This is a genomic window from Citrobacter sp. Cf087 (assembly GCF_030334285.1).
Lineage (GTDB): Bacteria > Pseudomonadota > Gammaproteobacteria > Enterobacterales > Enterobacteriaceae > Citrobacter > Citrobacter freundii.
Genome location: NZ_JAOWED010000032.1, coordinates 373,588 through 431,258, shown reverse-complemented (window position 1 = coordinate 431,258; position 57,671 = coordinate 373,588). Strand labels below are relative to the sequence as shown.

Annotated in this window: 55 protein-coding genes and 1 other annotated feature (2 of these 56 only partly in view); of the genes, 37 read left to right on the top strand and 18 right to left on the bottom strand. The window is 51.4% G+C overall.

Annotated features, from left to right (window positions below):
• Together ravA and viaA are read left to right on the top strand one after the other, a co-directional pair.
• Positions 1 to 1,128: the 3' portion of an ATPase RavA gene (gene ravA / locus OGV57_RS23625; protein WP_003844414.1), read on the top strand. It extends 369 nt beyond the left edge of the window; only the last 1,128 of its 1,497 coding nucleotides appear in the window; its start codon lies off the left edge, out of view; the stop codon is at positions 1,126 to 1,128.
• Complete coding sequence (gene viaA / locus OGV57_RS23620; RefSeq protein ID WP_003023773.1) at positions 1,122 to 2,573, top strand: ATPase RavA stimulator ViaA; 1,452 nt, start codon at positions 1,122 to 1,124, stop codon at positions 2,571 to 2,573. Before ravA ends, viaA begins: the two co-directional genes overlap by 7 nt.
• 3 nt (positions 2,574 to 2,576) lie before the next feature.
• On the opposite strand, the gene asnA is transcribed toward viaA, so the two are convergent.
• Entirely contained in the window at positions 2,577 to 3,569 is a 993-nt protein-coding gene (gene asnA, locus OGV57_RS23615; protein WP_016151221.1) for an aspartate--ammonia ligase, read from the bottom strand.
• A 151-nt stretch (positions 3,570 to 3,720) separates the two neighbouring features.
• On the opposite strand from asnA, the gene asnC reads away from it, so the two are divergent.
• The 20 genes from asnC (at position 3,721) to phoU (ending at position 24,205) form a co-directional block, all read left to right on the top strand.
• Entirely contained in the window at positions 3,721 to 4,179 is a 459-nt protein-coding gene (gene asnC / locus OGV57_RS23610) for a transcriptional regulator AsnC (RefSeq protein WP_003023780.1), read from the top strand.
• Positions 4,180 to 4,267: 88 nt separating this feature from the next.
• On the top strand, positions 4,268 to 4,717 hold the full coding sequence (gene mioC / locus OGV57_RS23605) for an FMN-binding protein MioC (RefSeq protein WP_003023782.1): 450 nt from the start codon (positions 4,268 to 4,270) through the stop codon (positions 4,715 to 4,717).
• 372 nt (positions 4,718 to 5,089) lie between these two features.
• Positions 5,090 to 6,979 carry a tRNA uridine-5-carboxymethylaminomethyl(34) synthesis enzyme MnmG gene (mnmG, locus tag OGV57_RS23600; protein WP_003023784.1) on the top strand — a complete coding sequence of 630 codons (1,890 nt, stop codon included), beginning with the start codon at positions 5,090 to 5,092 and terminating at the stop codon, positions 6,977 to 6,979.
• Positions 6,980 to 7,080: 101 nt separating this feature from the next.
• Positions 7,081 to 7,704, top strand: a complete 624-nt coding sequence (rsmG, locus tag OGV57_RS23595; RefSeq protein ID WP_003023788.1) for a 16S rRNA (guanine(527)-N(7))-methyltransferase RsmG — start codon at positions 7,081 to 7,083, stop codon at positions 7,702 to 7,704.
• 614 nt (positions 7,705 to 8,318) lie between these two features.
• A complete protein-coding gene (atpI, locus tag OGV57_RS23590) occupies positions 8,319 to 8,699 on the top strand; it encodes a F0F1 ATP synthase subunit I (protein ID WP_003023790.1) in 381 nt (126 codons plus the stop codon).
• A 7-nt stretch (positions 8,700 to 8,706) separates the two neighbouring features.
• Positions 8,707 to 9,522, top strand: a complete 816-nt coding sequence (gene atpB / locus OGV57_RS23585) for a F0F1 ATP synthase subunit A (RefSeq protein ID WP_003023792.1) — start codon at positions 8,707 to 8,709, stop codon at positions 9,520 to 9,522.
• A 46-nt stretch (positions 9,523 to 9,568) separates the two neighbouring features.
• Positions 9,569 to 9,808 carry a F0F1 ATP synthase subunit C gene (gene atpE, locus OGV57_RS23580; protein WP_003023794.1) on the top strand — a complete coding sequence of 80 codons (240 nt, stop codon included), beginning with the start codon at positions 9,569 to 9,571 and terminating at the stop codon, positions 9,806 to 9,808.
• A gap of 59 nt (positions 9,809 to 9,867) precedes the next feature.
• The gene (gene atpF, locus OGV57_RS23575; RefSeq protein ID WP_003023796.1) at positions 9,868 to 10,338 is read left to right on the top strand and encodes a F0F1 ATP synthase subunit B; all 471 of its coding nucleotides are present in this window, start codon (positions 9,868 to 9,870) and stop codon (positions 10,336 to 10,338) included.
• Between the two features lie 14 nt (positions 10,339 to 10,352).
• Positions 10,353 to 10,886: a F0F1 ATP synthase subunit delta gene (gene atpH, locus OGV57_RS23570; RefSeq protein ID WP_003023799.1), complete on the top strand. Its 534-nt coding sequence runs from the start codon at positions 10,353 to 10,355 to the stop codon at positions 10,884 to 10,886.
• Between the two features lie 12 nt (positions 10,887 to 10,898).
• Positions 10,899 to 12,440: a F0F1 ATP synthase subunit alpha gene (atpA, locus tag OGV57_RS23565; RefSeq protein ID WP_003023802.1), complete on the top strand. Its 1,542-nt coding sequence runs from the start codon at positions 10,899 to 10,901 to the stop codon at positions 12,438 to 12,440.
• Between the two features lie 50 nt (positions 12,441 to 12,490).
• Positions 12,491 to 13,354, top strand: a complete 864-nt coding sequence (atpG, locus tag OGV57_RS23560) for a F0F1 ATP synthase subunit gamma (protein ID WP_003023804.1) — start codon at positions 12,491 to 12,493, stop codon at positions 13,352 to 13,354.
• A gap of 26 nt (positions 13,355 to 13,380) precedes the next feature.
• Positions 13,381 to 14,763, top strand: coding sequence for a F0F1 ATP synthase subunit beta (atpD, locus tag OGV57_RS23555; protein WP_003023806.1), 1,383 nt, complete (start codon positions 13,381 to 13,383; stop codon positions 14,761 to 14,763).
• A 20-nt stretch (positions 14,764 to 14,783) separates the two neighbouring features.
• Positions 14,784 to 15,203, top strand: a complete 420-nt coding sequence (locus tag OGV57_RS23550) for a F0F1 ATP synthase subunit epsilon (RefSeq protein WP_003023809.1) — start codon at positions 14,784 to 14,786, stop codon at positions 15,201 to 15,203.
• Between the two features lie 649 nt (positions 15,204 to 15,852).
• Complete coding sequence (gene glmU / locus OGV57_RS23545) at positions 15,853 to 17,223, top strand: bifunctional UDP-N-acetylglucosamine diphosphorylase/glucosamine-1-phosphate N-acetyltransferase GlmU (RefSeq protein ID WP_054528913.1); 1,371 nt, start codon at positions 15,853 to 15,855, stop codon at positions 17,221 to 17,223.
• 224 nt (positions 17,224 to 17,447) lie between these two features.
• Positions 17,448 to 19,277: a glutamine--fructose-6-phosphate transaminase (isomerizing) gene (gene glmS / locus OGV57_RS23540; RefSeq protein ID WP_003023813.1), complete on the top strand. Its 1,830-nt coding sequence runs from the start codon at positions 17,448 to 17,450 to the stop codon at positions 19,275 to 19,277.
• 333 nt (positions 19,278 to 19,610) lie between these two features.
• Positions 19,611 to 20,651 carry a phosphate ABC transporter substrate-binding protein PstS gene (gene pstS, locus OGV57_RS23535; RefSeq protein ID WP_003023814.1) on the top strand — a complete coding sequence of 347 codons (1,041 nt, stop codon included), beginning with the start codon at positions 19,611 to 19,613 and terminating at the stop codon, positions 20,649 to 20,651.
• 144 nt (positions 20,652 to 20,795) lie between these two features.
• Entirely contained in the window at positions 20,796 to 21,755 is a 960-nt protein-coding gene (pstC, locus tag OGV57_RS23530; RefSeq protein ID WP_003023817.1) for a phosphate ABC transporter permease PstC, read from the top strand.
• A complete protein-coding gene (pstA, locus tag OGV57_RS23525; protein WP_003023819.1) occupies positions 21,755 to 22,645 on the top strand; it encodes a phosphate ABC transporter permease PstA in 891 nt (296 codons plus the stop codon). The genes pstC and pstA overlap by 1 nt, the downstream gene beginning before the upstream one ends.
• Positions 22,646 to 22,691: 46 nt before the next feature.
• Complete coding sequence (gene pstB, locus OGV57_RS23520) at positions 22,692 to 23,465, top strand: phosphate ABC transporter ATP-binding protein PstB (protein WP_003023821.1); 774 nt, start codon at positions 22,692 to 22,694, stop codon at positions 23,463 to 23,465.
• A gap of 14 nt (positions 23,466 to 23,479) precedes the next feature.
• Complete coding sequence (phoU, locus tag OGV57_RS23515) at positions 23,480 to 24,205, top strand: phosphate signaling complex protein PhoU (RefSeq protein ID WP_003023824.1); 726 nt, start codon at positions 23,480 to 23,482, stop codon at positions 24,203 to 24,205.
• Between the two features lie 84 nt (positions 24,206 to 24,289).
• Here the strand turns inward: phoU and yieH are convergent, their stop codons facing one another.
• Entirely contained in the window at positions 24,290 to 24,955 is a 666-nt protein-coding gene (yieH, locus tag OGV57_RS23510) for a 6-phosphogluconate phosphatase (RefSeq protein WP_016151219.1), read from the bottom strand.
• A gap of 167 nt (positions 24,956 to 25,122) precedes the next feature.
• On the opposite strand from yieH, the gene adeP reads away from it, so the two are divergent.
• Positions 25,123 to 26,460 carry an adenine permease AdeP gene (adeP, locus tag OGV57_RS23505; protein WP_003023830.1) on the top strand — a complete coding sequence of 446 codons (1,338 nt, stop codon included), beginning with the start codon at positions 25,123 to 25,125 and terminating at the stop codon, positions 26,458 to 26,460.
• A gap of 54 nt (positions 26,461 to 26,514) precedes the next feature.
• Here adeP and OGV57_RS23500 read toward each other — a convergent pair whose 3' ends face one another.
• From OGV57_RS23500 to OGV57_RS23870, 10 genes are all read right to left on the bottom strand, one after another.
• Positions 26,515 to 27,081, bottom strand: a complete 567-nt coding sequence (locus tag OGV57_RS23500; RefSeq protein WP_003023832.1) for an NADPH-dependent FMN reductase — start codon at positions 27,079 to 27,081, stop codon at positions 26,515 to 26,517.
• A 30-nt stretch (positions 27,082 to 27,111) separates the two neighbouring features.
• Complete coding sequence (locus tag OGV57_RS23495; RefSeq protein ID WP_054528912.1) at positions 27,112 to 27,858, bottom strand: 4'-phosphopantetheinyl transferase family protein; 747 nt, start codon at positions 27,856 to 27,858, stop codon at positions 27,112 to 27,114.
• A 166-nt stretch (positions 27,859 to 28,024) separates the two neighbouring features.
• Complete coding sequence (gene yidZ / locus OGV57_RS23490; protein ID WP_003023837.1) at positions 28,025 to 28,984, bottom strand: HTH-type transcriptional regulator YidZ; 960 nt, start codon at positions 28,982 to 28,984, stop codon at positions 28,025 to 28,027.
• Complete coding sequence (locus OGV57_RS23485) at positions 28,953 to 30,134, bottom strand: MFS transporter (RefSeq protein WP_286531758.1); 1,182 nt, start codon at positions 30,132 to 30,134, stop codon at positions 28,953 to 28,955. Before OGV57_RS23485 ends, yidZ begins: the two co-directional genes overlap by 32 nt.
• Before the next feature lie 182 nt (positions 30,135 to 30,316).
• On the bottom strand, positions 30,317 to 31,681 hold the full coding sequence (mnmE, locus tag OGV57_RS23480; protein ID WP_003844431.1) for a tRNA uridine-5-carboxymethylaminomethyl(34) synthesis GTPase MnmE: 1,365 nt from the start codon (positions 31,679 to 31,681) through the stop codon (positions 30,317 to 30,319).
• 105 nt (positions 31,682 to 31,786) lie between these two features.
• Positions 31,787 to 33,433 (bottom strand): membrane protein insertase YidC, encoded by a 1,647-nt coding sequence (gene yidC / locus OGV57_RS23475; RefSeq protein WP_003023844.1) that lies wholly within the window; start codon positions 33,431 to 33,433, stop codon positions 31,787 to 31,789.
• Between the two features lie 2 nt (positions 33,434 to 33,435).
• Positions 33,436 to 33,693 carry a membrane protein insertion efficiency factor YidD gene (gene yidD, locus OGV57_RS23470; protein WP_003023846.1) on the bottom strand — a complete coding sequence of 86 codons (258 nt, stop codon included), beginning with the start codon at positions 33,691 to 33,693 and terminating at the stop codon, positions 33,436 to 33,438.
• On the bottom strand, positions 33,657 to 34,016 hold the full coding sequence (gene rnpA / locus OGV57_RS23465; RefSeq protein WP_003844432.1) for a ribonuclease P protein component: 360 nt from the start codon (positions 34,014 to 34,016) through the stop codon (positions 33,657 to 33,659). The genes yidD and rnpA overlap by 37 nt, the downstream gene beginning before the upstream one ends.
• A gap of 17 nt (positions 34,017 to 34,033) precedes the next feature.
• A complete protein-coding gene (gene rpmH, locus OGV57_RS23460; RefSeq protein WP_003023858.1) occupies positions 34,034 to 34,174 on the bottom strand; it encodes a 50S ribosomal protein L34 in 141 nt (46 codons plus the stop codon).
• Positions 34,175 to 34,402: 228 nt separating this feature from the next.
• Entirely contained in the window at positions 34,403 to 34,483 is an 81-nt protein-coding gene (locus tag OGV57_RS23870; protein ID WP_418222139.1) for a hypothetical protein, read from the bottom strand.
• A gap of 297 nt (positions 34,484 to 34,780) precedes the next feature.
• On the opposite strand from OGV57_RS23870, the gene dnaA reads away from it, so the two are divergent.
• From dnaA to yidA, 5 genes are all read left to right on the top strand, one after another.
• Positions 34,781 to 36,184, top strand: coding sequence for a chromosomal replication initiator protein DnaA (dnaA, locus tag OGV57_RS23455; protein ID WP_003023861.1), 1,404 nt, complete (start codon positions 34,781 to 34,783; stop codon positions 36,182 to 36,184).
• Positions 36,185 to 36,188: 4 nt separating this feature from the next.
• Positions 36,189 to 37,289, top strand: a complete 1,101-nt coding sequence (dnaN, locus tag OGV57_RS23450) for a DNA polymerase III subunit beta (protein ID WP_003023863.1) — start codon at positions 36,189 to 36,191, stop codon at positions 37,287 to 37,289.
• 138 nt (positions 37,290 to 37,427) lie between these two features.
• Positions 37,428 to 38,501 (top strand): DNA replication/repair protein RecF, encoded by a 1,074-nt coding sequence (recF, locus tag OGV57_RS23445; protein ID WP_054528911.1) that lies wholly within the window; start codon positions 37,428 to 37,430, stop codon positions 38,499 to 38,501.
• A 28-nt stretch (positions 38,502 to 38,529) separates the two neighbouring features.
• Positions 38,530 to 40,944, top strand: a complete 2,415-nt coding sequence (gene gyrB / locus OGV57_RS23440) for a DNA topoisomerase (ATP-hydrolyzing) subunit B (RefSeq protein ID WP_003844435.1) — start codon at positions 38,530 to 38,532, stop codon at positions 40,942 to 40,944.
• Between the two features lie 206 nt (positions 40,945 to 41,150).
• Positions 41,151 to 41,963, top strand: a complete 813-nt coding sequence (gene yidA / locus OGV57_RS23435; RefSeq protein ID WP_003840602.1) for a sugar-phosphatase — start codon at positions 41,151 to 41,153, stop codon at positions 41,961 to 41,963.
• A 4-nt stretch (positions 41,964 to 41,967) separates the two neighbouring features.
• Here the strand turns inward: yidA and cbrA are convergent, their stop codons facing one another.
• Positions 41,968 to 43,086 (bottom strand): colicin M resistance lipid reductase CbrA, encoded by a 1,119-nt coding sequence (gene cbrA, locus OGV57_RS23430; protein WP_032937118.1) that lies wholly within the window; start codon positions 43,084 to 43,086, stop codon positions 41,968 to 41,970.
• Between the two features lie 99 nt (positions 43,087 to 43,185).
• Here cbrA and OGV57_RS23425 point away from each other — a divergent pair, with 99 nt between their 5' ends.
• The gene (locus OGV57_RS23425; protein ID WP_032937120.1) at positions 43,186 to 44,412 is read left to right on the top strand and encodes a YidR family protein; all 1,227 of its coding nucleotides are present in this window, start codon (positions 43,186 to 43,188) and stop codon (positions 44,410 to 44,412) included.
• 1 nt (position 44,413) lies between these two features.
• Here the strand turns inward: OGV57_RS23425 and OGV57_RS23420 are convergent, their stop codons facing one another.
• Positions 44,414 to 44,746: a YceK/YidQ family lipoprotein gene (locus OGV57_RS23420; RefSeq protein WP_003023879.1), complete on the bottom strand. Its 333-nt coding sequence runs from the start codon at positions 44,744 to 44,746 to the stop codon at positions 44,414 to 44,416.
• 238 nt (positions 44,747 to 44,984) lie between these two features.
• Positions 44,985 to 45,057, top strand: a sequence feature (ROSE (Repression Of Heat Shock gene Expression) occurs in the 5'-region of heat shock genes and acts as an RNA thermometer to modulate expression.).
• On the opposite strand from OGV57_RS23420, the gene ibpA reads away from it, so the two are divergent.
• The 3 genes from ibpA to OGV57_RS23405 all read left to right on the top strand — a co-directional run bounded on the left by ibpA (position 45,051) and on the right by OGV57_RS23405 (position 47,771).
• On the top strand, positions 45,051 to 45,464 hold the full coding sequence (gene ibpA / locus OGV57_RS23415; protein ID WP_003023882.1) for a small heat shock chaperone IbpA: 414 nt from the start codon (positions 45,051 to 45,053) through the stop codon (positions 45,462 to 45,464). It overlaps the preceding feature by 7 nt.
• 92 nt (positions 45,465 to 45,556) lie before the next feature.
• Positions 45,557 to 45,985, top strand: coding sequence for a small heat shock chaperone IbpB (gene ibpB, locus OGV57_RS23410; protein ID WP_003840609.1), 429 nt, complete (start codon positions 45,557 to 45,559; stop codon positions 45,983 to 45,985).
• 124 nt (positions 45,986 to 46,109) lie between these two features.
• Positions 46,110 to 47,771 carry a putative transporter gene (locus OGV57_RS23405; protein ID WP_044714262.1) on the top strand — a complete coding sequence of 554 codons (1,662 nt, stop codon included), beginning with the start codon at positions 46,110 to 46,112 and terminating at the stop codon, positions 47,769 to 47,771.
• On the opposite strand, the gene OGV57_RS23400 is transcribed toward OGV57_RS23405, so the two are convergent.
• The 3 genes from OGV57_RS23400 to OGV57_RS23390 are packed head-to-tail and all read right to left on the bottom strand — an operon-like array spanning position 47,768 to position 50,944.
• Positions 47,768 to 49,252: a sulfatase gene (locus tag OGV57_RS23400; RefSeq protein ID WP_003844439.1), complete on the bottom strand. Its 1,485-nt coding sequence runs from the start codon at positions 49,250 to 49,252 to the stop codon at positions 47,768 to 47,770. The two genes, OGV57_RS23405 and OGV57_RS23400, sit on opposite strands and share 4 nt — an antisense overlap.
• A 9-nt stretch (positions 49,253 to 49,261) precedes the next feature.
• Positions 49,262 to 49,591 (bottom strand): PTS sugar transporter subunit IIB, encoded by a 330-nt coding sequence (locus OGV57_RS23395; RefSeq protein ID WP_003844441.1) that lies wholly within the window; start codon positions 49,589 to 49,591, stop codon positions 49,262 to 49,264.
• Between the two features lie 27 nt (positions 49,592 to 49,618).
• Positions 49,619 to 50,944, bottom strand: coding sequence for a PTS sugar transporter subunit IIC (locus OGV57_RS23390; RefSeq protein WP_054528910.1), 1,326 nt, complete (start codon positions 50,942 to 50,944; stop codon positions 49,619 to 49,621).
• A gap of 461 nt (positions 50,945 to 51,405) precedes the next feature.
• Here OGV57_RS23390 and OGV57_RS23385 point away from each other — a divergent pair, with 461 nt between their 5' ends.
• Complete coding sequence (locus OGV57_RS23385) at positions 51,406 to 52,821, top strand: aryl-sulfate sulfotransferase (protein WP_054528909.1); 1,416 nt, start codon at positions 51,406 to 51,408, stop codon at positions 52,819 to 52,821.
• 88 nt (positions 52,822 to 52,909) lie between these two features.
• On the opposite strand, the gene OGV57_RS23380 is transcribed toward OGV57_RS23385, so the two are convergent.
• Entirely contained in the window at positions 52,910 to 53,773 is an 864-nt protein-coding gene (locus OGV57_RS23380; protein WP_032937126.1) for an AraC family transcriptional regulator, read from the bottom strand.
• Between the two features lie 168 nt (positions 53,774 to 53,941).
• Between OGV57_RS23380 and OGV57_RS23375 the strand changes: the two genes are divergently transcribed.
• From OGV57_RS23375 to OGV57_RS23360, 4 genes are all read left to right on the top strand, one after another.
• A complete protein-coding gene (locus tag OGV57_RS23375) occupies positions 53,942 to 55,657 on the top strand; it encodes a solute:sodium symporter family transporter (RefSeq protein ID WP_032937290.1) in 1,716 nt (571 codons plus the stop codon).
• On the top strand, positions 55,654 to 57,147 hold the full coding sequence (locus OGV57_RS23370; protein ID WP_003844451.1) for a sulfatase-like hydrolase/transferase: 1,494 nt from the start codon (positions 55,654 to 55,656) through the stop codon (positions 57,145 to 57,147). Before OGV57_RS23375 ends, OGV57_RS23370 begins: the two co-directional genes overlap by 4 nt.
• Positions 57,148 to 57,245: 98 nt before the next feature.
• Positions 57,246 to 57,593 (top strand): YidH family protein, encoded by a 348-nt coding sequence (locus OGV57_RS23365; RefSeq protein ID WP_003840625.1) that lies wholly within the window; start codon positions 57,246 to 57,248, stop codon positions 57,591 to 57,593.
• On the top strand, positions 57,583 to 57,671 hold the 5' end (the start) of the coding sequence (locus tag OGV57_RS23360) for a DUF202 domain-containing protein (RefSeq protein ID WP_003840628.1). It continues 274 nt past the right edge of the window; 89 of the gene's 363 nt are visible here — the first part of the coding sequence; it begins with the start codon at positions 57,583 to 57,585; its stop codon lies beyond the right edge, outside the window. Before OGV57_RS23365 ends, OGV57_RS23360 begins: the two co-directional genes overlap by 11 nt.

The following is a 57,671-nucleotide window of genomic DNA, read 5'->3' as shown; positions in this document are numbered from 1 at the left end:
CTTAACACCCTGCTGACCGCCATTAACGAACGTCACTTCCGCAACGGCGCGTATGAAGAAAAAATTCCGATGCGTCTGCTGGTTGCCGCTTCCAACGAACTGCCTGAAGCCGACAGCAGCCTGGAAGCGCTGTACGACCGTATGCTGATTCGTCTGTGGCTGGATAAAGTTCAGGACAAGGCCAATTTCCGCTCCATGCTGCTAAGTCAGCAGGATGAAAGCGACAACCCGGTCCCGGCATCATTGCAGGTGACGGATGAAGAGTATCACCAGTGGCAAAAAGACATTGGCGCCATCAAGCTTCCCGATCGCGTGTTTGAGCTTATTTTCACTCTACGCCAGCAGTTGGACACGCTACCGAATGCCCCCTACGTGTCCGATCGTCGCTGGAAAAAAGCGATCCGCTTACTCCAGGCCAGCGCTTTCTTTAGCGGACGTGATGCGGTAGTACCTATCGACCTGATCCTGCTGAAAGATTGTCTGTGGTACGACGCGCAAAGCCTGAATCTGATGCAACAGCAGCTTGAAATATTGATGACCGGACACGCCTGGCAGCAGCAAGCCATGCTGACGCGCCTCGGCAGTATTGTGCAGCGCCGCATTCAACTCCAGCAGCAACAAAGCGACAAAACGGCGTTCACGGTAATCCGTCAGGGTGGCATGTTCAGTCGTCGTCCTCATTATGATTTACCACCAGAAGCTACGTCCTCAGTCGTGACATTACTGCTACAAAAGCCATTAAAGCTGCATGATATGGAAGTTATCCATATTGCTTTTGAACGCAGTGCGCTGGAACTGTGGCTAACAAAAGGCGGTGAAATCCGCGGAAAATTAAACGGGATCGGCTTTGCCCAAACACTGAATATGGAAGTCGATAGTGCACAGCATCTGGTTGTGCGCGATGTCAGTTTACAGGGTTCTCGCCTGGCGCTGCCGGGGGCTTCGCAAGAGAGTATGCCCGCAGAGATAAAGCAGGAGCTTGAAGCGCTCGATAACGAGTGGCATCAGCAGCACAGCGCATTCAGCGAACAGCAAAAATGCCTGTTTATTCATAGCGACTGGTTAGGCCGCATTGAGGCCAGCCTGCAGGATGTCGGGGCGCAAATCCGCCAGGCGCAACAATGCTGACCCTTGATACACTCAACATAATGCTGGCAGTCAGCGAAGAGGCGATGATCGAAGAGATGATCGTCGCCCTGTTGGCTTCCCCAAAGATGGTGGTATTTTTTAAAAAATTTCCTCGCCTTAAAAAAGCGATCACTGACGATATTCCCCGCTGGCGCGAATCTTTGCGTAGCCGCCTCAAAGATACCCATGTGCCGCCGGAGTTGGCAGAAGAAGTCATTTGTTATCAACAAAGCCAGCTCCTCTCTCATGCACAGTTTATCGTTCAACTACCGCAAATATTATCGCTATTGCACCGACTCCATTCGCCCTGGGCTGGGCAAGCGCAGCAACTGGTCAATGACAACAGCACCTTTACGCCCGCCCTACATACGCTTTTTCTCCAGCGCTGGCGCCTGAGCCTGGTGGTGCAAACCACAACGCTGAATCAGCAACTGCTGGAAGAAGAGCGCGAGCATTTGCTCAGTGAAGTACAGGAACGGATGACCCTTAGCGGACAACTGGAACCCGTTCTGGCGGAAAATGATAACGCTGCAGGCCGGTTGTGGGATATGAGCGCGGGCCAAATCAAGCGCGGTGATTATCAGTTGATGGTGAAATACGGCGAATTTCTGACGCAACAACCCGAACTCCAGCGCCTGGCCGAGCAGTTAGGTCGTTCCAGAGAGGCGAAATCCGTGCCGCGTAAAGATGCGCCAATGGAAACCTTCCGTACCCTGGTGCGCGAACCGGCAACCGTCCCGGAGCAGGTGGATGGCATCCAGCAAAGTGACGATATCCTGCGCCTGCTACCGCCAGAACTGGCCACGTTGGGCATTACCGAACTGGAATACGAGTTCTACCGACGGCTGGTGGAAAAGCAACTGCTGACCTACCGCCTGCACGGCGAAGCATGGCGTGAGAAAGTAACAGAACGTCCGGTGGTGCATCAGGATTTTGACGAGCAGCCGCGCGGACCTTTTATCGTCTGCGTTGATACATCAGGATCGATGGGCGGGTTTAATGAGCAGTGTGCGAAAGCCTTTTGCCTGGCGCTAATGCGCGTCGCCCTTGCCGATAACCGGCGTTGTTTCATTATGCTGTTTTCAACAGAAGTGGTGCGCTATGAGCTTTCCGGTCCGGAGGGCATCGAACAGGCGATCCGCTTTTTAAGTCAACGCTTTCGTGGTGGCACTGATATTGCCAGCTGTTTTCGCGCCATTATTGAACGCATGCAGGGTCGGGAATGGTTTGATGCCGATGCGGTGGTTATCTCAGATTTTATCGCTCAGCGATTACCCGATGAAGTCGTCAGCAAAGTGGGGGAATTACAGCGGGTGCACCAGCACCGTTTTCATGCGGTAGCGATGTCAGCACATGGCAAACCCGGCATCATGCGCATTTTCGATCATATCTGGCGCTTTGATACCGGGATGCGAAGCCGCCTGCTCAGACGCTGGCGGCGTTGATTGTTACAGCAGAGAAGCGACGCTTTCACGTACCTGGGCCGGCCATACGCCACACTGAACCTGGCCAATGTGCGGTAATTGCAGCAACAGCATGGTCAGACGCGACTGCCCAATCCCCCCACCAATCGTCTGCGGCATTTCACCACGCAGCAGCGCCTGGTGCCATTCCAGACTCAGGCGATCTTCATCACCGGTCAAAGACAGCTGGTGTTTCAGAGCGTCAGCATCCACACGGATCCCCATAGAAGACAGCTCAAACGCATCTTCCAGAACCGGGTTCCAAACCAGAATATCACCGTTCAGACCGGCATGACCCAGCTCAGACGCTGAACTCCAGTCATCATAATCCGGCGCACGTACATCATGACGGTGACCGTCACTGAGTTTACCGCCGATCCCCACCAGGAATACCGCGCCCAGCTCTTTAGCGATCGCACGTTCACGACCTTTTGCGTCAAGATCCGGATAACGAGATAACAGCTCCTGGCTATGAACAAAGTGGATCTGCTCTGGCAGGAACGGTGCCAAACCAAACTCTCTGCTAACCGCAGCTTCGGTGGCCTTAATTCCCGCCCAGATAGCCTCTACTGTGCTTTTCAGAGTGGAGAATTGACGCTCACCGTCGCCCATCACGCGCTCCCAATCCCACTGGTCAACGTACACTGAGTGCAGCGGGGAGAGGCGATCTTCATCGGGACGCAGGGCTTTCATATGCGTGTACAGCCCCTCGCCTGCGCTAAAGTCGTGTTGTCCTAACGTTTGACGCTTCCACTTCGCCAGTGAATGAACCACTTCGAATTGAGCGTCTGGCAATGCTTTAACCTTCACCTGCACCGCTTTTTCACAGCCCGACAAGTTATCCTGCGTGCCATCTCCAACGCGGCTGAGGATCGGAGCCTGAACTTCGATCAGACCTAAACGCTCTTCCAGCTGGCGAGAAAAATGAGATTTTACGAAGCTAATTTGACGTTGTTTGGCAATGTAAGCGGTTTTCATTATGTGTACTCCTGTGTCCTGTTGCCTATGATTAAGCAACAGAATGGAGGTAATATTCAATAATCAACAAACAAAAAGCCGACTTCGATTTTGATTCGTTAAAATTAACGACTAAAATAGAGGGAATCATTAATCTACATAAGAAAAACCTATGGAAAATTATCAGATCGACAATCTGGACCGCGGCATTCTTGATGCCCTGATGGAAAATGCCCGTACAGCCTACGCAGAATTAGCCAAACAGTTCGGCGTCAGCCCAGGAACAATTCACGTTCGCGTAGAAAAGATGAAGCAGGCCGGGATCATTACCGGCGCGCGGATTGATGTTAGTCCCAAACAATTGGGTTACGACGTCGGCTGCTTTATCGGCATCATTCTGAAAAGTGCGAAAGACTATCCGTCAGCACTTGCAAGACTGGAAAGCCTCGATGAAGTGACCGAAGCGTATTACACCACCGGGCACTACAGCATCTTTATTAAGGTAATGTGCAAATCGATCGACGCGTTGCAGCAGGTACTTATCAACAAGATCCAAACAATTGACGAAATTCAGTCCACTGAAACCCTGATCGTCTTGCAGAACCCGATTATGCGTACCATCAAGCCATGATCGGTTTTTTTAATCCCCTATTTTTCCACAGGTAGATCCCAGCTCGCACACAGCGTACAATACGCCCTCTTTATAAAGGTGGGCGATCATGGCAGACATCACTCTTATCAGCGGTAGTACGCTTGGCAGTGCGGAATATGTAGCAGAGCATCTGGCTGAAAAGCTGGACGACGCCGGTTTTTCCAGCGAAATACTGCATGGGCCAATGCTTGAAGAGGTTCCGACTGACGGGATCTGGCTGATTATCAGCTCCACACACGGAGCAGGAGACATTCCTGACAACCTGCAGCCTTTATATGATGCCCTACGCGAGCAGAAACCGAACCTGTCACAAGTGCACTTTGGTGCAATCGGGATCGGCAGTCGTGAATATGACACCTTTTGCGGCGCAATCGACAAGCTGGAAGCCGAATTGAAGGCCTGTGGGGCAAAACAGATCGGCGAAACACTCAGGATCAACGTACTGGAACATGAAATTCCGGAAGATCCGGCTGAAATTTGGCTGGGATCGTGGCATCCGTTGCTCAGAGATTTGTAAAGATCGTACTTTTTTATGTGGATAACTCTGGTTAAAAGCTTGGATCAACCGGTAGTTATCCCAAGAACAACCGTTGTTCAGTTTTTGAGTTGTGTATAACCCTTCATTCTGATCCCAGCTTATACGGACCAGGATCACCGATCATTCACAGCTAATGATCCTCAGCAACCTGTTGATCTTACTTAAAGGATCGACCTTATCCACAGAAAGGTGCGATCCTAATAAGAGATCACAATAAAACAGATCTCTAAATAAAAAGATCTTCTTTTTAATACCCAGGATCCCAGGTCTTTCTCCATCGACTAAAGTTGAGTAGAATCCACGGCCCGGGCTTCAATCCATTTTCACACCGCGTTATGCGAGGCAATCAGCATGTTTTATCAGGATCCTTTTGACGTCATCATCATTGGCGGGGGTCATGCAGGCACCGAGGCCGCAATGGCCGCGGCGCGAATGGGTCAACAGACTCTGCTTTTGACACACAATATCGACACTCTGGGACAGATGAGCTGCAACCCGGCGATCGGCGGTATTGGGAAGGGACACCTGGTAAAAGAAGTGGATGCGCTTGGTGGGTTGATGGCAAAAGCGATCGACCATGCGGGTATCCAGTTTAGGATACTAAACGCCAGCAAAGGGCCTGCCGTTCGTGCCACTCGCGCTCAGGCCGATCGTGTGCTCTATCGCCAGGCAGTACGTACCGCGCTGGAGAATCAACCTAACCTGATGATCTTCCAACAGGCGGTTGAAGATCTGATTGTTGAAAACGATCGTGTCGTGGGCGCAGTGACCCAAATGGGACTGAAGTTCCGTGCCAAAGCGGTCGTGTTAACCGTGGGGACTTTCCTCGACGGCAAAATTCATATTGGTCTGGACAACTACAGCGGTGGCCGCGCTGGCGATCCGCCGTCTATTCCGCTGTCACGTCGTCTGCGTGAACTGCCGCTGCGCGTCAGTCGCCTGAAAACCGGTACACCGCCGCGAATCGATGCGCGCACGATTGATTTCAGCGTGCTCGGCCAGCAAAACAGCGATAACCCGATGCCGGTCTTCTCATTCCTGGGCGATGCATCTCAACATCCGCGCCAGATGCCGTGTTATATCACGCATACCAATGAAAAAACCCATGATGTGATCCGTAATAACCTCGATCGTAGCCCGATGTACGCAGGCGTGATCGAAGGTATCGGCCCACGCTATTGCCCGTCGATCGAAGACAAAGTGATGCGCTTTGCCGATCGTAACCAACATCAGATCTTCCTCGAACCGGAAGGACTGACGTCTAACGAAATTTACCCGAATGGCATCTCCACCAGCCTGCCGTTCGATGTGCAGATGCAAATTGTCCGTTCCATGCAGGGGATGGAAAATGCCAGAATCGTCCGTCCTGGCTACGCGATTGAGTATGATTTCTTCGATCCGCGCGACCTGAAACCTACTCTGGAAAGCAAATTCATCCAGGGTCTGTTCTTTGCTGGTCAGATCAACGGTACGACCGGTTATGAAGAAGCTGCCGCGCAAGGGATGCTGGCTGGTCTGAACGCCGCACGCTTGTCTGCTGACAAAGACGGCTGGGCGCCGCGCCGCGATCAGGCTTATCTTGGTGTGCTGGTGGACGATCTGTGTACGCTGGGCACCAAAGAACCGTACCGCATGTTCACCTCACGCGCGGAATACCGTTTGATGCTGCGCGAAGATAACGCCGACCTGCGTCTGACCGAAATTGGCCGTGAGCTGGGACTGGTGGACGATGAGCGTTGGGCTCGCTTCAACGAGAAGCTGGAGCGTATTGAACAAGAACGCCAGCGTCTCAAATCAACCTGGGTGAATCCGTTAGCGGAGTCCGCTGCAGAAGTGAATGCTCACCTGGCGACACCTCTGTCACGTGAAGCGAGCGGTGAAGATCTGCTGCGTCGCCCGGATATGACCTATGCTCAGTTGACCTCTTTATCTGCGTTTGCACCTGCGCTTGATGATGCTCAGGCCGCGGAACAGGTTGAAATTCAGGTGAAATACGAAGGATATATCGCCCGTCAGCAGGAAGAGATCGAGAGACAACAGCGTAATGAGAACACCCTGTTGCCTGCAACGCTGGATTATCGTCAGGTCTCCGGCTTGTCGAATGAGGTCATTGCCAAACTGAACGATCACAAACCGGTATCGATCGGCCAGGCATCGCGTATTTCCGGCGTAACACCTGCCGCCATCTCCATTCTGCTGGTATGGCTGAAAAAACAAGGTATGCTGCGTCGCAGCGCTTGATATCACTTTTTGGCGGGAGTGCTTCGTTTGCCCGCCCTACAAATTTGTCGGCCCGATAAGCGACAGCGCGTCGGGCAATAGATTATTTACAGGTAACGACCGTGCTCAACAAACTCTCTCGTCTGCTGGCTGATGCCGGTATTTCTCTTACCGATCACCAGAAAAATCAGCTGATTGCGTATGTCGATATGCTGCATAAATGGAACAAAGCGTACAACCTGACGTCGGTGCGTGATCCCAACGAAATGCTGGTGCGCCATATTCTGGACAGCATTGTCGTCGCGCCGTACCTGAAGGGCGAGCGTTTTATCGATGTCGGCACTGGTCCGGGCCTACCGGGAATCCCTCTCTCCATCGTACGTCCTGAAGCGCATTTCACACTGCTGGATAGCCTGGGAAAACGCGTTCGTTTCTTGCGCCAGGTGCAGCATGAGCTTGCGCTTACTAACATCACTCCAGTGCAAAGTCGCGTTGAAGAATTCCCTTCAGAGCCGCCGTTTGATGGGGTGATTAGCCGTGCTTTCGCGTCACTCAATGATATGGTGAGCTGGTGCCATCATTTGCCTGGTCAGGAAGGGCGTTTTTATGCGCTAAAAGGGCAGTTGCCTGAAGATGAAATTGCCTCGTTGCCTGCAGAATTCAGCGTCGAGTCGGTCGAAAAATTACGCGTTCCGCAACTGGATGGTGAACGTCATCTGGTGGTTATTAAGCCAAACAAAATTTAATTTTTATCAAAAAAAATAGAAAAAAAACGGTTCTTCGGGTGTTAAAAGTCATAAGGAATAGTGTGGTTAAATGTCGTTACATTTCACTAATGCCTTACGGTTTTGCATCATAACTATAACGTACCGTTTTTTGTTAAAAGTGAAACAAGTCAGCTGTGAAAATATCAGCCTGCTAAAAATAGAATCAAAGAATCACCGCTCGTGTTAATTTTTTATTATAAATGTCAATGGGTGGTTTTTTTGTTGTTATTCGCTATTTTTAAAACAGTAACGAATTTTAGGCTTAAATATCAAAAAGTTGAAATGGCATCATTTGCCAAGTAAATAAATAGTGCCGGGGCGAATATGCTTAATATGTGATCTGGTGCACGCTTTGCAGCCAGTGTTTACGCGGCTTTTGCAGTTTTGCATGATCGTTCACAGTTTGCATAAAAGTGATAAATGTGGCGTAGCGAAAAATATTTAAACATTTATTCACTTTTTAGCTACTTATTGTTTGAAATCGAGAAGGCGCACCGTATAATTTGACCGCTTTTTGATGCTTGACTCTAAGCCATAAAGAACGTTTTATACGACACGCGGCATACCTCGAAGGGAGCAGGAGTAAAAACGTGATGTCTATGTCGCTCTTGAGTCGAAACGTTGCTCGTAAGCTTTTGCTCACACAGTTTCTGGCGGTAATAGCAAGTGGACTGCTATTTAGCCTCAAAGACCCTTTCTGGGGCATCTCCGCATTGTGCGGTGGATTGGCAGTGTTACTGCCTAATGTGTTGTTTATGATATTTGCCTGGCGTCACCAGGCACATACACCAGCTAAAGGCCGAGTAGCCTGGACGTTCGCTTTCGGCGAAGCCTTCAAGGTATTAGCTATGCTGGTGTTGTTGGTGGTGGCGTTGGCTGTTTTGAAAGCGGTATTCATGCCGCTGATCGTTACGTGGGTTTTGGTGCTGGTGGTTCAGATACTGGCGCCGGCTGTAATTAACAACAAAGGGTAAAGGCATCATGGCTTCAGAAAATATGACGCCGCAGGATTACATAGGGCACCATCTGAATAACCTTCAGTTGGACCTACGTACATTCTCGCTGGTGGATCCGCACAACCCCCCAGCCACCTTCTGGACGCTCAATATTGACTCCATTTTCTTCTCGGTGGTTCTGGGTCTGTTGTTCCTGCTTATGTTCCGTAGCGTAGCCAAAAAGGCGACCAGCGGCGTACCAGGTAAATTTCAGACTGCGATTGAGCTGGTAATCGGCTTTGTGCATGGTAGCGTGAAAGACATGTACCATGGCAAAAGCAAGCTGATTGCTCCGCTGGCCCTGACGATTTTCGTCTGGGTTTTCCTGATGAACTTGATGGATTTGCTGCCTATCGACCTGCTGCCGTACATCGGTGAGCATATCTTTGGCCTACCGGCTCTGCGTGTGGTTCCGTCTGCTGACGTGAACATCACCCTGTCGATGGCGCTGGGCGTATTTATCCTCATTCTGTTCTACAGCATCAAAATGAAAGGCATCGGTGGCTTCGCGAAAGAGTTGACACTGCAGCCGTTCAATCACTGGGCGTTCATCCCTGTCAACTTAATCCTTGAAGGGGTAAGCCTGCTGTCCAAACCAATCTCACTTGGTCTGCGACTGTTCGGTAACATGTACGCTGGTGAGCTGATTTTCATTCTGATTGCTGGTCTGTTGCCGTGGTGGTCACAGTGGATCCTGAATGTGCCGTGGGCCATTTTCCACATACTGATTATCACGCTGCAAGCCTTCATATTTATGGTTCTGACGATTGTCTATCTGTCGATGGCATCTGAAGAGCATTAATTTACCAACACTACTACGTTTTAACTGAAACAAACTGGAGACTGTCATGGAAAACCTGAATATGGATCTGCTGTACATTGCTGCCGCTGTGATGATGGGTCTGGCGGCAATCGGTGCTGCGATCGGTATCGGCATCCTCGGGGGTAAATTCCTGGAAGGCGCAGCGCGTCAACCGGATCTGATTCCTCTGCTGCGTACTCAGTTCTTTATCGTTATGGGTCTGGTGGATGCAATCCCAATGATCGCTGTAGGTCTGGGTCTGTACGTGATGTTTGCTGTCGCGTAGTAAGCGTTGCTTGAATTAAGAGCAATATCAGAACGTTAACTAGATAGAGGCATTGTGCTGTGAATCTTAACGCAACAATCCTCGGCCAGGCCATCGCGTTTGTCCTGTTCGTTCTGTTCTGCATGAAGTACGTATGGCCGCCTTTAATGGCTGCCATCGAAAAACGTCAAAAAGAAATTGCTGACGGCCTTGCTTCTGCAGAACGAGCACATAAGGATCTTGACCTTGCAAAGGCCAGCGCGACCGACCAGCTGAAAAAAGCGAAGGCGGAAGCTCAGGTAATCATCGAGCAGGCGAACAAACGCCGTGCTCAGATCCTGGACGAAGCTAAAACTGAAGCAGAGCAGGAACGTACTAAAATCGTGGCACAGGCGCAGGCGGAAATTGAAGCCGAGCGTAAACGTGCTCGCGAAGAGCTGCGTAAGCAAGTTGCTATCCTGGCTGTTGCTGGCGCCGAGAAGATCATCGAACGTTCCGTGGATGAAGCTGCTAATAGCGACATCGTGGACAAACTTGTCGCTGAACTGTAAGGAGGGAGGGGCTGATGTCTGAATTTGTTACGGTAGCTCGCCCCTACGCCAAAGCAGCTTTTGACTTTGCCGTTGAGCACCAAAGCGTTGACCGTTGGCAGGATATGCTGATGTTTGCCGCTGAGGTGACAAAAAACGAACAAATGGCAGAGCTTCTCTCTGGCGCGCTGGCGCCGGAAACGCTCGCTGAGTCGTTTATCGCCGTATGCGGTGAGCAACTGGACGAAAGCGGCCAAAACCTGATTCGGGTAATGGCTGAAAATAACCGTCTGAATGCGCTCCCGGATGTTCTTGAGCAGTTTATTCACCTGCGTGCAGCCAGTGAGGCTATCTCTGAGGTAGAAGTTACTTCTGCCAATGCACTGAGTGATGAACAGCTTAAGAAGATTAGCGCAGCGATGGAAAAACGTCTGTCACGCAAAGTTAAGCTGAATTGCAAAATCGATAAGTCTGTAATGGCAGGCGTAATCATCCGAGCGGGTGATATGGTCATTGATGGCAGCGTACGCGGCCGTCTTGAACGCCTTGCAGACGTCTTGCAGTCTTAAGGGGACTGGAGCATGCAACTGAATTCCACCGAAATCAGCGAACTGATCAAGCAGCGCATTGCTCAGTTCAATGTTGTGAGCGAAGCTCACAACGAAGGTACTATTGTTTCTGTAAGTGACGGTGTTATCCGCATTCACGGCCTGGCCGATTGTATGCAGGGTGAGATGATTTCCCTGCCGGGTAACCGTTACGCTATCGCACTGAACCTGGAGCGCGACTCCGTAGGTGCAGTTGTGATGGGTCCATACGCTGACCTCGCCGAAGGCATGAAGGTTAAGTGTACGGGTCGTATTCTGGAAGTTCCGGTTGGCCGTGGACTGCTGGGTCGTGTGGTGAACACTCTGGGTTCCCCGATTGACGGTAAAGGTCCGGTTGATAACGATGGCTTCTCGCCAATCGAAGTTATCGCACCAGGCGTAATCGAACGTCAGTCCGTCGACCAGCCAGTGCAGACCGGTTATAAATCTGTTGATGCCATGATCCCAATCGGTCGTGGCCAGCGTGAGCTGATCATCGGTGACCGTCAGACAGGTAAAACCGCGATGGCAATCGATGCCATCATCAACCAGCGTGATTCTGGCATCAAATGTGTGTACGTGGCTATCGGCCAGAAAGCGTCCACCATTTCTAACGTGGTTCGTAAACTGGAAGAACACGGCGCACTGTCCAACACCATCGTTGTTGTGGCGACCGCGTCTGAATCTGCTGCACTGCAATACCTGGCACCATATGCCGGTTGCGCAATGGGCGAATACTTCCGTGACCGCGGTGAAGATGCACTGATCGTTTACGATGACCTGTCTAAACAGGCTGTTGCTTACCGTCAGGTTTCCCTGCTGCTGCGTCGTCCACCAGGACGTGAAGCATTCCCGGGCGACGTATTTTACCTCCACTCCCGTCTGCTGGAACGCGCATCCCGCGTAAACGCGGAATACGTTGAGAAGTTCACCAATGGTGAAGTTAAAGGTAAAACCGGCTCCCTGACCGCTCTGCCGATTATCGAAACCCAGGCGGGTGACGTTTCTGCGTTCGTTCCGACCAACGTAATTTCTATTACCGATGGTCAGATCTTCCTGGAAACCAACCTGTTTAACTCCGGTATTCGTCCGGCAGTTAACCCGGGTATCTCCGTATCTCGTGTTGGTGGTGCAGCGCAGACCAAGATCATCAAGAAACTGTCCGGTGGTATTCGTACCGCGCTGGCGCAGTATCGTGAACTGGCAGCGTTTTCTCAGTTCGCTTCTGACCTGGATGAAGCTACTCGTAAGCAGCTGAGCCACGGTCAGAAAGTAACTGAACTGCTGAAGCAGAAACAGTATGCGCCAATGTCTGTTGCACAGCAGGGTGTGGTGCTGTTCGCGGCTGAACGCGGTTATCTCGAAGATGTGGAACTGGCGAAAATCGGTAGCTTCGAAGCCGCTCTGCTGGCTTACGTTGACCGTGACCACGCTCCGCTGATGCAAGAGATCAACCAGTCCGGTGGCTATAACGATGAAATCGAAGGCAAGCTGAAAGCTATCCTCGATTCCTTCAAGGCAACCCAGTCCTGGTAACGTCTGGCGGTCTGCTTTAGGGTGGACCGCAAGGCATTGAGGAGAAGCTCATGGCCGGCGCAAAAGAGATACGTAGTAAGATCGCAAGCGTCCAGAACACGCAGAAGATCACTAAAGCGATGGAGATGGTCGCCGCTTCCAAAATGCGTAAATCGCAGGATCGCATGGCGGCCAGCCGTCCTTATGCAGAGACCATGCGCAAAGTGATTGGTCACCTTGCGAATGGTAATCTGGAATATAAGCACCCTTACCTGGAAGAACGCGACGTTAAACGCGTGGGCTACCTGGTGGTGTCGACCGACCGTGGTCTGTGCGGTGGCTTGAACATTAACCTGTTCAAAAAGCTGCTGGCGGATATGAAAACATGGTCCGATAAAGGCGTTCAGTGCGATATCGCAATGATCGGCTCTAAGGGCGTGTCTTTCTTTAACTCCGTTGGCGGTAATGTGATTGCTCAGGTAACCGGTATGGGGGATAACCCTTCCCTGTCCGAACTGATCGGTCCGGTTAAAGTGATGCTGCAGGCCTACGATGAAGGTCGCCTGGACAGACTGTACGTTGTCAGCAACAAATTTATTAACACCATGTCTCAGACGCCAACCATCACCCAACTGCTGCCTCTGCCGGCATCAGATGATGATGAATTGAAGCGTAAATCCTGGGATTACCTGTATGAGCCAGACCCGAAAGCGCTGCTGGATACCCTGCTGCGTCGTTATGTCGAGTCTCAGGTTTATCAGGGCGTGGTAGAAAACCTGGCCAGCGAGCAGGCCGCACGTATGGTGGCGATGAAAGCCGCGACCGACAATGGCGGCAGCCTGATTAAAGAGCTGCAGTTGGTATACAACAAAGCTCGTCAGGCCAGCATTACTCAGGAACTCACCGAAATCGTCGGTGGTGCATCCGCGGTATAACCAGGTTAATTCGTAGAGGATTCAAGATGGCTACTGGAAAAATTGTCCAGGTAATCGGCGCCGTGGTTGACGTCGAATTCCCTCAGGATGCCGTACCGCGCGTGTACGATGCTCTTGAGGTTATGAATGGTAAAGAGAGCCTGGTGCTGGAAGTTCAGCAGCAGCTCGGCGGCGGTATCGTACGTACCATCGCCATGGGTTCTTCTGACGGTCTGCGTCGTGGTCTGGAAGTTAAAGACCTCGAGCACCCGATCGAAGTCCCGGTAGGTAAAGCAACGCTGGGTCGTATCATGAACGTTCTGGGTCACCCGATCGACATGAAAGGCGATATCGGTGAAGAAGAGCGTTGGGCTATCCACCGTGCAGCACCTTCCTACGAAGAGCTGTCAAGCTCTCAGGAACTGCTGGAAACCGGTATCAAAGTTATCGACCTGATGTGTCCGTTCGCTAAGGGCGGTAAAGTTGGTCTGTTCGGTGGTGCGGGTGTAGGTAAAACCGTAAACATGATGGAGCTGATCCGTAACATCGCGATCGAACACTCCGGTTACTCCGTGTTTGCGGGCGTAGGTGAACGTACTCGTGAGGGTAACGACTTCTACCACGAAATGACCGACTCCAACGTTCTGGACAAAGTATCCCTGGTATATGGCCAGATGAACGAGCCGCCGGGAAACCGTCTGCGTGTTGCGCTGACCGGTCTGACCATGGCTGAGAAGTTCCGTGACGAAGGTCGTGACGTTCTGCTGTTCGTTGATAACATCTATCGTTACACCCTGGCCGGTACAGAAGTATCTGCACTGCTGGGTCGTATGCCATCAGCGGTAGGCTACCAGCCGACCCTGGCGGAAGAGATGGGTGTTCTGCAGGAACGTATCACCTCCACCAAAACCGGTTCTATCACCTCCGTTCAGGCGGTATACGTACCAGCGGATGACTTGACTGACCCATCCCCAGCAACCACCTTTGCTCACTTGGATGCAACCGTGGTACTGAGCCGTCAGATCGCATCTCTGGGTATCTACCCGGCAGTTGACCCGCTGGACTCCACCAGCCGTCAGCTGGATCCGCTGGTTGTTGGTCAGGAACACTACGACACCGCGCGTGGCGTACAGTCCCTGCTGCAGCGTTATCAGGAACTGAAAGACATCATCGCCATCCTGGGTATGGATGAACTGTCTGAAGAAGATAAACTGGTGGTAGCACGCGCACGTAAGATTCAGCGCTTCCTGTCCCAGCCGTTCTTCGTTGCGGAAGTATTCACCGGTTCTCCGGGCAAATACGTTTCCCTGAAAGACACCATCCGTGGCTTTAAAGGCATCATGGAAGGCGAATACGACCACCTGCCAGAGCAGGCGTTCTACATGGTTGGTTCTATCGACGAAGCCGTGGAAAAAGCCAAAAAACTTTAACGCCTTAATCGGAGGGTGATATGGCAATGACTTACCACCTGGACGTCGTCAGCGCAGAGCAACAAATGTTCTCTGGTCTGGTCGAGAAAATCCAGGTAACGGGTAGTGAAGGTGAACTGGGTATTTTCCCGGGTCACGCACCGCTGCTCACCGCCATTAAGCCTGGTATGATCCGCATCGTTAAACAGTTCGGTCATGAAGAGTTTATCTACCTGTCCGGCGGCATTCTCGAAGTGCAGCCTGGCAGCGTGACCGTTCTGGCTGATACCGCGATTCGCGGACAGGATCTCGATGAAGCGAGAGCCCTGGAAGCGAAGCGTAAGGCTGAAGAGCACATCAAGAGCTCTCATGGTGACGTGGATTACGCTCAGGCATCTGCGGAACTGGCCAAAGCGATCGCGAAACTGCGCGTTATCGAGTTGACCAAAAAAGCGATGTAACACCGGCTTGAAAAGCATAAAGGCCAGTCTGGTTTCCAGGCTGGCTTTTTTTTGCTTTTGCTGCAAGAACATTTAAATTGAAAGCTGTTTTGTGATTTAGATCATAAAAATATTGATTGGCTAAAAAATGCGGCGTAGACTCTTTTTATGTGATGTGTGTCACATAATAAAATCAGATAAAAAGAGATGCCAACATGAAATTACTCAATAAAATCATCGCCATGTTCAGCAATATGAGCTTTTAGACTTTACCTGCCTGTCCTGTGGCGCGATGCTTGATATGGTTTATCAGTCAGCGCCACTTGTTGTTATAAATCCCCTCCCCCTACTCTTCTCCCTCAACTTTTTATTTCGCGTACACATGTTCGGTTTCTCACTGAATCACATAAAAAAAATCGGGCCTTGCATGTGTAACTCTTTATTCATGCGGTAAAAAAATAGCAAAAACATTAACCTAAGGCTTTAATAAGAGCAGTCCCCAGGTTTTTGGCAGACAAAAGATACTGATTTAGACGAAAATAGTGAGTTATCAGATGGGGAATTACCCCTGTTGAACGTTTTATCTTCGGTCCATTTCACGCTGAAAAAAATGTAGTATTTTCAATGTGAAACGGTATAAATTCGTTCTCAAATTACAGTCAGGATGTGTATGTTGAATAATGCTATGAGCGTCGTGATCCTTGCCGCAGGCAAAGGCACGCGTATGTATTCCGATCTCCCTAAAGTGCTGCATACCCTCGCAGGAAAACCGATGATTCAGCATGTCATTGATGCTGCTAATGAATTAGGTGCGACTCACGTACATCTGGTCTACGGGCACGGTGGTGATTTGCTCAAGCAGACGCTGAAAGATGGCAATCTGAACTGGGTTCTGCAGGCGGAACAGTTGGGTACCGGCCATGCAATGCAGCAGGCGGCGCCATTCTTTGGTGATGATGAAGACATTTTAATGCTCTATGGCGATGTGCCGCTGATCTCTACCGATACCTTACGTCGCCTGCGTGAAGCCAAACCGCAGAGCGGCATTGGCTTGCTAACGGTAAAACTTGATGACCCAACCGGTTATGGCCGAATTACCCGCGATAACGGCAATGTCACGGGTATCGTTGAGCATAAAGATGCCACCGACGAGCAGCGTCAAATCCAGGAAATAAACACTGGTATCCTGATTGCCAACGGCGCTGACATGAAGCGTTGGCTGTCTAAACTGACCAACAACAACGTGCAGGGTGAATACTACATCACCGATATCATCGCGATGGCGTATCAGGAAGGACGTGAAATTGCTGCAGTACATCCTGCACGCATTAGCGAAACTGAAGGGGTGAATAACCGTCTTCAGCTATCCCGTCTGGAACGTGTTTATCAGTCCGAGCAGGCAGAAAAACTGCTGCTGGCAGGCGTGATGCTGCGCGATCCGGCACGTTTTGATCTTCGCGGTACGCTTATTCACGGGCGCGATGTTGAAATTGATACTAACGTTATCATTGAAGGTAACGTAACCGTTGGGGATCGCGTCAAGATTGGCGCCGGTTGCATCATCAAAAACAGCGTGATTGGTGAGGGTTGCGAGCTTAGCCCATACAGTGTGGTGGAAGATGCGCATCTGGAAGCCGCTTGCACCATTGGTCCATTCGCACGTCTGCGCCCGGGTGCTGAGCTGCAGGAAGGCGCGCACGTGGGTAACTTTGTCGAAATGAAAAAAGCGCGTCTGGGTAAAGGCTCCAAAGCCGGTCATTTGACCTACCTGGGTGATGCGGAGATTGGCGATAACGTGAATATCGGCGCGGGTACGATTACCTGCAACTACGATGGCGCCAATAAGTTTAAAACCATTATTGGTGATGATGTGTTTGTGGGGTCTGATACTCAGCTGGTGGCGCCTGTCACCGTGGGTAAAGGTGCGACGATTGCCGCCGGAACCACCGTAACGCGTAATGTCGCCGATAACGAACTGGTATTAAGCCGTGTACCTCAGGTCCATAAACAGGGCTGGCAGCGTCCGGTGAAGAAGAAGTAAGTGATTTTTGCCAGATGGCGGCCTACGTGCGGTGACGTTCTGTAGGCCTGATAAGCGTAAGCGCCATCAGGCAGACAAGAGATGAGGGGATAACATAATCCTCCGCTCAACAAGCAATACCATAAAAATAACCCCACTCTCTACAAGGCTCGGGGCGCCCGAAATGGGCAAATACAGGTCAGCGACAACGACAGGCATAATGCCTAAATTCGGAATCAAAAAATATGTGTGGAATTGTTGGCGCTATCGCGCAGCGTGATGTAGCTGAAATCCTTCTCGAAGGTTTACGTCGTCTGGAATATCGTGGTTATGACTCTGCTGGTCTGGCCGTCGTCGATGCTGAAGGTAACATGACCCGTCTGCGTCGTCTGGGTAAAGTGCAGATGCTGACTGCTGCTGCGGAAGAACATCCGTTGCATGGTGGTACAGGTATCGCTCACACCCGCTGGGCGACACACGGTGAACCTTCAGAAGCGAACGCGCATCCCCATGTTTCTGAACACATTGTTGTGGTGCATAACGGAATCATTGAAAACCATGAACCACTGCGTGAGCTGTTGAAAACGCGTGGCTATACCTTTGTTTCTGAAACCGACACCGAAGTGATTGCTCACCTGGTGCACTGGGAACTGGAACAGGGTGGTACGCTGCGTGAAGCCGTGCTGCGTACTATTCCCCAACTACGTGGTGCCTACGGCACGGTGATCATGGATACCCGTAATCCGGAAACCCTGCTGGCGGCCCGTTCTGGTAGCCCGCTGGTGATTGGTCTGGGTATGGGCGAAAACTTCATCGCTTCCGATCAGCTGGCGCTGCTGCCGGTAACCCGTCGCTTCATCTTCCTGGAAGAGGGTGACATCGCGGAAGTGACTCGTCGTTCTGTCTCTATTTTCGACAAGTCTGGCGCAGAAGTGAAACGTCAGGATATCGAATCGAATCTGCAGTATGACGCGGGCGAAAAAGGTATTTATCGCCACTACATGCAGAAAGAGATCTACGAACAGCCGAACGCGATTAAAAATACGCTGACCGGGCGCATTAGCCACGGTGAAGTAGATTTAAGCGAGCTGGGGTCGCGTGCCAACGAGCTGCTGTCTCAGGTTGAGCATATCCAGATTATCGCCTGCGGTACGTCTTACAACTCCGGTATGGTGTCCCGCTACTGGTTTGAATCGCTGGCGGGTATTCCTTGTGATGTCGAAATCGCTTCCGAATTCCGCTATCGCAAATCCGCCGTGCGCCGTAACAGCCTGATGATTACCCTTTCTCAGTCTGGTGAAACGGCGGATACCCTGGCGGGCCTGCGCTTATCTAAAGAGCTGGGCTATCTGGGATCGCTGGCTATCTGTAACGTTCCGGGTTCCTCTCTGGTGCGTGAATCTGACCTGGCGATGATGACCAATGCCGGTACCGAAATCGGTGTGGCCTCCACGAAGGCATTTACCACTCAGCTGACCGTTCTGCTGATGCTGGTGGCGAAACTGTCCCGTCTGAAAGGCCTTGATGCGTCTATTGAGCAGGAGATCGTTCACGGTCTGCAGGCGCTGCCGAGTCGTATTGAGCAGATGTTGTCTCAGGACAAACGCATTGCCGCTCTGGCAGAAGGTTTCTCTGACAAACATCATGCGCTGTTCCTTGGCCGTGGCGATCAGTATCCAATTGCGCTGGAAGGCGCGCTGAAGCTGAAAGAGATCTCTTATATTCACGCTGAAGCTTATGCCGCAGGTGAACTGAAACACGGTCCGCTGGCGCTGATTGATGCCGATATGCCAGTTATCGTGGTTGCGCCGAACAACGAATTGTTGGAAAAACTGAAATCCAACATTGAAGAAGTTCGCGCCCGTGGCGGTCAGCTGTACGTCTTTGCTGACCAGGATGCTGGCTTTACCAGCAGCGAAAACATGCACATCATCGAGATGCCGCATGTGGAAGAGGTGATTGCACCGATCTTCTACACCGTTCCGCTGCAGCTGCTGGCGTATCATGTGGCACTGATTAAAGGCACCGACGTCGATCAGCCGCGTAACCTGGCGAAGTCAGTTACCGTAGAATAATCCGTGCTTAACTGAACTGGAAATGCCCTGCTACAAGCGGGGCATTTTTTAAACTTGTTCTGTTTTTAATCAATTATCCCGCCTGTTTTATGTGACAAACCGTCATCTTCAACTACTGTTTTCAGTGTCATAAAAAGAAAATTCTAACGAAATATTATTGTCATGATTGTGACTAACTTTTTGTTTTAAATGTATTTTTAGATAAAAAACTTTCCGTATTTTTCGTTGTCATAAAACTGTCATATTTCGTACATATAACTGTCACCTGTTTGTCCTATTTTGCTCACAGTAGCAACTCAAACAACGATTTACGAAAACCGTGCAGGAGACATTATGAAAGTTATGCGTACCACTGTCGCAACTGTTGTCGCCGCGACCTTATCCATGAGCGCGTTCTCTGCGTTTGCAGCAGCGAGCCTGACAGGTGCAGGTGCAACCTTCCCTGCGCCAGTGTATGCCAAATGGGCAGATACCTATCAGAAAGAGACCGGTAGCAAAGTAAACTACCAGGGTATCGGCTCCTCCGGTGGTGTAAAACAAATTACGGCCAATACCGTTGATTTCGGCGCTTCTGATGCACCGCTGTCTGACGAAAAACTGGCGCAAGAAGGTCTGTTCCAGTTCCCGACCGTGATCGGTGGCGTAGTGCTGGCTGTGAACATCCCGGGCCTGAAATCCGGCGAACTGGTGCTGGACGGTAAAACGCTGGGTGACATCTACCTCGGTAAAATTAAGAAGTGGGATGATGAAGCCATTACCAAACTGAACCCGGGTCTGAAGCTGCCTTCACAGAATATCGCCGTTGTGCGTCGCGCTGACGGTTCCGGTACTTCCTTCGTTTTCACCAGCTACCTGGCAAAAGTAAACGAAGAGTGGAAATCTAAAATTGGTTCCGGCTCTACTGTGAACTGGCCGACCGGTCTGGGCGGTAAAGGTAACGACGGTATCGCTGCGTTCGTACAGCGTCTGCCGGGTTCTATCGGTTACGTTGAGTACGCTTACGCTAAGCAGAACAACCTGGCGTACACCAAGCTGGTCTCTGCTGATGGCAAACCGGTAAGCCCGACAGAAGAGAGCTTTGCTAACGCCGCAAAAGGCGCTGACTGGAGCAAAACTTTCGCTCAGGATCTGACTAACCAGAAAGGTGACGACGCGTGGCCAATCACCTCCACCACCTTCATCCTGGTCCATAAAGAGTCGAAGAAACCAGAGCAGAGCGCAGAAGTGCTGAAGTTCTTCGACTGGGCGTACAAAAATGGCGGCAAACAGGCTAACGACCTGGATTACGCCAGCCTGCCGGACAGCGTGGTTGAGCAGGTTCGTGCTGCATGGAAGACCAACGTGAAAGACAGCAGCGGTAAAGCGCTGTACTAATAGAATATCTTTAACGAGTTGGCGGATGGCGCTACGCTTATCCGCCCTACGGTTTCGACTGTAGGCCCGCTTTGTAGGCCGGATAAGCGTAGCGCCATCCGGCATGGGCAACTTCGTAAACGCGTTTAACTTAAAGAGTGATTTATGGCTGCAACCAAGCCTGCTTTTAACCCACCGGGTAAAAAGGGTGACATGATCTTCAGCGCGCTGGTAAGACTGGCTGCGCTGATTGTGCTATTGATGTTGGGTGGCATTATTGTCTCTCTGGTTATCTCCTCCTGGCCAAGCATTCAGAAATTTGGTTTCTCCTTTCTGTGGACCAAAGACTGGGATGCGCCAAACGATATCTACGGTGCCTTAGTACCGATTTACGGTACGCTGGTTACCTCACTTATTGCACTGCTGATTGCCGTTCCGGTGAGTTTCGGCATTGCGCTGTTCCTGACTGAACTTGCACCTGGCTGGCTGCGTCGCCCGCTGGGCATCGCTATTGAACTGCTGGCGGCAATTCCGAGTATCGTGTACGGCATGTGGGGGCTGTTTATCTTTGCCCCGCTGTTTGCGACTTATTTCCAGGAGCCGGTCGGAAACATCCTTTCCAACATTCCGTTTGTTGGCGCACTGTTCTCCGGCCCGGCTTTTGGTATCGGTATTCTGGCGGCTGGCGTGATCCTCGCCATCATGATCATCCCGTACATTGCGGCGGTTATGCGTGATGTGTTCGAACAAACGCCGGTACTGATGAAAGAGTCAGCCTACGGCATCGGCTGTACCACCTGGGAAGTTATCTGGCGCATCGTCCTGCCGTTCACCAAAAATGGCGTGATCGGCGGCGTGATGTTGGGGCTGGGCCGCGCACTGGGTGAAACCATGGCGGTGACCTTTATCATCGGTAACACCTACCAGCTCGACAGTGCCTCGCTGTACATGCCGGGCAACAGTATTACCTCTGCGCTGGCGAATGAATTTGCCGAAGCGGAATCTGGACTGCACGTTGCCGCGTTGATGGAGCTGGGTCTGATTCTGTTTGTGATCACCTTCATCGTGCTGGCTGCGTCTAAGTTCATGATCATGCGCCTTGCGAAGAACGAGGGGGCACGCTAATGGCTACGCTTGAAATGCAAAACACCGCTCAGCTTGCGGAATCCCGCCGTAAAATGCAGGCGCGTCGTCGTCTGAAAAACCGCATCGCGCTGACGCTCTCTATGGCGACCATGGCGTTCGGTCTGTTCTGGCTCATTTGGATCCTGATGTCCACGATCACCCGCGGCATTGACGGTATGTCGCTAGCGCTGTTCACCGAAATGACGCCGCCGCCGAATACGGCGGGTGGTGGTCTGGCGAACGCCCTGGCCGGTAGCGGTCTGTTGATTCTGTGGGCGACCGTGTTTGGTACCCCGCTCGGCATTATGGCGGGTATCTACCTGGCGGAGTATGGGCGTAAGTCCTGGCTGGCTGAGGTCATCCGCTTTATCAATGACATTCTGCTTTCTGCGCCATCCATCGTGGTCGGTCTGTTCGTTTACACCATCGTGGTAGCAAAAATGGAGCATTTCTCCGGCTGGGCGGGCGTGATCGCGCTGGCGCTGCTGCAGGTGCCTATTGTTATTCGTACCACAGAGAACATGCTCAAGCTGGTGCCAGATAGCCTGCGTGAAGCCGCCTATGCACTGGGTACGCCGAAATGGAAGATGATTTCTGCGATCACCCTGAAGGCGTCTGTCTCGGGCATCATTACAGGTGTTCTGTTAGCAATTGCTCGTATCGCAGGTGAAACGGCTCCGCTGCTGTTTACGTCGCTCTCCAACCAGTTCTGGAGCACCGACATGATGCAGCCTATCGCCAACCTGCCGGTCACTATCTTTAAGTTTGCGATGAGCCCGTTTGCTGAGTGGCAGCAACTGGCCTGGGCCGGGGTACTGATTATTACCCTGTGCGTACTGCTGCTGAACATTCTGGCGCGCGTCATTTTCGCGAAGAAGAAACACGGTTAATTTTTACGGCGTGGCTGATGCGGCGCCGGATGAGGAAAAGATTGAAATGAGTATGGTTGATACTGCCCCAGGTAAAATTCAGGTTCGTGATTTGAACTTCTACTATGGCAAATTCCATGCCCTGAAGAACATCAACCTGGATATTGCTAAAAACCAGGTAACGGCGTTTATCGGGCCTTCTGGCTGTGGTAAATCGACGCTGCTGCGTACGTTCAACAAAATGTTTGAACTGTACCCGGAGCAACGTGCGGAAGGTGAAATTCTGCTGGATGGCGACAATATTCTCACCAATACCCAGGATATCGCTCTGCTGCGTGCCAAAGTAGGCATGGTATTCCAGAAGCCCACGCCGTTCCCGATGTCCATCTACGACAACATCGCTTTTGGCGTACGTCTGTTTGAGAAACTCTCGCGTGCGGATATGGACGAACGCGTGCAGTGGGCATTGACCAAGGCCGCATTGTGGAATGAAACCAAAGATAAATTACACCAGAGCGGGTACTCTCTCTCGGGTGGTCAGCAGCAGCGACTGTGTATTGCGCGTGGCATCGCCATTCGCCCGGAAGTGCTTCTGCTTGATGAGCCATGTTCAGCGCTCGACCCTATTTCTACCGGGCGTATCGAAGAGCTGATCACTGAGCTGAAAGAGGATTACACCGTCGTTATCGTTACCCACAACATGCAGCAGGCTGCGCGTTGTTCCGATCACACGGCATTTATGTACCTGGGCGAGTTGATTGAGTTCAGTAACACGGACGATCTGTTCACCAAGCCCGCGAAGAAACAAACTGAAGATTACATCACCGGTCGTTACGGCTGATTCAGGAGCTTGTTGTGGATAACCTTAACCTTAATAAACATATTTCCGGCCAGTTCAATGCAGAGCTGGAAAGCATCCGTACCCAGGTGATGACCATGGGCGGCATGGTCGAGCAGCAGCTTTCTGATGCAATCACGGCGATGCACAACCAGGACAGCGAGCTGGCGAAGCGCGTCATTGAAGGCGATAAGAACGTCAACATGATGGAGGTGGCGATCGACGAAGCCTGCGTGCGTATCATCGCCAAGCGTCAACCGACAGCGAGCGACCTGCGTCTGGTGATGGCGATTATCAAAACCATCGCTGAGCTGGAACGTATTGGTGACGTGGCAGATAAAATTTGCCGCACCGCGCTGGAGAAGTTCTCGCAACAGCACCAGCCGCTGCTGGTAAGTCTGGAGTCGCTGGGTCGTCACACTGTGCAGATGCTGCACGACGTGTTGGATGCGTTTGCGCGTATGGATCTCGACGAAGCGGTACGTATTTATCGCGAAGATAAGAAAGTCGACCAGGAGTATGAAGGCATCGTGCGTCAGCTGATGACTTATATGATGGAAGACCCACGTACCATTCCAAGCGTGCTGACCGCGCTGTTCTGCGCACGTTCCATCGAACGTATCGGTGACCGCTGCCAGAATATCTGCGAATACATCTTCTATTTCGTGAAGGGACAAGACTTCCGTCACGTGGGCGGCGATGAGCTGGATAAGCTGCTGGCGGGCAAAGATCCTAAAGAGTGATAAAAACGTAGAAAGTAGGCCGGATAAGCGTTAGCGCCATCCGGCAATTGCCCGGTGGCGCAAGCTTACCGGGCCTACAAATAATTACCGGGTAATATCCCAACCCCGTGCCTTCCACAATTCCGGCAACTGTGTCAGATCGGTAAAGGTCGTGACTTTTGGATGATCGATCGGTTTGTTATGCGGATCGGCGCAGAAGTAGAACACTTCCATCCCCGCCGCAATCCCCGCCTGCGCGCCTGCGCTGGAATCATCAACCAGAATGCAGTTCTCAACATTAACGTCCATTGCTTTTGCCGCATGGAACATTAGGGCCGGATCGGGCTTCCAGCGTTGGATATCGTAGCCGCTGAACAGTAAATCAGGAAAATGGTGCAACATGCCCAGCTTACCCAGCGAATGCTGCATTTTGCTGACCGGACCGTTAGACACCACGCACATTGGCACAGCCATGCTGTCCAGCAGCGTGTTCGCACCAGCAATGACTTCCAGCTCGGTATCGAACAGACGTGCGACCTCAGCGCGGTAAACCGGTTCTAAATCGGCTTTTGCCAGTTCGACACCGTGCTCTTCGTTGATAATGTCGATGATCTCGTACAGCTTTACCCCCTTGAAGCGTTTGAAAATTTCTTCAAGATCGAGCGTAATGCCAAACGCCTGGAACATGCTGACATACGCGCGAGAACAAATCACTTCACTGTCGACAAGGGTACCGTCACAGTCAAAAAATACGGCTTCTATCTGGGACATGTCATTTCCGTTTTAACAAGTTTAACGTTTTCGTAATGCATTATTGGGCGACGCAATCGTTGCCGTATAAGCAAAATCAATGAAAAAAGTTGCTCATAACCCAACCCTATTGTCGCATTTTGGTATAGGATAGCGACGAATTTTCCCTCCTTGTTCGGAAATTGATAATGAGTCAACAACACACAACCCAGGCTTCTGGCCAGGGGATGCTGGAACGCGTGTTCAAACTGCGCGAACATGGCACGACGGCACGGACCGAAGTGATCGCCGGTTTAACCACCTTCCTGACGATGGTGTATATCGTTTTTGTTAACCCGCAAATTCTTGGCGTGGCTGGCATGGATACCAGCGCCGTCTTTGTTACCACCTGCCTTATTGCTGCCTTTGGTAGCATCCTGATGGGGCTATTTGCTAACCTGCCGGTCGCACTTGCGCCTGCTATGGGCCTGAATGCATTTTTCGCTTTCGTGGTCGTCGGCGCGATGGGCCTGTCATGGCAGATCGGTATGGGGGCTATCTTCTGGGGCGCGGTAGGTCTGCTGCTGCTGACCATTTTCCGCGTACGTTACTGGATGATTGCCAATATCCCGGTGAGCCTGCGAGTGGGGATCACCAGTGGTATCGGTCTGTTCATCGGCATGATGGGGCTGAAAAACGCAGGTGTTATCGTCGCCAACAAAGACACGCTGGTGTCTATCGGTAACCTGACGTCCCACAGCGTACTTCTCGGTATTCTGGGCTTCTTTATCATCGCGATTCTGGCGTCACGTAATATTCATGCTGCGGTGCTGATTTCCATCATTGTAACCACGCTGCTGGGCTGGATGCTGGGCGATGTCCATTACAACGGTATCGTTTCTGCGCCGCCGAGCGTGATGTCCGTTATCGGACATGTCGATCTGGCCGGTTCGTTTAACATTGGCCTGGCGGGTGTGATTTTCTCGTTCATGCTGGTCAACCTGTTTGACTCCTCCGGTACGCTGATTGGCGTGACGGATAAAGCCGGTCTGGCGGACGCGAAGGGCAAGTTCCCACGCATGAAGCAGGCGCTGTATGTGGATAGCGTGTCGTCGGTTACCGGGGCGTTTATCGGGACTTCTTCCGTTACCGCCTATATTGAATCCTCTTCCGGGGTGTCGGTTGGTGGCCGTACCGGCCTGACTGCAGTCGTCGTTGGCCTGCTGTTCCTGCTGGTTATCTTCCTGTCGCCGCTGGCGGGAATGGTACCGGGCTATGCAGCTGCAGGTGCGCTGATTTACGTTGGTGTCCTGATGACATCAAGCCTGTCACGCGTGAAGTGGGATGATCTGACTGAAGCGGTTCCGGCGTTTATTACCGCCGTGATGATGCCGTTTAGCTTCTCAATTACCGAAGGTATTGCGCTGGGCTTTATCTCTTACTGCGTGATGAAAATCGGTACTGGACGTTTCCGCGATCTCAGCCCGTGCGTCATCGTTGTCGCGCTGCTGTTTGTGCTGAAGATTGTGTTTATCGACGCGCACTAAAATATCGGTCTGGACAACTGCCCGCCAGGCATCGTTGCTGGCGGGCTTTTTCTTTTAGGCTTTCACGCGTTGGATGTAGTCGCCAAATGCGGTCAACTGGCCGGTCAGATGGTCCAGCGTGCTTTGGTCAATCACTTCACCCGTCTGCGGATCCACCTTGTTTTGAATGACCCCGCCCATAAATTCCGGCTTGTTCATTACCATGGCGTCGAGGAACACCAGGATTTGACGCAGATGGTACTGGCAGCGCGCGCCGCCAATGGCACCCATGGAGCTGGTCTGGATCAGCACCGGTTTGCCGGATAATGGCTGATCGGGCAGGCGAGACAGCCAGTCGATGGCGTTCTTCAGTCCGCCCGGAACAGAATAGTTATATTCAGGTGTGACGATGACGACACCGTCAGCCTTTCTGATTTGCTCAGCCAGTGCTTCTACGCTGGCCGGAAAACCTTCTTCCTGCTGGAGATCGGCATCGTACAGTGGGATATCACCAATCGACGGTAACGCGCTCACTTCCATTCCTGCGGGAGCAATCTTGGGCAGTGTACGGGCAACCATTCCATTAAACGAACCTTTGCGCAGACTTCCCAGTAACGTAACAACATTCAATGTTTCAGACATGGTGACTCCTGTTTCATCATAAAGGTTAAATCAAAGCGTATGGCTTTTCGCTGCGCATAATTGAGAGAACCGGATCAGACGACCCGTTGGCTCATTGGCGCGAGTCTGGATATCAGGCAAACTTTTCCAGTCCTGTTTACCATCAAACTCCCAAACCTTGAGTTTTTCAATGGCTGGCGAAACCGCAACCGACCACACCAGCACATCTTCCGCATCGCAAATGGCTTCAATCTGCGCAACATGGGCACATTTCAGGCGTCCTGCGCCGGGTAAAAGCTGGAGTTCGCGCGGATCGTCATTGCATACATCGCCAGTGAGTTTGAGTACGCTCTGGCGCAATGTAATGAGCTGCGCGCGTGCTTCATTGGGGTCGTTTTGATTATTGATCCACAGGTTTTCGTTACTGGAGAAGCGCCACGTTTCCGCTGAATTTGGATTGTTAAACCCGCGGGTTGCCCGCTGAAGTTCCATATCCAGGCCGCACGTTCCTTCAGTCGTTAGCACAACGCCGACGATATTCCCGGCATAAGAGATCGAAAATCCCGGCAGATTCTTATCGCGAAAAACGGGCTTACCTTTCGCCTCAGTAACAATCTCAGGCAACGTGCTGGTGCCGTAAAGCATGAACATCAGTTCGGCGAGAAGACTTCGGGAGGCCAGGAAGCGTGTTCGGCGGTGGGCGGGTAGATCTCTTGCTTCAATGTGACATGGAGTAGGGAGACGAACTGAAACCAGGTGTCCCTCCGTAAGAATCCCTCTGGCAAAATGTGTCGCCATTTTTCGCTCCGTGATTAATGGTCCGTGATTATCACCAGAGTAACATTTACACGGCTTCCGGGCAGGCTTTGCTGCCCAAAAAGTAAGCGGAAATGGGATACATTACGCGATATTTACATTTCTGTTGCCAGAATGGTCGATTTTGAAACACCAAAATGACGGATCGTCAGGATATATCGCGATAAAGCGCCTTGATCGTGTCTTTTAGCCAGACGATCTTAGGATTGTGGCTGTTGCGTTTATGCCAAAGAAGAGTAAACGGTACGCGCATTTTTTCCAGTTGCGCCGTATCAAATGGCATCGGCCGCGCAACGAGTGGAAGCTGGTGGAGTTGGTTATAACGCTGGCAATAAACCGGTGCGGTGGCAATCAGCGCGTGATCCGGCTGCGCAGCCATAAACAGCGATTGTTCAAAACCAGGCAGACATAACGCGATATTGCGTGCGCGCCCCATTTCTTGCAGGACTTCATCCAGCGCCCAGGTATCGCTTTGCTCCCAGCTAATGCTGATGTGCGGATAACGCAGAAAGGTGTCCAGATTCCACTCTTCCTGCAGTGCGGGATGATCTTCACGTAGCCAGACGCAGGGCAGATCGGAAAACAGCACTTCATGGTCGATCGACAATGGCAACAAACTCAGCAGTTCTCGCGAACGCGGATGACTTTCGCGTCCGGTAAAGCCAATATCCACTTCACCGCGAATAATGGCATCCAGCGAATCATAGTCCCAGTTGCGTATTTTGATCGTCGCCTGAGGATAGCGCTGGTAAATCTGCCGGGAGAGTGCGTTGAACATGATCATCACCAGCGGCGTTTCGGCCACCAGATCAAACTTCAGCCCGCGCGGCGATTCATGGTGCGGCTTATCGAGCAGCTGATTGCCCATCTGCATCCATTCAGCCAGGCTCTGCTCCATGCTGACCATCAGCGGCGTCGGCGATAGCCCCAGCGGGGTGTTCACAAACAAGGGATCGTCAAACCAGGCCCGCAGCTTCGACAGCGACTTACTGACCGCCGACGGAGTGACGTTCATCCGTTTAGCGGTTTTAGTGACGCTGCGTTCCTGCATCAACAACTGCAGGCAGAGCAATAAATTAAGATCGAGACTGCTGAGGGATTTCTTCATGAGTTGGCGCGGACCGGTTAGGTGCAACAGTGATAATCAGCATGATACTCACTATGCTACAGCCAATCAGAATCCCGATCAGCATATTCAGCGCATCAAGGCCAAGAACAGCCGCCAGCCAAATCCACAGCGAGGAACCGCAAACCTGTGCAATACCTAATGCCGAGCTGGCGACGCCCGCGCGCAGCGAGAACGGTCCCAGCGCCTGGCTCATCGCAACACCGAAACCGACCGAGAATCCGGCGCAGATTAAGGTTAGCCCGAACAACGTTACCGCGTGTGAAGTAGCAAGGGTTAACACCACGCCAGCACACAGAAAGAGCACCTGCGAGGTCAGCATCATAACGCGAGGTTTAAACACGCTCAGAGCAAATGGCGTAGAGAAAGAGACCGCCATACTGATGCCAGCGGTCATGGCCATGGTAGTGGCGTACTCGCCGCGGTCGAAGCCCATCACTTCCATCAGCAGCACCGGAGACGTATTCACAAAGGTCAGGATCACCGACACGCTGAGGGTGGTAATGGCCAGACGGCTTAAGAAAAAGCGGTTTACCAGTGATTCGGTTGTGTGGTTCTTTTCCATCGTCGCCATAAGCGTTGCTGGGCGCGATTCTCGCAGGACAAACACCGACAGCAGGCAAACAGCCACACCCATTCCCATCATCGTGTAGAACAGGCTCTGCCACGGGTATTTGAGCATGATCAGATGCCCCATCACCGGAGCCAGCACCGGCACGATACAGGTAATACCGTTCAACAACGACAGTACCTTCGCCCGGCGACGATCGTCGAGCGTATCGCGCAGAATAGCGAAAGCCACCACATAACAGCAGCCGGCGCCCACACCCTGAATAAAGCGGCCTACCAGGAACGGCGTACCGCTCTCGGCAAATGAACACAGCGCAAAGGCGAAAATAAAGATGAGTGCACCGACAATGGCGACTGGTTTACGTCCTGACTGGTCGGCAACTTTTCCGGCGAAAAGCATCGCCGTCGCCATTCCCGCCAGATAAACCGAAAACGCGATATGCAGTTGCGCCTCGCTGGCCTGTAGATCGGCCGCAATACGGGGCAGCCCCACCAGATACATATCAATACCGGCAGGATAAAGAAGAACCAGGGCGAAACTGCAGATTAGAAAGCGTGTCATAGCGACCTCATGAGAAATGTGGCGCTAAGCATACGGTCAGAGAGTCAACTGCACGAGTTGCCATTTGGACAACAGTGATTTCCGCATGGGAAATTGTTGTTGCCGGATGGCGGTGTAAACGCCTTATCCGGCCTACAGGGCCTGTAGGCCCGGCAAGCATCGCGCCACCGGGCAATACAACGTTACTTACCAATACAGAAGCTGGAGAAAATTCGTCCCAGCAGATCGTCGGAGGTAAATTCCCCGGTGATCTCACTGAGGTTCTGCTGCGCCAGACGTAGCTCCTCTGCCAGCAATTCTCCGGCCCATGCGCCGAGAAGTTGGGCTTTACCCTGTTCAAGATGCTCCGCCGCTTCTGCCAGTGCCTGCAGGTGACGACGACGCGCCAGGAAGCCACCTTCCATATTGGTTTCAAAGCCCATGCTCTGTTTGAGATGGTTACGCAGTACGTCAACACCTTCACCGGTACGTGCGGAGAGACGAACCAGTGAGTGGCCATTTACTTCGCTAAGGCCCAGCGTCTCACCGGTAATATCCGCTTTGTTACGCACCACGGTAATCGGCAGTTTGGCTGGCAGACGGGCAATAAAGTCTGGCCAGATGTCAGCCGGGTCCACGGCGTCGGTGGTGGTGCCATCCACCATAAACAGCACACGGTCGGCTTGTTCGATTTCCTGCCAGGCACGTTCGATACCAATGCGTTCAACTTCGTCGCTGGCATCGCGCAAACCGGCGGTGTCGATGATGTGCAGCGGCATACCGTCGATATGAATATGCTCACGCAGTACGTCGCGAGTTGTCCCCGCAATGTCGGTCACAATAGCCGCCTCACGGCCTGCCAGCGCGTTCAGCAGGCTCGATTTCCCGGCGTTAGGGCGACCGGCAATGACTACCTTCATCCCTTCGCGCAGCAGGCTACCCTGACGCGCTTCGGCACGTACGGCATCAAGATCGCTGATAACGCTATTGAGCTGCGCTTCAATCTTGCCGTCAGACAGGAAGTCGATTTCTTCATCCGGGAAGTCGATCGCCGCTTCGACATAGATGCGCAGGTGAGTGAGTGCTTCCACAAGATGATTTACCCGTGCGGAAAATGCGCCCTGCAACGAGTTCAGCGCCGAACGTGCGGCTTGCTCCGAGCTGGCATCGATCAGGTCGGCAATCGCCTCGGCCTGGGCTAAATCGAGCTTATCATTGAGAAACGCGCGTTCGGAGAATTCACCCGGTCTGGCAATGCGCAGCCCGGGAATGGTCAGAATACGTTTGAGCAGCAGGTCAAGAATCACCGGACCTCCGTGGCCCTGAAGCTCTAAAACGTCTTCGCCGGTAAAGGAGTTCGGGCCGGGGAACCACAGGGCAATCCCCTGATCCAGCGTGCTGCCATCCGCGTCTTTAAACGGGAGATAATCGGCATAACGCGGTTTGGGTAGTTTCCCCAGTACGGTTTCTGCGACCTCACGTGCCTTCAGGCCGGAGATACGCAGGATACCCACGCCACCACGTCCCGGTGGGGTGGCCTGAGCGACGATGGTGTCGTTATGGCTCATGGTTTGTCTCTTCTTAATGCAATAAAAAAGGCGGTCTAATGACCGCCCTTCACTTTATGTTCCGTTTGCCGGATGGCGGCTTCGCCTAATCCGGCCTACACCGAATCAGGAGTTTTTCTTCTCGCGGCTATGCAGGCCACGCTTCTCCAGACCACGGTAAATCAGCTGCTGCTGAATAATGGTTACCAGGTTGCTGACGATATAGTACAGCACCAGACCTGACGGGAACCACAGGAAGAACACGGTGAAGATGACCGGCATAAAGGTCATGATCTTCTGCTGCATCGGGTCGGTTACAGTGGTCGGAGACATCTTCTGAATGAAGAACATCGTCACGCCCATCAGAATCGGCAGAATGTAGTACGGGTCCTGTGCAGACAGGTCATGGATCCACAGAGCGAACGGCGCATGACGCAGTTCAATGGAGCCCATCAGCATGTAGTACAACGCCAGGAAGATTGGCATCTGGATGATCAGCGGGAAGCAGCCGCCCAGCGGGTTAACCTTCTCAGCTTTGTACAGGGCCATCATTTCCTGACTCTGACGCTGTTTGTCATCGCCCAGACGCTCACGCATTGCCTGAATCTTCGGCTGCAGCATACGCATCTTCGCCATGGAGGTGTACTGCGCTTTGGTCAGCGGGTACATGATGCCACGAACGATAAAGGTGATAACGATGATGGAGAAGCCCCAGTTACCCAGGAAGCTATGGATCCACTTCAGCAGTTTAAACAGCGGCTGAGAAATGAACCACAACCAGCCGTAATCCACGGTCAGATCCAGGTGCGGTGCAACGGCCGCCATTTTATCCTGAATTTCCGGGCCGACCCACAGGGTACTGGTCATCGCGCCAGTCTGGCCAGGCTGTACCAGTACCGGCTGTGACTTATAGCCGATAGCGGCAATGCCGTTACCCAGGTTAGCGGTATAGAAGTTGTTGGTGCCGTCGTTACGCGGAACCCATGCCGTTGCGAAATACTGTTGCAGCATTGCGACCCAGCCGTCTTTAGCATTGACGTTCAGGTTTTCGTTTTCAGCAATGGTGTCGAATTTGTATTTCTCATACTTCTCATCCGGCGTGGAGTACGCCGCGCCGCGGAAGGTGTGCAGCGCAAAGTTGCTGCTACCTGTGTCGCGATGAGATGGCAGATTGATGGATTGCTTCAGCTGACCAAAGGTGGAGACTTCCAGCGGTTTTTCGCCGGCGTTCTGCACGCTGTAGTTAACGTTGACAGCATATTCACCACGCTTGAGTACAAACGTTTTAGTGAATGTGTTACCCGCTGCGTCAGTATAGGTCATCGGGATCTGCAGTTCGTTCTGACCGTCAGCCAGTACAAACGCGTCTTTCTCGACGTTGTACAGCGGACGCGGGCCGTTAGCCGGGTTATCCGGGCCGTCACGACCTGTCAGGCCACTCTGTGCCTGATAGATGAACTGTGGCGTGGTTTCCAGTAACTGGAACGGTTCGGTAGAACCGAGTTCTTTCGGGTAAGCTGGCAGTGAAGCCTGTTCCACATCACCACCACGGGTGTTGATGGTCAGATCAAGCACGTCAGTTTTAACCGTAATCAGTTTCCCCTGGCCACTGGCCGGTACGCCCTGGTCTGCGGCGCTACCCGCTGCGGTGGTCGTTGTCTGCGTGGTCTGTTGGGCCTGAGGTTGCGGGTTTTTATCCTGCTCCCAGGCTTGCCAGATCATGAAAGACACGAACAGCAAAGCGATGACTAAAAGATTGCGTTGCGAATCCATCGTTAGTGTTCTCTGGTATCAAATGGTCCGGGCGGGACGGGATCGTCACCACCAGGGTGTAAAGGGTGGCATTTTAATACGCGTTTCACCGTCAACCAACTGCCTTTTATCACTCCAAACCTGCGCAATGCCTCAATTCCGTAGCTCGAACAGGTTGGAGTGAAACGGCAATGCGGCCCAAGCAGCGGACTGATCAGGCGTTGATAGACCCGAATGAGGGCTATCAGGACCCGCGAGCCAGGCGACAATGGCGACGCCATAATTTTTCCAACGCTTCCGAGAGAGCACGGTTATCGAGGTCAGCAACCCCTTTTTTCGCCACCACCACGAAATCCATTGCTGGAAGCTCGTGCTGACGTAAACGGAAGCTTTCACGCGTCAGACGTTTAATCCGATTGCGTTCATGCGCACGTTTAACATTTTTCTTGGCGACTGTAAGACCGATACGGGGATGCCCCAGCGAATTCAGGCGGCCGAGAATGGTGATTTGCGGCGTGCCAGCCCGTTGTGGCTGCTGGAAGACGAATGTGAAATGAGTGGGAGTTAACAAACGTAACTCCCTGGGAAATGCGAGCTTAACCACTCAGGGGCTAGCTTTTATTACTTAGAAACGGTCAGACGAGAACGGCCTTTAGCACGACGACGTGCCAGAACCTGACGACCATTTTTATTAGCCATACGAGCACGGAAGCCGTGAGAACGGTTGCGCTTCAGTACAGACGGTTGAAAAGTGCGTTTCATGGCGATTTCTACCTAAACTTGAATAAATTCACTGACTTTTGCGTATACCCGAACGAATTTCGAACGACCTACGCCACAGTGTGGGTGATTAAAGAGGCCGGATTGTAATAATTGTACACTCCGGAGTCAATTCTCTTTCCTTATTTCCCGCTTTTTTCCGCATGGTTTCGCGTAAAAAACAGGCAGCGTTGACGCCGTAAGGCGACCGTTACTCGCTGGGGGTAAGAATTATACGGGCTGGTGGATAAAGCGCAAGGATCGCTCGGGATCTTTATTAGATCGTTTAAGCAGTAAAGCATCTTTACTCATTAATTTTTTCAATATGCGCGCTAAAACCTGCAGCACTTCTCCAGGATCGTTTACACTTAGCCGATTCTGGATCATCCTGTGGATAAATCGGGAAGAATCTGTGAGAAACAGAAGATCTCTTTCTCAGTTTACGCTATGATCCGCGGTCCTGATCGTTTCAATGGATCCTGATCGGGTAAAAATTGCAGATAGCAATTCGCACGTCACCCTTTGCATAGGGTCTTGTCGGTGTGCGTCAACAATCATGAATGTTTCAGCCTTTGTCATTTATCGACTTTTGTTCGAGTGGAGTCCGCCGTGTCACTTTCGCTTTGGCAGCAGTGTCTTGCCCGATTGCAGGATGAGTTACCAGCCACAGAGTTCAGTATGTGGATACGCCCATTGCAGGCGGAACTGAGCGATAACACGCTGGCTTTGTACGCGCCAAACCGTTTCGTGCTCGATTGGGTAAGGGATAAATACCTTAATAATATTAATGGATTACTCAATAATTTCTGTGGAGCGGATGCCCCACAGCTGCGCTTTGAAGTCGGTACTAAACCCGTCACGCAAACGCTGAAAACGCCGGTCAACAACGTTGTTGCGCCCGCCCACGTGACTCAGCAAGTGCAACCACAACGTGCTGCTCCGGCGGCGCGTCCAGGCTGGGATAACGTCCCGGCTCCGGCAGAACCTACCTATCGTTCTAACGTCAACGTCAAACACACGTTTGATAACTTCGTTGAAGGTAAATCTAACCAACTGGCGCGCGCGGCGGCACGTCAGGTGGCGGACAATCCTGGCGGCGCCTACAATCCGTTATTCCTTTATGGCGGTACGGGTCTGGGTAAAACCCACCTGCTGCACGCTGTAGGTAACGGCATTATGGCGCGTAAGCCAAACGCCAAAGTGGTGTATATGCACTCCGAGCGTTTTGTGCAGGACATGGTCAAAGCCCTGCAAAACAATGCGATCGAAGAGTTTAAACGTTACTACCGTTCCGTTGACGCGCTGCTGATTGACGATATCCAATTCTTCGCGAATAAAGAGCGATCGCAGGAAGAGTTTTTCCACACCTTTAATGCCCTGCTGGAAGGCAATCAGCAGATCATCCTGACCTCGGATCGCTATCCGAAGGAGATCAACGGCGTTGAAGATCGTCTGAAATCCCGTTTTGGCTGGGGACTGACTGTCGCGATCGAACCGCCTGAACTGGAAACGCGTGTTGCGATCCTGATGAAAAAAGCCGACGAAAACGACATTCGTCTGCCGGGTGAAGTAGCGTTCTTTATTGCCAAGCGTCTACGCTCTAACGTACGTGAGCTGGAAGGCGCACTGAACCGCGTGATCGCCAACGCCAATTTTACCGGCCGGGCGATTACTATCGATTTCGTGCGTGAAGCGCTGCGCGATCTGCTGGCTTTGCAGGAAAAGCTGGTCACCATCGACAATATCCAGAAGACGGTGGCGGAGTATTACAAAATCAAAATTGCGGATCTGCTTTCTAAGCGTCGATCTCGCTCGGTAGCTCGTCCGCGCCAGATGGCGATGGCGCTGGCAAAAGAGCTCACTAACCACAGTCTGCCGGAAATTGGCGACGCGTTTGGTGGGCGTGACCATACTACCGTGCTTCATGCCTGCCGCAAGATTGAGCAGTTGCGTGAAGAAAGCCATGATATTAAAGAAGATTTCTCCAATTTAATCAGAACATTATCTTCGTGACGCTATGAAATTTACCGTTGAACGTGAACATTTATTAAAACCGCTTCAGCAGGTCAGCGGCCCGCTGGGTGGACGTCCTACACTGCCGATCCTCGGAAACCTGCTGCTGCAGGTTGCTGACGGCACCCTTTCGCTTACCGGTACCGATCTCGAAATGGAGATGGTGGCGCGCGTGGCGCTGATCCAGCCTCATGAACCTGGTGCGACCACCGTTCCGGCGCGTAAATTCTTCGATATTTGCCGTGGATTACCAGAAGGGGCGGAAATTGCCGTTCAACTGGAAGGCGACCGTATGCTGGTGCGTTCTGGCCGCAGCCGTTTCTCGCTGTCTACGCTGCCTGCCGCCGACTTCCCGAATCTGGACGACTGGCAGAGCGAAGTCGAATTCACCCTGCCACAGGCGACAATGAAGCGCCTGATTGAAGCCACGCAGTTTTCGATGGCGCATCAGGACGTGCGTTACTACTTAAACGGCATGCTGTTTGAAACCGAAGGGGAAGAGTTGCGTACCGTGGCGACCGACGGTCACCGCCTGGCTGTCTGTTCAATGCCTGTCGGCCAGCCGTTGCCTAGCCATTCGGTGATCGTACCGCGTAAAGGTGTGATTGAACTGATGCGTATGCTCGACGGCGGCGATAACCCGCTGCGCGTGCAGATTGGCAGCAACAATATTCGTGCGCACGTTGGTGACTTCATCTTTACTTCCAAGCTGGTTGACGGTCGTTTCCCGGATTATCGCCGCGTATTGCCGAAGAATCCGGACAAACATCTGGAAGCCGGTTGCGATATCCTCAAACAGGCGTTTGCGCGTGCGGCGATTCTCTCCAACGAGAAATTCCGTGGCGTGCGTCTGTATGTCAGCGAAAACCAGCTCAAAATCACTGCCAACAACCCGGAGCAGGAAGAAGCAGAAGAAATTCTGGATGTTTCCTATCCTGGTACTGAACTGGAAATCGGCTTTAACGTTAGCTATGTGCTTGACGTTCTTAACGCGCTGAAGTGCGAGAACGTACGTATTCTGCTGACCGATTCCGTATCGAGCGTACAGATTGAAGATGCAGCGTCACAATCTGCAGCCTATGTCGTCATGCCTATGCGCTTGTAAAGAATATCGGGCTATCTTACTTGTTATTCTGGCTCCGGGCAGTGCTCGCAATCCTCACGTACTTCAGTACGCTCCGGTTGCTGTGCGCTGGCCGTAACCAGACTAACTGCGACGATAACGCCCTGGTTATGAGTTGATATGTCGCTATCCCGACTCCTGATTAAAGATTTCCGCAATATTGAAAATGCGGATCTCGCTTTATCTCCCGGCTTTAACTTTCTGGTTGGCGCTAACGGCAGCGGCAAAACCAGCGTGCTGGAAGCCATCTATACGCTCGGCCATGGTCGGGCGTTTCGCAGTTTGCAGATTGGCCGCGTGATTCGCCACGAGCAGGAGTCGTTTGTTTTACACGGGCGTTTGCAGGGTGAAGAACGTGAGACGTCGATTGGCCTGACGAAAGACAAACTGGGTGACAGCAAAGTGCGCATTGACGGCACTGACGGGCACAAGGTCGCGGAACTGGCGCACCTGATGCCGATGCAGTTGATCACGCCTGAGGGGTTTACTTTACTCAATGGCGGCCCCAAATACAGAAGAGCATTCCTTGACTGGGGATGCTTTCACAATGAAGCCGGATTTTTCACCGCCTGGAGCAACCTGAAGCGACTGCTCAAGCAGCGCAATGCAGCGCTGCGTCAGGTGAGTCGTTATGAGCAACTGCGCCCGTGGGATAAAGAACTGATCCCACTGGCGGAACAAATCAGCGCCTGGCGCGCGGAGTACAGCGCTGGTATCGCGCAGGATATGGCGGATACCTGCCAGCAGTTTCTTCCCGAGTTTTCTCTCTCCTTCTCTTTCCAGCGCGGCTGGGAGAAAGAGACAGATTACGCCGAAGTGCTGGAACGTAGTTTTGAACGCGATCGCATGTTGACCTACACCGCGCACGGTCCGCATAAGGCGGATTTCCGCATTCGCGCCGACGGTGTGCCGGTGGAAGATACGTTGTCGCGTGGGCAGCTAAAGCTGCTGATGTGCGCCTTACGTCTGGCGCAAGGGGAGTTCCTTACCCGTGAAAGCGGGCGGCGCTGCCTGTACCTGATAGATGATTTTGCCTCTGAACTGGATGACGCGCGTCGCGGACTGCTGGCCAGCCGCTTAAAAGCCACGCAATCTCAGGTCTTTGTCAGCGCAATCAGCGCTGAACACGTTATAGACATGTCCGATGAAAATTCGAAGATGTTTACCGTGGAAAAGGGTAAAATAACGGATTAACCCAAGATAAAATGAGCGAGAAACGTTGATGTCGAATTCTTATGACTCCTCCAGTATCAAAGTCCTGAAAGGACTGGATGCGGTGCGTAAGCGCCCGGGTATGTATATCGGCGACACGGATGACGGCACCGGTCTGCACCACATGGTATTCGAGGTGGTAGATAACGCTATCGACGAAGCGCTCGCGGGTCACTGTAAAGATATCGTGGTAACGATTCACGCTGACAACTCCGTGTCCGTTACCGATGATGGCCGTGGTATCCCAACCGGTATTCACCCGGAAGAGGGCGTTTCGGCAGCAGAAGTTATCATGACCGTTTTGCACGCAGGCGGTAAATTCGATGATAACTCCTATAAAGTTTCCGGCGGTCTGCACGGTGTGGGTGTTTCCGTCGTTAACGCCCTGTCACAGAAGCTGGAACTGGTGATTCGTCGTGAAGGCAAAGTGCATCAGCAAACTTACGTGCACGGTGTGCCGCAGGCGCCGCTGGCAGTAACTGGCGAAACAGAAATGACGGGGACTCAGGTCCGTTTCTGGCCAAGCCACGAAACCTTTACCAACGTCGTTGAGTTCGAATACGACATTCTGGCGAAGCGTCTGCGTGAGCTGTCATTCCTGAACTCCGGCGTCTCTATTCGTCTGCGCGACAAGCGCGACGGCAAAGAAGACCATTTCCACTACGAAGGTGGCATCAAGGCGTTTGTTGAATACCTCAACAAAAACAAAACGCCGATCCACCCGAATATCTTCTACTTCTCCACCGAAAAAGACGGTATCGGCGTTGAAGTTGCGCTGCAGTGGAACGATGGTTTCCAGGAAAACATCTACTGCTTCACCAACAACATTCCGCAGCGTGACGGCGGTACTCACCTTGCAGGCTTCCGTGCGGCGATGACCCGTACCCTGAACGCCTACATGGACAAAGAAGGCTACAGCAAAAAAGCCAAAGTCAGTGCCACCGGTGACGATGCCCGTGAAGGCCTGATTGCCGTTGTTTCCGTGAAGGTGCCGGATCCGAAGTTCTCCTCACAGACCAAAGACAAGCTGGTCTCTTCTGAGGTGAAATCGGCGGTAGAACAGCAGATGAACGAACTGCTGAGCGAATACCTGCTGGAAAACCCGTCTGACGCGAAAATCGTCGTCGGCAAAATCATTGATGCTGCGCGTGCTCGTGAAGCTGCACGTCGCGCGCGTGAAATGACCCGTCGTAAAGGCGCGCTGGACTTAGCGGGTCTGCCGGGCAAACTGGCGGACTGTCAGGAACGCGACCCGGCTCACTCTGAACTGTACCTGGTGGAAGGGGACTCAGCGGGTGGCTCTGCGAAGCAGGGACGTAACCGTAAGAACCAGGCGATTCTGCCGCTGAAGGGTAAAATTCTTAACGTTGAGAAGGCGCGTTTCGACAAGATGCTCTCTTCTCAGGAAGTGGCGACGCTGATCACCGCGCTGGGCTGCGGCATCGGTCGCGACGAGTACAACCCGGACAAACTGCGTTATCACAGCATCATCATCATGACCGATGCGGACGTCGACGGCTCGCACATCCGTACGCTGCTGTTGACCTTCTTCTATCGTCAGATGCCGGAAATCGTTGAGCGCGGCCACGTTTACATTGCACAGCCGCCGCTGTACAAAGTGAAGAAAGGCAAGCAGGAACAGTACATCAAAGACGATGAAGCGATGGATCAGTACCAGATCTCTATCGCCCTTGATGGCGCCACGCTGCACACCAACGCCAGCGCACCAGCCCTGGCGGGTGAAGCGTTAGAAAAACTGGTTTCTGAATACAACGCGACGCAGAAAATGATTGGCCGTATGGAACGTCGTTTCCCGAAAGCGCTGCTGAAAGAACTGGTTTATCAGCCGACGCTGGCTGAAGCCGATCTGGCTGATGAAGCGAAAGTCACTGCCTGGGTGTCCCAGCTGGTTAACGTGCTGAATGAAAACGAAGTTCACGGCAGCACCTGGAATAGCTTTGTGCGTAAAGACGCTGAACTGAATCTGTTCGAGCCGGTGATCCGCGTGCGTACCCACGGCGTTGATACCGATTATCCGCTGGAGCATGAATTTGTGACCGGTGGCGAATACCGTCGTATTTGTACGCTTGGCGAGAAGCTGCGTGGACTGATCGAAGACGATGCGTTTATCGAACGTGGCGAGCGTCGCCAGCCGGTTGCCAGCTTCGAGCAGGCGCTGGAATGGCTGCAGAAAGAGTCACGTCGCGGCCTCGCTATCCAGCGTTATAAAGGTCTGGGCGAGATGAACCCGGAACAGCTGTGGGAAACCACCATGGATCCGGAAAGCCGTCGTATGCTGCGCGTTACCGTGAAGGATGCGATTGCTGCCGACCAGCTGTTCACCACGCTGATGGGTGATGCCGTTGAACCGCGTCGCGCGTTTATCGAAGAGAACGCCCTGAAAGCGGCGAACATCGATATCTAACATGTATCTCAGGCCTGCTCCTGTAGGCCTGATAAGCGAAGCGTCATCAGGCAGTTCGTTTACGTTTGCCGGCTCAGGCCTTATCCGGCCTACCATCGATTGTCAAAAGGGGAATCTCGATTCCCCTTTCTATCCCCCTTTTCGTAGCTGTTTTTTGAGCGGAATCGCGTTAGCATGAGGACGGACTCATTTAATCCGGGGAACTCATGGCTATCAAACTTATTGCTATCGACATGGATGGCACACTTCTGCTGCCCGATCACACCATTTCACCTGCGGTCAAAACGGCGATTGCCGCAGCGCGCGCGCGTGGCGTGAATGTGGTGCTGACCACGGGACGCCCGTATGCCGGCGTTCACAGCTATCTGAAAGAACTACATATGGAACAGCCCGGTGACTACTGCATTACCTACAACGGTGCGCTGGTGCAGAAAGCTGGAGATGGCAGTACCGTAGCGCAAACTGCGTTAAGCTATGACGATTATCGCTATCTGGAGCAGCTTTCCCGGGAAGTTGGCTCACATTTCCACGCCCTCGATCGCAACACGTTGTATACCGCGAACCGTGATATCAGCTACTACACGGTGCACGAATCGTTTGTCGCGACCATCCCGCTGGTGTTCTGTGAAGCCGAGAAAATGGATCCAGAAACCCAGTTCCTGAAAGTGATGATGATTGATGAACCGGAGATCCTCGATAAAGCCATCTCGCGCATCCCAGCAGAAGTAAAAGAGAAGTACACCGTATTGAAAAGTGCGCCGTATTTCCTCGAAATCCTCGATAAACGCGTCAATAAAGGCACTGGCGTAAAATCGCTGGCCGATGCGTTAGGTATTAAAGCCGAAGAGGTGATGGCGATAGGCGATCAGGAAAACGACATCGCGATGATTGAATACGCAGGCGTGGGTGTTGCCATGGACAACGCTATTCCATCAGTCAAAGAAATAGCCAACTTCGTGACCAAATCCAACCTCGAAGATGGCGTCGCGTATGCCATTGAGAAATTTGCGCTGAATTAAGAAATTATGGGCAAGTGCCTTGTTTCATTTGCCCTGTTTCAGCCATGATTTGTGGTGCTGAATGGTCTCCCTGGGGAATATGCGCCACGCCGCTGCGCATAATCCATTTACGGGAAAATGCCGACGTCAGGGCTCGGCTTTTCAGGATTTTGCCATACAGTTTGAGACGTAACCTGTGGGTGGCTTTACGGTAAGCGTGATTCATATCTGGCGTATCCCGCAGCAGTACTGATTTGAGGATCTCCGCGCTGTCCAGCGCATAGCTAATCCCTTCCAGCGAGCTGGCGCTGATAAAACCGGCCGCTTCGCCAATCAAAAACGCATTGTCTTCACCGCAGACGAAATCCTTCCAGCGTGAGGGGAACAGCACCGTACATTTTTCACTTTTCACCGGTTTGCCGAACTGGAAATGGAACGCTTTCAGCTTCTCCTTCAGCGCGTCAAAGCGTGCCTGTCCGTCCTTCATGGGGTAGGCGCCACCAAAGATAAAATAGCCATCTTTGCTGATACTCCATGAATAACAGTCAGTTGCATCGTTATCAAAAATACAGGAATAGAACGGCACAGGATGTTTCTCCGCAAACCATTGTTGAATAGCGACATATTTACGGATTTGGTGCTGGGGATAGAGATGACGGCGCACCAGTGAATTCGCACCGTCTGCCCCCACCAGATAACGCGCGGTGATCTGCTGCTCCCAACCGTCGGCGCGGAAGATAACATGCCATTTATCGCCCTCGCGCCAGATTTTCCGACACAGGCTGTCGTGGTACACCTGCACATCATCAGGGATGAGAGATTTAAGCCATAAATCAAAAGCATGGCGGTTGATATTAATGTAGCTGCGCTGGTAGTTACGCGTCAAAGAAGCGGCAACATCAATAGTTTTAACGCTAAAAATCTGCGGGTTGGCGATGACATCAACGGGTAAGGTTATACCATCGCGGATAAACGAACGCTGGGCGTCCGGGGCCAGCAGACCGCCGCAGGGTTTAGTGAAACCTTCGTTGCCGCACTGGCGTTTTTTATCCAACGCAATCACGCGCATTTTTCCGCTCAACTGCCGCGCCAGCGCTGCGCCTGCCGGACCTAATCCGATAATCGCCACGTCAAAATGTTCCATCTTTCTGTCCGCAAAAATGAAGATGGCGATACGCTAAAGCCTGAAAGTGAAGTGCTTGTGAAGTATGATTGCTTTAATCGTCTTGTATCAGGGCATCCCATGAAGCAAATCACCTTTACGCCGCGTAATCATCAGCTTACCAATATTAACACCTGGACACCGGACAGCCAGTGGCTGGTCTTTGATGTGCGTCCTTCTGGCGCCTCCTTTACCGGTGAAACAATTGAGCGCGTCAATATCCATACTGGCGAACTGGAGGTGATTTACCGGGCTACTCAGGGAGCGCACGTTGGCGTGGTGACCGTTCATCCAAAGTCGGAAAAATATGTATTCATTCATGGGCCTGAAAATCCTGATGAAACATGGCATTACGACTTCCATCATCGTCGTGGGGTGATTGTTACGCAGGCTGGGGTGGAGAATCTGGATGCGATGGATATTACCGCGCCGTACACGCCAGGCGCGCTGCGTGGCGGGAGTCATGTGCATGTCTTTAGCCCAAACGGTGAGTTTGTCAGTTTCACCTATAACGACCATGTTTTGCATGAGCGCTCGGCGGCGCTGGATTTACGCAACGTCGGCGTGGCTGCACCGTATGGGCCGGTGAAGGTCTTCGCGCAGCATCCGCGTGAATACAGTGGCAGCCATTGGTGCGTGCTGGTGAGCCAGACGACACCAACGCCAAAACCGGGTAGCGATGAGATTAACCGTGCCTATGAAGAGGGCTGGGTAGGAGAAAACAGGCTGGCGTTTATCGGCGATACGTTGTCAGTGAATGGCGAAAAAGTACCGGAATTGTTTATTGTCGATTTGCCACTGGATGAAAACGACTGGAAACAGCCGGGGGACGCGCCTCTGGAGGGGACTGACATGACCATGCCTGCGCCGCCATCCGGTATTTGTCAACGTCGCCTGACGTTTACCCATGAGCGCGTCTTCCCGGGGCTAGTGAATCAACCTCGCCATTGGGTACGCAGTAATCCAAAGGCGTCTGAGATTGCGTTTTTAATGCGTGATGACAGCGGTATTGTGCAGTTATGGCTGATTTCCCCACAGGGGGGAGCACCGCGTCAGCTTACCCAATGCACTACGAATATTCAGTCAGCCTTAAACTGGCACCCATCGGGGAAATGGCTGGGATTTGTACTGGAGAACAGAATTGCTTGTTGTGATGTTCAAACGGGCAAGATTGATTTTTTAACGGAACGGCATGGTAACCCGCCGTCGGCCGATGCGATCGTCTTCTCCCCTGATGGTCGACAGGTTGCGTGGATGGAAGACGTCGAGGGTTTCCGCCAGCTGTGGGTGACTGAAACCGGGCGTTAACTTATGGAGCGGACATTTCTGCCGGGGGAATAACGGCGTTCGTGGCCTGGGTTCTCTCCTCGCTCTTTTCTACGCGGGATCTCACCGAGTTGTCTTTGCGAAAGAGATCCCACGGTAGCAATACCGTATCGAGCACCGCGGTGAAAGGCATATCCAGAATCGCCAGTGACTTGGTTCCCCAGTTCGTATCACTTTCGCTAATCATTGTGGCACTGGCTCGCGTGCCAGGATATGTCCCTTCTTTGCCACCGGTATGCGACATGATGCTGGAACAGCCGCTTACAAACGCCATCCCACTACACATCGTCAGTGTTACCAACATTTTTTTAATCATCATTTATTCATCTGTATTTATCGTGTTTGCATGGTGAGTTAAAGCGATCCGTTGCGAAAATAACATCACCATTTCGTCGCACTGTGGCGGCCATCGCGATTTAACGAGAACAACTGCTCCCCCCAGTGTATGCAATAGACAACAAACTGCAAAAAAAGTCAGATGAATACGCTTGAAAAGTTTGTATTAAGACCCATTTTTAGAGTGTAGACAAATGAAGGGCATGCCTGATGGGTGTCCTGGCTACCTGACCTGTCCATGATGGAAGGTCAATTATTCTCGCTGATTTCAGGAGCTATTAATTATGCGTAACTTTGATTTATCCCCGCTGTACCGTTCTGCTATTGGTTTTGACCGTCTGTTTAACCTGCTGGAAAATAATCAGGGCCAAAGCAATGGCGGCTACCCTCCGTACAACGTTGAGCTGGTAGACGAAAACCATTACCGCATTGCAATTGCCGTTGCAGGTTTTGCTGAAAGCGAACTGGAAATTACTGCCCAGGATAATCTGCTGGTGGTGAAAGGCGCCCATGCGGACGATCAAAAAGAACGTACTTACCTGTATCAGGGTATTGCCGAGCGCAACTTCGAGCGTAAGTTCCAGTTAGCGGAGAACATTCATGTTCGCGGCGCAAACCTGGTAAATGGTCTGCTGTATATCGATCTTGAGCGCGTGATTCCTGAAGCGAATAAGCCGCGCCGCATCGAAATCAACTAATTCTATAGGCCGCTTCAGGCGGCCTTGCTAAGTCATCGGCTTGCCGTCAGGGAGCCGAAAGGTACCTACTCGCTTCTTAGAAGGAGATTATTATGCGTAACTACGATTTATCCCCACTGCTGCGTCAATGGATCGGTTTTGACAAACTGGCCAATGCTTTGCAAAACACTGGTGAAAGCCAGAGCTTCCCGCCTTATAACATCGAAAAGAGCGATGATAACCACTACCGCATTACCCTTGCGTTAGCCGGTTTCCGCCAGGAAGATTTGGATATTCAACTGGAAGGTACGCGCCTGACCGTGAAAGGTACGCCGCAGCAGCCGGAAAAAGAGACCAAATGGTTGCACCAGGGGCTGGTCATTCAGCCGTTCAGCCTGAGCTTTACGCTGGCTGAAAATATGGAGGTCTCCGGCGCAAGCTTCACTAACGGCTTGCTGCATATCGATTTGACCCGGAATGAACCTGAAGCCATTGCTCCACAACGTATCGCTATCAGCGAACGCCCCGCATTAAATAGTTAAATAGCTCCATGCCTTTGCCCCGCCAGAAATGACGGGGCTTTTTTGTGCTTTACCACCCATACATTGCGACTGTACTCTGCGAGAATCCATTTACTTAATGATGTTATTCACAGGGAACAGGATAATGAGTGATATAGCATTGACGGTCAGCGTTCTGGCATTAGTGGCGGTTGTCGGATTATGGATCGGCAACGTAAAAATACGTGGTGTGGGTTTTGGCATCGGAGGTGTACTGTTCGGCGGTATTATTGTCGGGCATTTTGTCGATCAGGCAGGGATGACCCTGAGCGGCGATATGCTGCATTTTATTCAGGAATTTGGCCTGATCCTGTTCGTCTACACCATCGGTATCCAGGTCGGACCGGGCTTTTTTGCGTCATTGCGCGTTTCGGGCCTGCGGCTGAATCTGTTTGCCGTGCTGATTGTCATCATGGGTGGCCTGGTCACCGCGATTCTGCATAAGCTTTTTGCCATTCCTCTTCCCGTGGTACTGGGTATATTCTCCGGGGCGGTCACCAATACCCCAGCGTTGGGTGCCGGGCAGCAAATTCTGCGCGATCTGGGTACCCCTGGCGATGTGGTAGACCAGATGGGGATGAGCTATGCCATGGCTTATCCTTTCGGCATTTGCGGAATTTTACTCACCATGTGGCTGATGCGCCTTATTTTCCGCGTTAACGTCGATGCTGAAGCCCAGCAGCATGAATCCACGCTAACCAACGGGCACGCACTGATTCAGACGATGAACATCCGTGTGGAAAACCCAAACATCAACAATATGGCAATTCAGGATGTCCCGATTCTGAACAGCGACAAAATCATCTGCTCGCGTCTGAAACGGGACGAGACATTGATGGTGCCGTCGCCAGGGACAGTTATCCAGATGGGCGACCTGCTACACCTGGTCGGGCAGCCAGCCGATCTGCACAACGCGCAGGTGGTGATTGGTCAGGAGGTGGACACATCGTTGTCGACGCGCGGGACTGATTTACGCGTTGAGCGCGTGGTGGTGACCAACGAACAAGTGCTGGGTAAACGTATCCGCGATCTGCACTTTAAAGAACGTTACGACGTGGTGATCTCCCGCCTGAACCGTGCGGGGGTTGAACTGGTAGCCAGCAGCGACGCTAGCCTGCAATTCGGGGACATCCTCAATCTGGTTGGGCGCCCTTCGTCGATTGACGCCGTTGCTAATGTTGTCGGTAACGCGCAGCAAAAACTGCAGCAGGTGCAGATGCTGCCGGTATTTATCGGTATCGGACTGGGTGTTCTGCTGGGGTCAATCCCGCTGTTTATCCCGGGTTTCCCGGTGGCGTTGAAGCTGGGGCTGGCCGGTGGGCCGCTGATTATGGCTTTGATTCTTGGACGTATTGGCAGCATCGGTAAGCTGTACTGGTTTATGCCTCCCAGCGCTAACCTGGCGCTGCGAGAGTTGGGTATCGTACTGTTTCTCGCGGTGGTTGGTCTGAAGTCAGGCGGTGATTTTGTTCATACCCTGACGCAAGGCGATGGTCTGAGCTGGGTGGGCTACGGTATTTTCATTACCGCGATTCCGCTCATTACCGTGGGCTTGCTGGCACGGATTTTCGCCAAAATGAACTATCTGACGCTGTGCGGCATGCTGGCCGGCTCAATGACCGATCCTCCTGCGCTGGCGTTTGCTAACAACCTGCATGCCACCAGCGGGGCGGCAGCGCTCTCCTACGCCACCGTTTATCCGCTGGTCATGTTCCTGAGGATTATCACCCCGCAACTGTTGGCGGTGATCTTCTGGGGAATGGGTTAAAGCGTTAAACCCAGTCTAATAAATTGCTCTGCTGGAGCGTCGCTCTCTTTTAGTAGACGTACCAACAGGGCAATCATCCGCTCCTCCACCTCTTTATCATCGATTGGCGTAAGCTGTTGCGGGTCGGTGTGCAAATCGAACAACAAATGGCCCGTGCGATTGATTCCTGGGTATTTCTCTCGGGACGGAATACGCAACGTTTTAACCCCTTTGGTAAAGCTAAATGGAGGGGACAGTGTTAACGACTGTAATTCCGCCACATCAAAGCGAGTATTCATCTTGATTGGCATCAGGGTGTAGTTCGCAATGTCATTCTCACGTCCGGGTAGCGCCGCGCGCATATAGACATAGCGGCCATCGGTGACATTGACATGCCCACTGAAAACGCCAAACAGGGCCGCATCACGGACTGGAGTGTCATCCGCAAGGATTTTCGCCAGTGGATGACCCTGCACATCAGCAGGGATTGGTTGGTTAAAGAACTCCAATAGTGTCGGCGCCCAGTCAATCATCTGAACCAGAGCGTTACGTTGAACACCCCGCTGACCACCACGTGGGTCCCAGATAAATAAAGGATTGTTTGCCACTTCGTTGTAGTACGGCATCTGATTTTTTGCCCACCACCCATGCTCTCCAAGTAGGAAACCATGGTCGGTACCGACAATGAGCATCGTGTCGTTCCACATGTCAAAACGGTCCATCAGGTCGAGAATACGTCCCAGATTGCGATCGCACATTGACACAAGGGCCCGATATCGGCAGCGAATATGCTCTACCGCCTCTGCGCTTTCTTCAACCTTGCCCCTGGGCCAGTCGTAATGTGGGCCATCCCAGGGATCCTGATACAAGGAGAGATACTCTTCGGTTGTATAAAAAGGTTCATGCGGATCGAAGGTTTCGACCTGCAACAACCAGTTGTCCTGTTTAGCGTTTTTTTCGAGGAATTCACATCCCGCGGTAAAGACGCAGGTTTGCGGGAAGTCTGCTTCCTGCTGTATGTAATTTCGGTTTACCCAGTCATGTCGCCATAACCCTGAAACACCTCCACCGGTCTGTTTCTGGGGCACGCGTAACACCTCAGGAATAGCGGGATCTGCAACACTGGCTTTCCAGTGATCGCCTTCCTGACCACGAATGATTTCCCAAGAGCTGTAGCGGTTATGATAGTTACCACCGCCGTCCTCCCAATAATGCAGATGGTCACTGATTAGATGTGTGTAGACCCCCGCTTTTTTCAGTAACTCTGGCATTGAGTCGTCAAATGGCTCCAGTGGTCCCCACTCCCGGTGCAAAAAGTTATGTCGACCTGTGTGCAATTCTCGACGGGCTGGCATACAGGGCATGCTGCCAACATAACTGTTGTTGAACGTCGTACAGTGTGCGGCCAGGCGTTGGAAGTTGGGAGCCTGGGTGATCATATCGCCATAAGGTGGCAGATAATGTTTATTCAGGCTGTCGAATAGCAGGATAATCGCTTTCATCACTGCTCCTTACCGGGCAGATAACAAGTGTGGGAAATGCGCCTCAATCACCGCGTAAATCTGCTTACCAATGGTTTCTCCGTCCATAATATTTTCGATGGGTATAAGGTATTGACCATGGCGCGGATCCAGACTGACGACATCAATCAGTTTTTTTGAAATGGCATAGATATCAGCCCATTCAGTAAATCCACCTACTTCGCCTGCTGCTGTATGTTCCATCGCAAATTCGAACTGGAAATCATATTTAGCCAACGCTTTTTTGACGACCGTCTGTAACATTACGCTACTCCCGACACCATAGCCGCAAACAAACAGAAGGTTAATTTTGTCTTTCATGACGATATCCTTTTTATGCAAAGTTAGTTAGCCCGCGTAAGGGCCCAGATTGAATACAGTGGCGATCAGTTTTAGTAATTCGCAAATGGCAGGCCATAATGTCGCCCAGTCAAATATTCCGGTCCAGCCAACCCCTTCTGCTGCCAGACCTGTTAAGGGAATTGCCCATACTGTGCCGAAGGTTTGAATTATCCCCAGCAGGAATGTACAAATGATAACGGAGTGATAACCTCCCATCCGGTTGGCTAAAACACCAATAGGACCGCCAGAGAAGAAAAGGGGCACAAAACCAGGTAATACCATAATAGGGCTTTTGGTAATCAGCAGGATGCCCATCGAAAATATGGTGCCGAAGGTGCAGAAGATGAATCCAAGCGTGGCTGCATTTGGTGAAAAAGGTAATAAAGCGGCAACATCTACTGCCGGAATTGCATCGGGAATTAAACGATCTTGCCAGCCTTTAAAGGAGGCATTTATTTCCCCAACCATCATTCTCACACCCTGCAGGAGAATGACCATATACATGGAAAACTGCAGTCCGAGGTTGATAATATAGATATACCAGGGTTTACCTTTTGCCATCAATTGAACATTTTCAATACCGGTCGACAGCAGAAATCCGCCGACGAACAGCGTCATCACAATGGCAATAGCGGTTACATTATGGTTAAAAATAGCCAGCCAGCCGGGCAGCTTCATGTTTTCTGCATCCTGTTTTTCGGCATCGCCAAACAGGTGGGCAAATTTTGAAAAAAACCAGATCCCGAGCATCTGATTATGGGCGATAGTAAAACCGGCATTATTGGTGATTTTCGCAACGGGTTTAGCGATTAACGTTGTGGCAAAGGCCCAGAAAATCCCCGTTAAAACACCAGCAATGATGATTGACTGTACCCAACCAAAACCTAACCAGAATACGATCAACCAGAGTACGGCCTGCGAGTGGGAAACTCCGGTGTTACCGGTTAAGAAGATCCCTTTTACACGTGTATAGCGGCCAAATAATACCAGCAAAAGGTTTGTGAAAAAGGCCAACACGAAAACGTAGCCCACATAACCAAAGTTATCCCCGAGAGCAATTTGGGTGGCGGCTTTCATGGCATACGAATCCATTAAATAACCATGAATACCGTAAGATTTACTGACTGCATCAGCGACAGGCTTAAAGGTGGCTGAAAATTGGAAGCCGCCAAATAACACCATCATCAACCCAACCATCGCGCTGACCATACCAGTAATAATTTTAATTAGCGGTTTTTTATCAAGGGCATACCCCAAACCGACTAACAATCCTATTAGAATGGCGGGTTCTGTTAGAAAAGATTGTATTACATCGATAAATTCAGAAAACATAGTTCAGTCAACCTCCATGATATTCGCTTCCAGATCAAAGTTGGTGATACTCATTCAGTAACGGACGACTATTTGTTTCTGTGACATATTTTTATGAATCTAAAATCACTCTAATAATCAAAATTGCTCATTAAAAGATTGTTTGTGATTTTTTGTGATTTAATTTGCAAAAATACCATGATCATAACCATCATTTATTTAATTGTTTTAAATATATTTAATTTGTATTTATGTTTTATTTTTAAATAAAACTTGCGTAGTCATGTATTTTATTTATATTTCATGATTGAATATTTATGCTTTAATTATTTGTGGTATTTATTTTTATTGAATTAATAGTGTGGTTTTATATTGGTTGTTTCATTTTGTGCACTTATCCACATAAAAAAACCAACATGAGATGTAGGTTTGTTTTTGCGAAAGTCATTACATTCTGTTTTTTTTATAAAAAGGAATAGAAAATGAGAGCAACGTATACAGTGAAAATAAATCCTTACAATCAAAACAAACTTTGTGCATTAATTTCATTGGAAAATATAGAAGCGGTAAGGTTTGATTATACTGTTCATGGTAAAACATCAAATACAGACTTCTATTACAGTACTGACGAATATACTTCTCACACACAGGTCATCGTTGTTGGCTTGTATGCTGACTATTTGAATACTGTCGAGATCAATACTTACACGGCGGACAATGAAACCACCACCTTCACGGTAACAATTTCAACAGAGGGTCAGGACTACGGTGATGTGCCTCTGGCGCTGACAATCAATATTGACGACAGCGAGATGGCGGAAAGCACCTTGGGACAGGGCTGGTTTGTCACCAGTGCCTGGAATGGTTATGACATTAATGGCGATCTGCGCATTACCGGTCTCTTCCCCTGGATGTACGGTAACCTGAAGATTATAGACAATGCGTTGTGGTCAGCGTTGGCCAGTGAAACGTATGATCCTGATAAGCATGCATTTGCCCCCACTTTGTATCGTTTTAACCTGGCGGGTAACGTCTCGCAAACCTATACCGCACCTACTGGCTATGGTTTTCATCACGACATCACTACGGATGAGAAAGGTAATCTTTGGTTGTTGGGTTCGTTGCTGGATAACTGGAATGATGAGCAAAAGCTGGAGTGTGTAATTTATAAATATGACATCGCCAGTGGGGGGTTACTCTGGCAGCGCGATTACTCTCAGGAGTTTTTGGGAGCCACGGTACTGGATAATACTGATGCCAACGATGTACATTTTAATAGCCTCGAATATGTAAAAGAAACCAATCAGTTAATCGTCAACTCACGTTCAAGCTGCACTATTATTGGCCTGAACATTGACTCAGGCGATCCTGAGTGGATTATTGATAATCCGGATTTTCCGGTGTTGAATAGCACACTCAATTTGAGTGTGGTCAATATCGACGATTTTAACTATCCCAACGGAGAGCATGCGGTTTTTATTACTCAAAACAGCAAGTATCAAGCCTGGCGGGGTGAAAATAAGTTTGTCCTTTCTCTCTTTAACAATAATTCCTGTGCGGATGAGAGTGGGAATGAGTTGGTTCGCATTATTGAATCTGATCCCGTCTCTTATACTTCAGCCGCGCTTGATTCCCTACCTACCATTCTTGCTGTCGATTTAACCGCTGCAACGGTAGAACAATTGGATCAGTTTAGTTTTCCAGGGCAACGTAGTGAGCTTACATCGTCGGTCTTTGATGTAGGTAATGACTATTACAATGTCTATTTTGGCGCAGAACAATCCTTCTTCGTCTTTGATACAAATAACAATATTGGCCTCTCTATTTACAATATTGATACGGGATTAGGTTATCGCGGCCGCATCTTTTCGTATGAGGAATTACGCTCACTGATCTAACGATTTCATCTTTTACTACATTATTCTGCACCTTTCAGGTGGATGTACCAAAAAAGGTTGTCCACCTTACATCTATGGGGTTGCCATTTCACTTTGCATGTTTCAGCACAGCCGACGGCGCATAGCCAAATTTGTGTTTAAAAGCTTTGCTGAAATGAAACGAGTCAAAAAAGTTAAGCATATCTGCCACCTGTCCGACCGTATTTCCCTCCTGTTTTAGCAGTGACAGCGCCAGTTCCAGCCGGGCATCGAGATAGTATTCTTTTGGCGTTTTTCCGGTATAACGTAAAAACAGACGGCGTAGCCAGGCTTCGCTACAGGGAATGGTGGCTGCCATATCCGCTACGCTCCAGCGTTTTTGCAGGCTGGCATGCAGAGTGGCAATCAGTTTTTCAATTTGCATCCGTTGTGGGTCTTTTTTACCTTCAGCGTAAATAAGACAAATCCATTGATAAATTATTTTTGTGAGAAAGGCGACGGCCAGATTATTTATCATTGAGTCTGAGGAAGTAATTAATTGTGAAACTTCAGCCAGCTCCTGATTATAAATATCACCATTATAAATAATGCTTTGTTGGCGTAGCGGAATATCCATTACGCTGGTTGGCGTGAACTCCATCCAGTATTGTTCCCATACCAACCCTTCGCAATGATAAGACTGTATATCGGTTGGTTTTAAAAAGATTATACAGTTTCCGGTGAGAGTAATCTGTTCGCCACCTTTTAGCAGGATTTTTCCACAACCCTGGACGGTATAGACAGCAACCCATGAATTAGCTATCAGTGGCTTTTTCTTATCGCGCGGCCAAATAACCCGGTAATGTTCGTCGGCATAGGTATGCCACAGCGAGATCAATGAAATTCCGCTTGAGATCACATTTTCGTTAATCAACAGGGGAATATTGTACGTAGTTTCGTTTTTTACATGCGAACTTTGCATCTTTCCATTCATTTTAATTTCCCGCCGGAGAATTATGCCCACAACCTGAACTTAACAGAAAAAATCCGTTCAGGGATATGACGTTTTTATTTTAAGAAATCTGACTGCCTGACCCGGTGCGCAATACCTCCTGTTACACCCTACAGCTACCGGGACATAATGAAAAAAAAGGGCTATGAGATGAATACGCTACAAATTTTAAGCTTTGTGGGCTTTACGCTGCTGGTGGCGGTAATCACCTGGTGGAAGTTACGCAAAGCGGATACCGGTTCGCAGCAGGGATATTTTCTGGCGGGACGTTCGTTAAAAGCGCCGGTGATTGCCGCATCGCTGATGCTAACCAATCTCTCCACGGAACAACTGGTAGGACTTACCGGCCAGGCTTACCGCAGCGGAATGTCGGTAATGGCCTGGGAAGTGATTTCAGCGATCCCACTTATTTTTCTGGCGCTGATTTTTTTACCGCGTTATCTGCAACGCGGCATCGCTACCATCCCGGATTTTATTGAAGAGCGCTATGACAAAACCACCCGCATCATCATCGACTGCTGTTTTTTGATCGCCACAGGGATTTGTTTCCTGCCGATCATTTTGTACTCCGGCGCACTCGCCTTTAACAGTATGTTTCATGTCACTGAAACTTTTGGTATTTCCCAGCATACGGCAATTTGGCTGATGGCGGTGGTTCTGGGGATAAGTGGCATTTTGTACGCCGTGGTCGGCGGAATGCGGGCGATTGCCATTGCGGATGTCATCAACGGTATTGGTTTGGTGATTGGCGGTCTGATGGTACCGCTGTTCGGTTTAATGGCAATGGGTAAAGGCAGTCTGAGCGAAGGCATTACGCGTTTAACCCAGGATCACAGCCAGATGCTGAACTCGATTGGCGGAAGTCACGACCCGGTACCTATCGGCGCGGCGCTGACCGGGCTTATTCTGGTGAATACTTTCTACTGGTGTACCAATCAGGGGATTGTTCAACGTACTTTGGCGTCAAAAAGTCTGTCGGAAGGACAAAAAGGAGCATTATTAACGGCAGTGCTGAAGATGCTGGATCCGTTGATTCTGGTATTGCCGGGCGTTATCGCCTTTCACCTTTTCCAGGATCTGCCAAAAGCAGATATGGCTTACCCAGCGCTGGTAAACAAAGTGATGCCGTTGCCGCTGATCGGTTTTTTCAGCGCGGTGCTGTTCGGTGCGATCATCAGCGCATTTTGCGGTTTCCTCAACAGCGCTTCGACGCTGTTCAGTCTCGGCATTTATCGTCGGTTGATTAACGAGCAGGCCAGTCCCGACAAGTTGGTCAGCATTGGCCGCCGCTTTGGGTTTATCGTCGCGGTGATCTCTGTGCTGGTCGCGCCGTGGATTGCTTATGCGCCGCAGGGGCTTTACAGCTGGATGAAGCAGCTCAACGGGATCTACAACGTTCCGCTGGTAACCATCGTGATCATGGGATTTTTCTTTCCGCGCATCCCCGCGCTGGCTGCGAAGGTGGCGATGGGGCTGGGTATCGTCAGCTATATCACCATCAACTATTTGGTGAAATTCGACTTTCACTTCCTCTACGTACTGGCCTGCACTTTCTGCATCAATGTGGCGGTCATGCTGGTTATCGGTGCCATCAAGCCGCGTGCCACGCCGTTTAAATTCCATGACGCCTTCGCGGTAGACATGAAACCGTGGAAAAACGTGAAAATCGCCTCTGTTGGCGTCCTGTTTGCGATGATTGGCGTTTATTCCGGTCTGGCGCAGTTTGGTGGCTACAACTCTCGCTGGCTGACGATCCTCAGCTACGCCATTACGGTGGCAGTCGCAATTTATTTGATTTACAGCAGTTGGCAGACGCGGCGTAACGCGACTGCACAATGTGTCCATGACGCTAAGGATGAAGCATGACCCGGCCCAATTTTCTGTTCATTATGACCGATACCCAGGCGACCAATATGGTCGGCTGCTACAGCGGTAAACCGCTGAACACCAATAATATTGATAGTCTTGCAGCGGAAGGTATTCGCTTTAACTCGGCCTATACCTGTTCACCGGTGTGTACGCCGGCCCGCGCGGGGCTGTTTACCGGGATTTATGCCAACCAGTCCGGGCCGTGGACCAATAATGTCGCGCCGGGGAAAAATATCTCCACCATGGGGCGCTATTTTAAAGATGCGGGCTATCACACGTGCTACATCGGCAAGTGGCATCTCGACGGACATGACTACTTTGGGACCGGCGAATGTCCGCCCGAGTGGGATGTTGATTACTGGTATGATGGAGCCAATTACCTCGCGGAACTGACTGACGCAGAGATCGGTTTGTGGCGTAACGGGCTCAATAGCGTGGAGGATCTGTTAGCCAACAATATCGATGAAACCTTTACCTGGGCGCACCGCATCAGTAACCGGGCGGTCGATTTCCTCCATCAGCCTGCGCGTGCCGAGGAACCGTTCCTGATGGTTGTTTCCTATGATGAGCCGCACCATCCGTTTACCTGTCCGGTCGAGTATTTGCAGAAATATCAGGATTTTTATTACGATCTCGGTGCGAAAGCCCACGATGCTTTGCATGATAAGCCCGAGCACCATCGTCTATGGTCGCAAGCCATGCCATCCCCGGTTGGCGATGACGGGCGCTATCACCATCCGCTCTATTTTGCCTGCAACGACTTTGTTGATGATCAGATAGGTAGGGTGATCAATGCCTTAACGCCGCAACAGCGAGAGAATACCTGGGTCATTTATACCTCCGATCATGGTGAGATGATGGGGGCGCATAAGCTCATCAGTAAAGGGGCCGCGATGTATGACGATATCACACGAATTCCACTGATTATGCGCCCGCCGCAGGGAGAGTCTATGCAGGTAGACACGCCGGTCAGCCATATCGATCTGCTGCCGACGATGATGGCGCTGGCGGGTATTGAGAAGCCGCAAATCCTGCCGGGTGAAAACATTCTTGCCGTTGAAAAGCCGCGCGGTGTGATGGTGGAGTTCAACCGTTATGAGATTGAACATGACAGTTTTGGCGGATTTATTCCGGTACGCTGCTGGGTGACGGACGACTGGAAACTGGTATTAAATCTGTTTACCAGCGATGAGCTTTACGACAGGCGTAACGATCCTGATGAGCTACACAATCTGATTGATTCGCCACAATTGGCCGACGTTCGTTGCCAGATGCACGACGCGCTGCTGGACTACATGGATAAAATCCGCGATCCGTTCCGCACTTATCAATGGAGTTTGCGTCCGTGGCGACCTGATGCCGCACCGCGCTGGATGGGCGCTTTTCGCCCGCGCCCTGAAGACGGCTATTCTCCGGTAGTACGCGATTACGACACCGGTTTACCGACCCGGGGCGTAAAAGTGGAAGAGAAAAAGCAGAAGTTCTGACTACAATGCCAGTTGGCGCAAATATCCTTATTTGCACTTACTTGTAGGCCGGATAAGGCGCGAGCCACCATCCGGCAATGACAACCAGAGGAGTTTGGATGAAGATTTCCCGCCTTGGTGAAGCGCCGGATTACCGCTTCTCGTTGGCAAATGAACGTACTTTTCTGGCGTGGATCCGCACCTCGCTGGGGTTTCTGGCGGCGGGTGTGGGTCTTGACCAACTGGCCCCGGATTTTGCCACGCCGGTAATTCGTGAACTGCTGGCGCTGTTGTTGTGCCTGTTTGCCGGTGGCCTGGCGATTTATGGTTACCTGCGCTGGCTGCGCAATGAAAAGGCAATGCGTCTGAAAGAGGACTTGCCGTACACCCATAGCCTGTTAATCATCAGCCTGATTTTGATGATCGTCGCGGTGATTGTCATGGGACTGGTACTGTATGCCGGATAGCCGTAAATCGCGACGGATCGCCGATCCAGGGTTACAACCGGAACGTACCTCGCTGGCCTGGTTTCGCACGTTGTTGGG

Bases quoted from the DNA above. Each gene is read 5' to 3' on its own strand.
- viaA (WP_003023773.1), top strand. From the start codon at position 1,122: ATGCTGACCCTTGATACACTCAACATAATGCTGGCAGTCAGCGAAGAG.
- asnA (WP_016151221.1), bottom strand. From the start codon at position 3,569: ATGAAAACCGCTTACATTGCCAAACAACGTCAAATTAGCTTCGTAAAA.
- asnC (WP_003023780.1), top strand. From the start codon at position 3,721: ATGGAAAATTATCAGATCGACAATCTGGACCGCGGCATTCTTGATGCC.
- mioC (WP_003023782.1), top strand. From the start codon at position 4,268: ATGGCAGACATCACTCTTATCAGCGGTAGTACGCTTGGCAGTGCGGAA.
- mnmG (WP_003023784.1), top strand. From the start codon at position 5,090: ATGTTTTATCAGGATCCTTTTGACGTCATCATCATTGGCGGGGGTCAT.
- atpI (WP_003023790.1), top strand. From the start codon at position 8,319: ATGTCTATGTCGCTCTTGAGTCGAAACGTTGCTCGTAAGCTTTTGCTC.
- atpB (WP_003023792.1), top strand. From the start codon at position 8,707: ATGGCTTCAGAAAATATGACGCCGCAGGATTACATAGGGCACCATCTG.
- atpE (WP_003023794.1), top strand. From the start codon at position 9,569: ATGGAAAACCTGAATATGGATCTGCTGTACATTGCTGCCGCTGTGATG.
- atpH (WP_003023799.1), top strand. From the start codon at position 10,353: ATGTCTGAATTTGTTACGGTAGCTCGCCCCTACGCCAAAGCAGCTTTT.
- atpA (WP_003023802.1), top strand. From the start codon at position 10,899: ATGCAACTGAATTCCACCGAAATCAGCGAACTGATCAAGCAGCGCATT.
- atpG (WP_003023804.1), top strand. From the start codon at position 12,491: ATGGCCGGCGCAAAAGAGATACGTAGTAAGATCGCAAGCGTCCAGAAC.
- atpD (WP_003023806.1), top strand. From the start codon at position 13,381: ATGGCTACTGGAAAAATTGTCCAGGTAATCGGCGCCGTGGTTGACGTC.
- OGV57_RS23550 (WP_003023809.1), top strand. From the start codon at position 14,784: ATGGCAATGACTTACCACCTGGACGTCGTCAGCGCAGAGCAACAAATG.
- glmU (WP_054528913.1), top strand. From the start codon at position 15,853: ATGTTGAATAATGCTATGAGCGTCGTGATCCTTGCCGCAGGCAAAGGC.
- glmS (WP_003023813.1), top strand. From the start codon at position 17,448: ATGTGTGGAATTGTTGGCGCTATCGCGCAGCGTGATGTAGCTGAAATC.
- pstS (WP_003023814.1), top strand. From the start codon at position 19,611: ATGAAAGTTATGCGTACCACTGTCGCAACTGTTGTCGCCGCGACCTTA.
- pstC (WP_003023817.1), top strand. From the start codon at position 20,796: ATGGCTGCAACCAAGCCTGCTTTTAACCCACCGGGTAAAAAGGGTGAC.
- pstA (WP_003023819.1), top strand. From the start codon at position 21,755: ATGGCTACGCTTGAAATGCAAAACACCGCTCAGCTTGCGGAATCCCGC.
- pstB (WP_003023821.1), top strand. From the start codon at position 22,692: ATGAGTATGGTTGATACTGCCCCAGGTAAAATTCAGGTTCGTGATTTG.
- yieH (WP_016151219.1), bottom strand. From the start codon at position 24,955: ATGTCCCAGATAGAAGCCGTATTTTTTGACTGTGACGGTACCCTTGTC.
- adeP (WP_003023830.1), top strand. From the start codon at position 25,123: ATGAGTCAACAACACACAACCCAGGCTTCTGGCCAGGGGATGCTGGAA.
- OGV57_RS23500 (WP_003023832.1), bottom strand. From the start codon at position 27,081: ATGTCTGAAACATTGAATGTTGTTACGTTACTGGGAAGTCTGCGCAAA.
- OGV57_RS23495 (WP_054528912.1), bottom strand. From the start codon at position 27,858: ATGGCGACACATTTTGCCAGAGGGATTCTTACGGAGGGACACCTGGTT.
- yidZ (WP_003023837.1), bottom strand. From the start codon at position 28,984: ATGAAGAAATCCCTCAGCAGTCTCGATCTTAATTTATTGCTCTGCCTG.
- OGV57_RS23485 (WP_286531758.1), bottom strand. From the start codon at position 30,134: ATGACACGCTTTCTAATCTGCAGTTTCGCCCTGGTTCTTCTTTATCCT.
- mnmE (WP_003844431.1), bottom strand. From the start codon at position 31,681: ATGAGCCATAACGACACCATCGTCGCTCAGGCCACCCCACCGGGACGT.
- yidC (WP_003023844.1), bottom strand. From the start codon at position 33,433: ATGGATTCGCAACGCAATCTTTTAGTCATCGCTTTGCTGTTCGTGTCT.
- yidD (WP_003023846.1), bottom strand. From the start codon at position 33,693: ATGGCGTCGCCATTGTCGCCTGGCTCGCGGGTCCTGATAGCCCTCATT.
- rpmH (WP_003023858.1), bottom strand. From the start codon at position 34,174: ATGAAACGCACTTTTCAACCGTCTGTACTGAAGCGCAACCGTTCTCAC.
- OGV57_RS23870 (WP_418222139.1), bottom strand. From the start codon at position 34,483: ATGAGTAAAGATGCTTTACTGCTTAAACGATCTAATAAAGATCCCGAG.
- dnaN (WP_003023863.1), top strand. From the start codon at position 36,189: ATGAAATTTACCGTTGAACGTGAACATTTATTAAAACCGCTTCAGCAG.
- recF (WP_054528911.1), top strand. From the start codon at position 37,428: ATGTCGCTATCCCGACTCCTGATTAAAGATTTCCGCAATATTGAAAAT.
- gyrB (WP_003844435.1), top strand. From the start codon at position 38,530: ATGTCGAATTCTTATGACTCCTCCAGTATCAAAGTCCTGAAAGGACTG.
- yidA (WP_003840602.1), top strand. From the start codon at position 41,151: ATGGCTATCAAACTTATTGCTATCGACATGGATGGCACACTTCTGCTG.
- cbrA (WP_032937118.1), bottom strand. From the start codon at position 43,086: ATGGAACATTTTGACGTGGCGATTATCGGATTAGGTCCGGCAGGCGCA.
- OGV57_RS23425 (WP_032937120.1), top strand. From the start codon at position 43,186: ATGAAGCAAATCACCTTTACGCCGCGTAATCATCAGCTTACCAATATT.
- OGV57_RS23420 (WP_003023879.1), bottom strand. From the start codon at position 44,746: ATGATTAAAAAAATGTTGGTAACACTGACGATGTGTAGTGGGATGGCG.
- ibpA (WP_003023882.1), top strand. From the start codon at position 45,051: ATGCGTAACTTTGATTTATCCCCGCTGTACCGTTCTGCTATTGGTTTT.
- ibpB (WP_003840609.1), top strand. From the start codon at position 45,557: ATGCGTAACTACGATTTATCCCCACTGCTGCGTCAATGGATCGGTTTT.
- OGV57_RS23405 (WP_044714262.1), top strand. From the start codon at position 46,110: ATGAGTGATATAGCATTGACGGTCAGCGTTCTGGCATTAGTGGCGGTT.
- OGV57_RS23400 (WP_003844439.1), bottom strand. From the start codon at position 49,252: ATGAAAGCGATTATCCTGCTATTCGACAGCCTGAATAAACATTATCTG.
- OGV57_RS23395 (WP_003844441.1), bottom strand. From the start codon at position 49,591: ATGAAAGACAAAATTAACCTTCTGTTTGTTTGCGGCTATGGTGTCGGG.
- OGV57_RS23390 (WP_054528910.1), bottom strand. From the start codon at position 50,944: ATGTTTTCTGAATTTATCGATGTAATACAATCTTTTCTAACAGAACCC.
- OGV57_RS23385 (WP_054528909.1), top strand. From the start codon at position 51,406: ATGAGAGCAACGTATACAGTGAAAATAAATCCTTACAATCAAAACAAA.
- OGV57_RS23380 (WP_032937126.1), bottom strand. From the start codon at position 53,773: ATGAATGGAAAGATGCAAAGTTCGCATGTAAAAAACGAAACTACGTAC.
- OGV57_RS23375 (WP_032937290.1), top strand. From the start codon at position 53,942: ATGAATACGCTACAAATTTTAAGCTTTGTGGGCTTTACGCTGCTGGTG.
- OGV57_RS23370 (WP_003844451.1), top strand. From the start codon at position 55,654: ATGACCCGGCCCAATTTTCTGTTCATTATGACCGATACCCAGGCGACC.
- OGV57_RS23365 (WP_003840625.1), top strand. From the start codon at position 57,246: ATGAAGATTTCCCGCCTTGGTGAAGCGCCGGATTACCGCTTCTCGTTG.